The 57,671-nt window shown below is 40.4% G+C and carries 52 protein-coding genes and 1 tRNA gene (1 of these 53 running past the window's edge); 35 read left to right on the top strand and 18 right to left on the bottom strand.

Annotation, left to right across the window (positions count from 1 at the left end; genetic code table 11):
• Positions 1–241: the 3' end of an efflux RND transporter periplasmic adaptor subunit gene (locus J8L98_RS18295; protein ID WP_210997617.1), read on the top strand. Its footprint begins 848 nt before the window's first position; only the last 241 of its 1,089 coding nucleotides appear in the window; its start codon lies off the left edge, out of view; it ends in the stop codon at positions 239–241.
• On the top strand, positions 238–3,366 hold the full coding sequence (locus J8L98_RS18290; protein WP_210997616.1) for an efflux RND transporter permease subunit: 3,129 nt from the start codon (positions 238–240) through the stop codon (positions 3,364–3,366). The genes J8L98_RS18295 and J8L98_RS18290 overlap by 4 nt, the downstream gene beginning before the upstream one ends.
• 105 nt (positions 3,367–3,471) lie before the next feature.
• Here J8L98_RS18290 and J8L98_RS18285 read toward each other — a convergent pair whose 3' ends face one another.
• On the bottom strand, positions 3,472–3,630 hold the full coding sequence (locus J8L98_RS18285) for a YqaE/Pmp3 family membrane protein (RefSeq protein WP_192507372.1): 159 nt from the start codon (positions 3,628–3,630) through the stop codon (positions 3,472–3,474).
• Positions 3,631–4,032: 402 nt separating this feature from the next.
• Between J8L98_RS18285 and J8L98_RS18280 the strand changes: the two genes are divergently transcribed.
• From J8L98_RS18280 to J8L98_RS18270, 3 genes are all read left to right on the top strand, one after another.
• On the top strand, positions 4,033–4,800 hold the full coding sequence (locus J8L98_RS18280; RefSeq protein WP_210997615.1) for a type 1 glutamine amidotransferase domain-containing protein: 768 nt from the start codon (positions 4,033–4,035) through the stop codon (positions 4,798–4,800).
• A gap of 67 nt (positions 4,801–4,867) precedes the next feature.
• Positions 4,868–5,623 carry a phytanoyl-CoA dioxygenase family protein gene (locus tag J8L98_RS18275; RefSeq protein ID WP_348771915.1) on the top strand — a complete coding sequence of 252 codons (756 nt, stop codon included), beginning with the start codon at positions 4,868–4,870 and terminating at the stop codon, positions 5,621–5,623.
• A 95-nt stretch (positions 5,624–5,718) separates the two neighbouring features.
• Positions 5,719–5,877 carry a hypothetical protein gene (locus J8L98_RS18270; protein ID WP_210997613.1) on the top strand — a complete coding sequence of 53 codons (159 nt, stop codon included), beginning with the start codon at positions 5,719–5,721 and terminating at the stop codon, positions 5,875–5,877.
• 94 nt (positions 5,878–5,971) lie between these two features.
• On the opposite strand, the gene asnS is transcribed toward J8L98_RS18270, so the two are convergent.
• A complete protein-coding gene (gene asnS / locus J8L98_RS18265) occupies positions 5,972–7,369 on the bottom strand; it encodes an asparagine--tRNA ligase (RefSeq protein ID WP_192507376.1) in 1,398 nt (465 codons plus the stop codon).
• 307 nt (positions 7,370–7,676) lie between these two features.
• Between asnS and J8L98_RS18260 the strand changes: the two genes are divergently transcribed.
• Entirely contained in the window at positions 7,677–8,111 is a 435-nt protein-coding gene (locus tag J8L98_RS18260; protein ID WP_192507377.1) for an AAA family ATPase, read from the top strand.
• A gap of 167 nt (positions 8,112–8,278) precedes the next feature.
• Here the strand turns inward: J8L98_RS18260 and J8L98_RS18255 are convergent, their stop codons facing one another.
• Positions 8,279–9,136 (bottom strand): hypothetical protein, encoded by an 858-nt coding sequence (locus J8L98_RS18255; protein ID WP_210997612.1) that lies wholly within the window; start codon positions 9,134–9,136, stop codon positions 8,279–8,281.
• Positions 9,137–9,930: 794 nt separating this feature from the next.
• Here J8L98_RS18255 and J8L98_RS18250 point away from each other — a divergent pair.
• From J8L98_RS18250 to J8L98_RS18235, 4 genes are all read left to right on the top strand, one after another.
• The gene (locus J8L98_RS18250; protein WP_210997611.1) at positions 9,931–12,408 is read left to right on the top strand and encodes a M1 family metallopeptidase; all 2,478 of its coding nucleotides are present in this window, start codon (positions 9,931–9,933) and stop codon (positions 12,406–12,408) included.
• Complete coding sequence (locus tag J8L98_RS18245) at positions 12,405–12,899, top strand: DUF6702 family protein (protein WP_210997610.1); 495 nt, start codon at positions 12,405–12,407, stop codon at positions 12,897–12,899. The genes J8L98_RS18250 and J8L98_RS18245 overlap by 4 nt, the downstream gene beginning before the upstream one ends.
• Before the next feature lie 60 nt (positions 12,900–12,959).
• The gene (locus J8L98_RS18240; protein ID WP_210997609.1) at positions 12,960–13,874 is read left to right on the top strand and encodes a GTP-binding protein; all 915 of its coding nucleotides are present in this window, start codon (positions 12,960–12,962) and stop codon (positions 13,872–13,874) included.
• Between the two features lie 152 nt (positions 13,875–14,026).
• Positions 14,027–14,977, top strand: coding sequence for a nucleoside hydrolase (locus tag J8L98_RS18235; protein WP_210997608.1), 951 nt, complete (start codon positions 14,027–14,029; stop codon positions 14,975–14,977).
• Positions 14,978–15,447: 470 nt separating this feature from the next.
• Here J8L98_RS18235 and J8L98_RS18230 read toward each other — a convergent pair whose 3' ends face one another.
• The gene (locus J8L98_RS18230; protein ID WP_247682608.1) at positions 15,448–15,864 is read right to left on the bottom strand and encodes a methylated-DNA--[protein]-cysteine S-methyltransferase; all 417 of its coding nucleotides are present in this window, start codon (positions 15,862–15,864) and stop codon (positions 15,448–15,450) included.
• Between the two features lie 384 nt (positions 15,865–16,248).
• On the opposite strand from J8L98_RS18230, the gene J8L98_RS18225 reads away from it, so the two are divergent.
• On the top strand, positions 16,249–16,581 hold the full coding sequence (locus tag J8L98_RS18225) for a hypothetical protein (protein WP_210997606.1): 333 nt from the start codon (positions 16,249–16,251) through the stop codon (positions 16,579–16,581).
• On the opposite strand, the gene J8L98_RS18220 is transcribed toward J8L98_RS18225, so the two are convergent.
• The 3 genes from J8L98_RS18220 to J8L98_RS18210 form a co-directional block, all read right to left on the bottom strand.
• Positions 16,565–19,786, bottom strand: a complete 3,222-nt coding sequence (locus J8L98_RS18220) for a carboxypeptidase-like regulatory domain-containing protein (protein WP_210997605.1) — start codon at positions 19,784–19,786, stop codon at positions 16,565–16,567. The two genes, J8L98_RS18225 and J8L98_RS18220, sit on opposite strands and share 17 nt — an antisense overlap.
• A 13-nt stretch (positions 19,787–19,799) precedes the next feature.
• Positions 19,800–20,564, bottom strand: coding sequence for a hypothetical protein (locus J8L98_RS18215; protein ID WP_210997604.1), 765 nt, complete (start codon positions 20,562–20,564; stop codon positions 19,800–19,802).
• A 103-nt stretch (positions 20,565–20,667) separates the two neighbouring features.
• Positions 20,668–21,174: a hypothetical protein gene (locus J8L98_RS18210; RefSeq protein WP_210997603.1), complete on the bottom strand. Its 507-nt coding sequence runs from the start codon at positions 21,172–21,174 to the stop codon at positions 20,668–20,670.
• 561 nt (positions 21,175–21,735) lie between these two features.
• On the opposite strand from J8L98_RS18210, the gene J8L98_RS18205 reads away from it, so the two are divergent.
• Positions 21,736–22,179, top strand: coding sequence for a GNAT family N-acetyltransferase (locus J8L98_RS18205; RefSeq protein WP_210997602.1), 444 nt, complete (start codon positions 21,736–21,738; stop codon positions 22,177–22,179).
• A 92-nt stretch (positions 22,180–22,271) separates the two neighbouring features.
• Here J8L98_RS18205 and J8L98_RS18200 read toward each other — a convergent pair whose 3' ends face one another.
• Together J8L98_RS18200 and bioA are read right to left on the bottom strand one after the other, a co-directional pair.
• Positions 22,272–23,609 (bottom strand): lysine 2,3-aminomutase, encoded by a 1,338-nt coding sequence (locus tag J8L98_RS18200; protein WP_192507388.1) that lies wholly within the window; start codon positions 23,607–23,609, stop codon positions 22,272–22,274.
• Positions 23,610–23,760: 151 nt separating this feature from the next.
• Complete coding sequence (bioA, locus tag J8L98_RS18195) at positions 23,761–25,050, bottom strand: adenosylmethionine--8-amino-7-oxononanoate transaminase (RefSeq protein WP_210997601.1); 1,290 nt, start codon at positions 25,048–25,050, stop codon at positions 23,761–23,763.
• 122 nt (positions 25,051–25,172) lie between these two features.
• On the opposite strand from bioA, the gene bioB reads away from it, so the two are divergent.
• The 4 genes from bioB to bioD are packed head-to-tail and all read left to right on the top strand — an operon-like array spanning position 25,173 to position 28,805.
• Positions 25,173–26,210: a biotin synthase BioB gene (gene bioB / locus J8L98_RS18190; protein WP_210997600.1), complete on the top strand. Its 1,038-nt coding sequence runs from the start codon at positions 25,173–25,175 to the stop codon at positions 26,208–26,210.
• Complete coding sequence (locus J8L98_RS18185; RefSeq protein WP_210997599.1) at positions 26,210–27,343, top strand: 8-amino-7-oxononanoate synthase; 1,134 nt, start codon at positions 26,210–26,212, stop codon at positions 27,341–27,343. The genes bioB and J8L98_RS18185 overlap by 1 nt, the downstream gene beginning before the upstream one ends.
• A complete protein-coding gene (locus tag J8L98_RS18180; RefSeq protein WP_210997598.1) occupies positions 27,340–28,125 on the top strand; it encodes a methyltransferase domain-containing protein in 786 nt (261 codons plus the stop codon). The genes J8L98_RS18185 and J8L98_RS18180 overlap by 4 nt, the downstream gene beginning before the upstream one ends.
• Positions 28,122–28,805 carry a dethiobiotin synthase gene (gene bioD, locus J8L98_RS18175; protein ID WP_210997597.1) on the top strand — a complete coding sequence of 228 codons (684 nt, stop codon included), beginning with the start codon at positions 28,122–28,124 and terminating at the stop codon, positions 28,803–28,805. Before J8L98_RS18180 ends, bioD begins: the two co-directional genes overlap by 4 nt.
• Positions 28,806–28,875: 70 nt before the next feature.
• On the opposite strand, the gene J8L98_RS18170 is transcribed toward bioD, so the two are convergent.
• Both J8L98_RS18170 and J8L98_RS18165 read right to left on the bottom strand, forming a co-directional pair.
• Positions 28,876–30,387, bottom strand: coding sequence for a hemolysin (locus J8L98_RS18170; protein WP_210997596.1), 1,512 nt, complete (start codon positions 30,385–30,387; stop codon positions 28,876–28,878).
• 204 nt (positions 30,388–30,591) lie between these two features.
• Positions 30,592–30,792 (bottom strand): hypothetical protein, encoded by a 201-nt coding sequence (locus tag J8L98_RS18165; RefSeq protein WP_192507395.1) that lies wholly within the window; start codon positions 30,790–30,792, stop codon positions 30,592–30,594.
• A gap of 75 nt (positions 30,793–30,867) precedes the next feature.
• On the opposite strand from J8L98_RS18165, the gene J8L98_RS18160 reads away from it, so the two are divergent.
• Positions 30,868–31,419, top strand: a complete 552-nt coding sequence (locus J8L98_RS18160) for a GNAT family N-acetyltransferase (protein WP_210997595.1) — start codon at positions 30,868–30,870, stop codon at positions 31,417–31,419.
• On the opposite strand, the gene J8L98_RS18155 is transcribed toward J8L98_RS18160, so the two are convergent.
• Positions 31,399–31,923, bottom strand: a complete 525-nt coding sequence (locus tag J8L98_RS18155; RefSeq protein ID WP_192507397.1) for a TetR/AcrR family transcriptional regulator — start codon at positions 31,921–31,923, stop codon at positions 31,399–31,401. The genes J8L98_RS18160 and J8L98_RS18155 overlap by 21 nt on opposite strands.
• A 412-nt stretch (positions 31,924–32,335) precedes the next feature.
• On the opposite strand from J8L98_RS18155, the gene J8L98_RS18150 reads away from it, so the two are divergent.
• The 5 genes from J8L98_RS18150 (at position 32,336) to J8L98_RS18130 (ending at position 39,471) form a co-directional block, all read left to right on the top strand.
• The gene (locus tag J8L98_RS18150; protein WP_210997628.1) at positions 32,336–33,925 is read left to right on the top strand and encodes an ABC-F family ATPase; all 1,590 of its coding nucleotides are present in this window, start codon (positions 32,336–32,338) and stop codon (positions 33,923–33,925) included.
• A 220-nt stretch (positions 33,926–34,145) separates the two neighbouring features.
• A complete protein-coding gene (purE, locus tag J8L98_RS18145) occupies positions 34,146–34,628 on the top strand; it encodes a 5-(carboxyamino)imidazole ribonucleotide mutase (RefSeq protein WP_192507398.1) in 483 nt (160 codons plus the stop codon).
• A 1-nt stretch (position 34,629) separates the two neighbouring features.
• On the top strand, positions 34,630–35,778 hold the full coding sequence (locus J8L98_RS18140) for a 5-(carboxyamino)imidazole ribonucleotide synthase (protein ID WP_210997594.1): 1,149 nt from the start codon (positions 34,630–34,632) through the stop codon (positions 35,776–35,778).
• Between the two features lie 51 nt (positions 35,779–35,829).
• On the top strand, positions 35,830–36,756 hold the full coding sequence (locus J8L98_RS18135) for a putative sulfate exporter family transporter (RefSeq protein ID WP_210997593.1): 927 nt from the start codon (positions 35,830–35,832) through the stop codon (positions 36,754–36,756).
• A 237-nt stretch (positions 36,757–36,993) separates the two neighbouring features.
• A complete protein-coding gene (locus tag J8L98_RS18130) occupies positions 36,994–39,471 on the top strand; it encodes a prolyl oligopeptidase family serine peptidase (protein WP_210997592.1) in 2,478 nt (825 codons plus the stop codon).
• 79 nt (positions 39,472–39,550) lie between these two features.
• On the opposite strand, the gene rrtA is transcribed toward J8L98_RS18130, so the two are convergent.
• Complete coding sequence (gene rrtA, locus J8L98_RS18125; protein WP_210997591.1) at positions 39,551–40,132, bottom strand: rhombosortase; 582 nt, start codon at positions 40,130–40,132, stop codon at positions 39,551–39,553.
• A gap of 92 nt (positions 40,133–40,224) precedes the next feature.
• Between rrtA and ggt the strand changes: the two genes are divergently transcribed.
• From ggt to J8L98_RS18090, 7 genes are all read left to right on the top strand, one after another.
• Positions 40,225–41,985 (top strand): gamma-glutamyltransferase, encoded by a 1,761-nt coding sequence (gene ggt / locus J8L98_RS18120; RefSeq protein ID WP_210997590.1) that lies wholly within the window; start codon positions 40,225–40,227, stop codon positions 41,983–41,985.
• 173 nt (positions 41,986–42,158) lie between these two features.
• Positions 42,159–43,853: an NAD-dependent malic enzyme gene (locus J8L98_RS18115; protein ID WP_210997589.1), complete on the top strand. Its 1,695-nt coding sequence runs from the start codon at positions 42,159–42,161 to the stop codon at positions 43,851–43,853.
• A gap of 111 nt (positions 43,854–43,964) precedes the next feature.
• A complete protein-coding gene (locus tag J8L98_RS18110) occupies positions 43,965–44,783 on the top strand; it encodes an ABC transporter substrate-binding protein (RefSeq protein WP_210997588.1) in 819 nt (272 codons plus the stop codon).
• Between the two features lie 50 nt (positions 44,784–44,833).
• Positions 44,834–45,544, top strand: coding sequence for an SIMPL domain-containing protein (locus tag J8L98_RS18105; protein WP_210997587.1), 711 nt, complete (start codon positions 44,834–44,836; stop codon positions 45,542–45,544).
• A gap of 69 nt (positions 45,545–45,613) precedes the next feature.
• Positions 45,614–45,988, top strand: a complete 375-nt coding sequence (locus tag J8L98_RS18100; protein WP_210997586.1) for an MAPEG family protein — start codon at positions 45,614–45,616, stop codon at positions 45,986–45,988.
• A complete protein-coding gene (locus J8L98_RS18095) occupies positions 45,988–46,620 on the top strand; it encodes a sulfotransferase (RefSeq protein WP_210997585.1) in 633 nt (210 codons plus the stop codon). The genes J8L98_RS18100 and J8L98_RS18095 overlap by 1 nt, the downstream gene beginning before the upstream one ends.
• 107 nt (positions 46,621–46,727) lie before the next feature.
• Entirely contained in the window at positions 46,728–47,300 is a 573-nt protein-coding gene (locus tag J8L98_RS18090) for a tRNA-(ms[2]io[6]A)-hydroxylase (RefSeq protein WP_192507409.1), read from the top strand.
• Between the two features lie 65 nt (positions 47,301–47,365).
• Here J8L98_RS18090 and J8L98_RS18085 read toward each other — a convergent pair whose 3' ends face one another.
• The 4 genes from J8L98_RS18085 to J8L98_RS18070 all read right to left on the bottom strand — a co-directional run bounded on the left by J8L98_RS18085 (position 47,366) and on the right by J8L98_RS18070 (position 53,042).
• Positions 47,366–49,873, bottom strand: a complete 2,508-nt coding sequence (locus tag J8L98_RS18085) for a TonB-dependent receptor (RefSeq protein WP_210997584.1) — start codon at positions 49,871–49,873, stop codon at positions 47,366–47,368.
• Positions 49,874–50,340: 467 nt separating this feature from the next.
• Positions 50,341–50,739, bottom strand: coding sequence for a hypothetical protein (locus J8L98_RS18080; protein WP_210997583.1), 399 nt, complete (start codon positions 50,737–50,739; stop codon positions 50,341–50,343).
• Positions 50,740–50,886: 147 nt separating this feature from the next.
• Positions 50,887–51,720, bottom strand: a complete 834-nt coding sequence (locus tag J8L98_RS18075) for a S1-like domain-containing RNA-binding protein (protein ID WP_210997627.1) — start codon at positions 51,718–51,720, stop codon at positions 50,887–50,889.
• Positions 51,717–53,042, bottom strand: a complete 1,326-nt coding sequence (locus J8L98_RS18070; RefSeq protein WP_210997582.1) for a DEAD/DEAH box helicase — start codon at positions 53,040–53,042, stop codon at positions 51,717–51,719. The genes J8L98_RS18075 and J8L98_RS18070 overlap by 4 nt, the downstream gene beginning before the upstream one ends.
• A gap of 219 nt (positions 53,043–53,261) precedes the next feature.
• Here J8L98_RS18070 and J8L98_RS18065 point away from each other — a divergent pair, with 219 nt between their 5' ends.
• From J8L98_RS18065 to J8L98_RS18040, 6 genes are all read left to right on the top strand, one after another.
• Positions 53,262–54,248: a rhodanese-related sulfurtransferase gene (locus J8L98_RS18065; RefSeq protein ID WP_210997581.1), complete on the top strand. Its 987-nt coding sequence runs from the start codon at positions 53,262–53,264 to the stop codon at positions 54,246–54,248.
• A gap of 175 nt (positions 54,249–54,423) precedes the next feature.
• The gene (locus J8L98_RS18060) at positions 54,424–54,795 is read left to right on the top strand and encodes a hypothetical protein (protein WP_192507414.1); all 372 of its coding nucleotides are present in this window, start codon (positions 54,424–54,426) and stop codon (positions 54,793–54,795) included.
• A 66-nt stretch (positions 54,796–54,861) separates the two neighbouring features.
• A tRNA-Ser gene (locus J8L98_RS18055) sits at positions 54,862–54,952 on the top strand.
• A gap of 49 nt (positions 54,953–55,001) precedes the next feature.
• Positions 55,002–55,370: a hypothetical protein gene (locus J8L98_RS18050; RefSeq protein ID WP_210997580.1), complete on the top strand. Its 369-nt coding sequence runs from the start codon at positions 55,002–55,004 to the stop codon at positions 55,368–55,370.
• Between the two features lie 74 nt (positions 55,371–55,444).
• Positions 55,445–56,062, top strand: a complete 618-nt coding sequence (locus J8L98_RS18045) for an FKBP-type peptidyl-prolyl cis-trans isomerase (RefSeq protein ID WP_210997579.1) — start codon at positions 55,445–55,447, stop codon at positions 56,060–56,062.
• A gap of 396 nt (positions 56,063–56,458) precedes the next feature.
• On the top strand, positions 56,459–57,178 hold the full coding sequence (locus J8L98_RS18040) for a HAMP domain-containing sensor histidine kinase (RefSeq protein ID WP_210997578.1): 720 nt from the start codon (positions 56,459–56,461) through the stop codon (positions 57,176–57,178).
• Between the two features lie 92 nt (positions 57,179–57,270).
• On the opposite strand, the gene J8L98_RS18035 is transcribed toward J8L98_RS18040, so the two are convergent.
• On the bottom strand, positions 57,271–57,671 hold a 401-nt coding region (locus J8L98_RS18035; RefSeq protein WP_210997577.1), incomplete at its 5' end, for a response regulator.

Here is a 57,671-nt window from a genome sequence, read left to right as displayed (position 1 = left end):
AAAAAATACCGTGTGGTTACCTAAAAGTGCGATTAAACAGCATCCAGATGGCGGAAGTAGTATATTTGCAATTGAAAGTGGAATAGCAACGAGATATTTAGTTGATATTATCGAATCACACGCTGATAAAGTGGCTGTGACTGGATTAAATGGCACTGAACATATTGTTGTTTCAGGTGTTGAATTACTTAAGAATGGGTCATCGTTAACCATTAAATCTACAGTAGGCAGTGCGCTATGATTGAAGCTGCTGTAAAACGCGGAACGCTAGTCACGGTTGTCGTGCTGATCACGACAATATTAGGATTGATTTCTGCGCTAAATATTCCAGTACAGATGATCCCTGACTTAGAAGTACGGACGATCACGGTGCAGACAGGGTGGCCGGGTGCGACACCGCAAGATGTAGAAAAAGAAATCTTGATTGAGCAAGAACGTTATTTAAGAAGTCTGCCTAACTTAAAGCGGATGATATCGTATGCAGAAATGGGCGAGGCAACGGTAGAGTTAGAGTTTCCATTTGGTGTTGGAGTGAATGACGCGCTAATTCGTGTTAATAATGCATTAAGCCAAGTACCCGCTTATCCTGAAAACGTTGACCAACCAAGGCTGTTTTCCAGCTCATTCTCTAATAATGCTTTCATGTATTTTTTGCTTAAACCTCAACCAGGTAATCCGTTGCAACTCGACATGGATTTATTACGAGATTTTGCTGAAGATTTTATTCGCCCTCGTATGGAAAGTGTAGCGGGCGTGTCTGAGGTTCGAGTTGGAGGGGGCGCACAACGTCAGATCCAAATTAAAGTAGATGCATCACGGTTAGCGCAGCGTGGGATCAGCTTAACTGAGGTAAGAAATGCTATTAGAACACGAAATAGAGATGCTTCGGGCGGAGATATTGAAAGTGGACAGAGCCGCTACTTACTTCGTGTTGTTGGGCGTTTTGATAAGCTTAGTGAATTAGAGAACCTCATTATTAAACGAATTGGTTCAGCTAATGTGTTACTCAAAGATGTGGCCAGTGTGTCGCTTGACCACTTTGAGACGCGCGGTATGTCTTATTCAGATGGTGAACGTACGTTAAGTTTATCGGTTAGGCGAGAAAGTGGTTCCAATGTACTAGCGATAAAAGAGCAAATGTTGCCGGTTATTGCTGAGCTTAATGCGCAACTATTAACGCAGAATGGCTTAGAACTGAAGTTGCTCAGTGATGACGTAAAGTACGTGAAAAGCTCATTGCAAAACGTATGGACTAACTTGGCATTAGGCGCATTATTGGCCACGCTTGTGATGTATTTCTTTTTACGCTCAGGACGCGCGACATTAGTAGGCGTAATGGGGATACCGTTATGTACGGTTGCTGCTTTTTTTGCGTTAATGAGTTTCGGTCGTACTATTAATGTTATCTCTTTAGCTGGTGTTGCATTTGCAATCGGTATGACCGTTGATAATACCATTGTGGTACTTGAGTCTATTGTGCAAGCAAAGCGAGAAGGACTTAGTAAGCGTTTAGCAGCAGTGAAAGGTGTGACCGAAGTTTGGCCTGCGGTATTAGCCTCAACAGCCACAACTGTGTTGGTTTTTGCGCCGATACTATTTGTTGAGCAAGAAGCTGGGCAATTGTATTCTGATATTGCCATTGCTATTTCAGGGGCCATCATTGCATCGATGCTCGTTGCATTATTTGTTGTACCCGTAGCACTCGCGCATTTTGGTAAAAAGCAAGATTTAGATGAAAAACAACAGTTTGAACTTGGAACATGGTGGTTATCAATATCTAAACAGTTTATGCGTTCGCAGCAACAAGCACGTGTTATTAGCGTAGCATTCATTATTGGGATTTTAGGGTTGGCATATACTTTGATGCCTGCCGCGGAGTACTTGCCAGAAGGAGAAGAGCCGAAAGCTTTTTCAATGATGATTGCGCCGCCTAACTATAACCTATCGGAAATGGAAAAAATTGGCGCCGAGTTAAGAACTTTTTTTGATGCGCATGTTGAAGCGAATAGTGTGGCTTATGATACGGGTAAAACCACAATGCCACCACTTGAGTATTACTCGATGTCAGTGTCTGTTGGCCGCATTTGGTTTTTAAGTGCACCGGTAGATTCAAAAAATATCAATGCGATGATGTCAGCAATTACAACCAAATTTAAAAGCTATGATGGTATGCGTGCATTCTCTGCTCGTGGGTCAATTATTTCAAGTAATGATGGTGGTACGCGTGCCGTTGCTGTTGATATAGCCGGTAGCGATATCACCGAATTATATAGTGCGGCGGAAGCGGTATATGGCGAGGCTGAGCGATTATTTGATAATCCACAAATTGACTCAGACCCTGGCTCTTTGGCACTCGAACAACCTTTAATTGAAATAAAGCCGCGATGGCATAGATTGGCAGAGCTTGGGATCAGTAACGGTGATTTTGGTTATACTGTGGCAGCGATGAGTGATGGAGCATATGTTGATGAGTTCATTTTGAATGATGACAAAGTCGACATGTTCTTGTTTAGTGGTGCAGGAAACCGACAAGACTTAACTGAATTGGCTAATACACCAATTGTTACCCCTCATGGGCAGGTTTTACCGTTAAATGCACTGGCAGATTTGATGGAGAGTAAAAATAGTAACTCTGTACGCCGTGTTGATGGAAATCGCACAGTCACGGTTTACATTATTCCGCCACGAGATGTTGCGTTAGAAACTGCAGAAGAAATTGTACGCCAACAGTTACTGCCAAATTTGTGGCAGCAAGGTAAAATTGCACAAGGTATTAAGCTCAATATCAGTGGTGCAGCAGACCAACTTGAAGCAACTAAATCCGCGTTGTCAGGCAATTTTGTGATTGCATTGGTTTTAAGTTATTTGCTGCTTGTGGCTATATTTACGCATTGGCGTTATCCTCTGTTTATTTTAGCAACGGTACCGCTTGGTATGGCAGGTGGTTTGCTGGGGCTGGTTACTGTTAATGGGATTAATAGTATGCTGACAGGGCTCGGTATCGCCGCTTTTCACCAACCGTTTGATATGATCACTATGCTAGGTTTTCTCATTTTATTGGGTACGGTGGTAAACAATCCGATTCTTATTGTAGATCAAACTCGACGCTTCATTATAGATAAGGCTATGCCTGTTCGTGAAGCTGTTGAACAAGCAGTGGCTAAGCGTTTAAGACCTATCTTGATGTCAACAGCAACAACGATATTTGGGTTAGCGCCTTTGGTACTTATTCCAGGTGAAGGTACAGAACTTTATAGAGGCGTAGGGGTGATTGTGCTCAGTGGTATATTGGTTTCAACGGTATTAAGCTTGACCTTTTTACCTGCGTTACTTGTCGCGGTTATTAACCAGAGTGAACGAAAATAACGCTGCATAATCGTTTGATAGGCGTCACGGTAAGACGACCATGTAAGTATTACATGGTCGTTTGGTTATTGATGTAAATATTGAATTATCTTATGAAAGGCGTGTTTATTTTTTCGCTATCACCCAAACCGCATGAATAATGCCGGGTACATAACCAAATAGGGTGAGTAAAATATTCAACCAAAAAGCCCCTCCCAAACCGACCTGTAAAAACACCCCTAAAGGCGGCAGCAATATCGCAATTATTATTCGTAATAGATCCATAGTTCCCCCACTTACTGGTTATAGTTAACCTCAGCTCTGGACAAGCGAATTTGCCCAATAAAGCTATTTGTCTCACTCTCGGGGCGTTGCTTTCATTTGTAATAGCCCGCTATTACTGCATAAAAGCGCCTTGATATTGAACAAAATATCACCATTGGATTGTACGTAAGTTTGTTTTCAAAATATTTCCTATTCCAAAACCCTTATCCAAACCCGAGGTTAGTTAGTTTTCTTAACTAGGTATAGCAGAGATTGTTACATACGCGACTAAGTCGTCTTATTAATTAAACGCGTAGCCTAGTTTTAGATACCAAGACTTTGTTAATCTCCTGTAGTGGGTTTAAACCTTTCTTTAAATCACAGCGTCTAAGAGGAGGTATTTAACAATTAGGTAGGGAAATTATGAAAACGATAAGTGGGCTCTTAATTGCGTGGATATTGGCGTGTTATGTGGGAGAGGTGGTTGCAGTAGAGCAAAAGAAAGTGCTGATCATGGTATCGAATACTTTAGATATGGGGGATCCAGAAAAACATGATGCACGGAATAATTTATGGGAGGTCGCGCCTCCACACCATGTTTTCATGAGCCATGGGTATTCTGTTGACTTTGTTTCACCCAATGGCGGAAAGGCTGAATTTATGATGAACCCCGTTGGGATCAGCAGCTATACAATTAAATATGAAGGGTTTGCTGATAAAACACAGCGAACTTTAAAACCTAAACAGCTAGACTTAAGTCAATATTGGGGCGTATTTATTGGAGGAGGTTATGGTCCCTTATTTGATATTGCTAACAATAAAAATATGCAAACCATCATTGCTGCTGTGTATCAAGCTGGAGGAATTATTGGATCAAGTGGCCATGGCGCTGGAGCATTTGCCAATGTGATTTTACCGAGTGGCGCATACTTAGTGCAAGGAAAGAAAGTAGCCGGTTTTCCTGACTCAACAGAAAAATCAAAATCATGGGCGAAGCAGGGCACTTTGTTACCATTTTTGGTAGAAAGCCAGTTAAACAAAAATGGCGCAAAAGCACAAAATAAAGAACTATTGGTTGATAAGCAAGAGGTTATTGTTGACCAAAGAATTGTCAGTACTATGTTCTTACCGTCAGCGGCACTTGTGGCAAAAGAGATGATTACGCTACGAGAATCGGGTAGTAGGCATTGAATATTTATTCGAAAGGGGCTGTATTTAGCGAAAATTTGGTACAGCATATTATTTGAGAGGTATGGATGTGACGTTAGAGTTTGAAAAAAGTGGTTATGCTGTGATTAGAAATGCGCTGACTGCCAAGGAGTTAGCGCCAATTAAGGAAGCTACGCAGTACTACCATAAATTATGGAAGAAAAAAAACGACGAAGCATATAAAAATGGAGCGATAAATTCCGCTTATTTAACTCATCAAGCGCATTTACCTGAGGGCAAGCGTGCAATACTTTTTAATGTGATTGGGTCTCATAAATTGCGTCATATCATTGATGATACACTTGGACCTGATGCGGCATTTATGAATACTCAGCTATTTTTCGATCCTTTGAATCCCAACCAAGCAAATTATTGGCATAGAGACTCACAATATCATCTAACAATTGAAGAGCAAAAATTGGCGCTAACAGGCCCTAATGTTGTGCATTATAGAGTGGCTTTGACAGATGACCCCGGCGTAGAGCTAGTACCGAAAACACATAAACGATGGGACCGTAATGACGAGCTAGATATCAGGTTGCAAAAAAATGGTCATACAAACGATGAAGAAATAGAAGGTGCAGTTAAAATTTCTTTAAAGGCCGGAGATATACTGGTTTTTTCCGCTAACATGATCCATCGGGGTCTTTATGGCAAAAATCGGTTTGCCTTAGATATACTGTTATGTGATCCAGACCCCATGTTCGAGAAATATATAAGCCGAGATATTTTGCCTAGTGAACTAACGTTAAAAGAACTCGAAAATCCATTACTTTTTGTAAATACGAATGTGTTTATTTCATAACACACTCGAGTCCACCTAATAGGAACTGTCTAGGTTGTTATTTAACCTAGGACACTATAGGATGGTATTGCAATAATAAATAAAAGGATATTGTTATGAAATTAAAATTAAAAAAATCTAAACTAAAATTGCTTGATAAGAAGTTAGACTTAGCATCAGAGAATACGCCACAAGTTGCGGGTGGCCGTCTTTATCCCAATACATTTGGACCACTGAGTGAGTGTCGATGCCCAACAGGCTGGCTTTGTCCATAGTGGTTGGTTGAGATACTAAAAGATAGCTAAAATAAAAAACCCTGCCGAGCAGGGTTTTTTATTTTGTACGTATCACTGGCTATTGAGCAGGACTTTAGTACGTTGCGCTGCCTTTGGTACGTGGGAAAGCGATAACATCACGGACATTACCCATACCAGTAACATATGCAACTAAACGCTCAAAGCCAAGTCCAAAACCTGAATGTGGCACTGAGCCATACTTACGAAGATCACGATACCAGCTGTAATCTTCTTTATTCAGACCCATTTCTTCTAAACGTGCATCAAGAACATCTAACCGTTCTTCACGTTGAGAACCACCAATAATTTCACCAATGCCTGGGGCGACTACGTCCATAGCTGCGACTGTTTTACCATCTTCGTTTTGACGCATGTAGAATGCTTTAATGTCACGTGGGTAGTTTTTAATGACAACTGGCGACTTAAAGTGTTCCTCAGCCAAATAACGCTCATGCTCAGATTGTAAATCAACGCCCCATTTAACTGGGAATTCAAACTTTTTACCACATTGCTCTAAAATGGTAATTGCGTCGGTATAATCAACTTGTGCAAAGTCTTTTTCTACAAACTCTTCAAGGCGCGAGATTGCGGTTTTTTCGATACGTTGAGCGAAAAACTCCATATCATCACGGCGTTCTGTTAATACAGCATTGAATACATATTTCAGCATGCTTTCAGCAAGGTTTGCTACATCATCTAAGTCAGCAAATGCTACTTCTGGTTCAACCATCCAAAATTCAGCTAGGTGACGAGATGTATTTGAATTCTCAGCTCTAAAAGTTGGACCAAAGGTGTAAATTTTCGACATTGCACTGGCGTATGTTTCGCCATTTAGCTGACCAGAAACCGTTAAGAATGCTTCTTTACCGAAGAAATCTTCACTGTAATCCACATCGCCCTTATCAGTACGAGGCAAGTTATTCATATCCAGTGTTGAAACACGGAACATCTCACCCGCACCTTCACAGTCACTGGCAGTGATGATTGGTGTACTGATCCACATGTAACCTTGTTCGTGAAAGAAGCGGTGTAATGCTTGAGACAAACAGTTACGAACACGTGTAACCGCGCCTATTACGTTAGTACGAGGTCGTAAGTGAGCATGTTCGCGCAAGTATTCAATACTGTGACGCTTTGCAGACATTGGGTATGTATCTGGGTTTTCTACCCAACCAAGTACTTCAACTGAGTTCGCTTGAATTTCGTAAGATTGACCAGTACCTTCAGATTGTACAAGCACACCCGTTACTTTCACAGAGCAACCCGCGGTTAAACTCGTAACTTCGTCATAATTATTGAGCGAATTAGGTACGACAGCTTGAATAGGGTCAAAACAAGAACCGTCATGAACGGCTAAGAAAGAAATACCTGCTTTTGAATCGCGGCGTGTACGGATCCAACCTTTAATTGTTACTTGGCTGTCTACCGCAACGGTGCCTTTTAGTAGCTCCGTTATCGCTATGTGGCTCATCTTCACTCCAATGATATAAGTTACCTAAATTAATCGAGTGTACCTACGGTCATTCGTAGGCACAAGAACCGTATCTTACCTTTGATACGGCAATAAAAAAACCGCCTGAGGCAACTCTTTTACATCTAGTCTCAAATTTATTGAAATTAACGACAGTTTTACATTTTTTTCGAGTGTAATTTGTTCGCTTTAGGATAATTGCTTTATGAGTCAGCTATAGTTCATGATTCTTCTAAAGATTTATGGCATTATAACTGTAGTAAGACTCACTTTATTTGCTTAAGAGCATAGGTAATAACAATTGTCGATGAAACAAGTTTTTATCCTGAGAGGGTTGCCGGGAAGCGGTAAAAGTCACTACGCTGAGTCTCTATCTGATGAGATGGTTGGGGGTGACGAGAGCCAGTTTTTTATCTGTTCAACCGATGACTACTTTTATAATGAAGAAGGTGAATACCACTTTCAAAAGTTCAAATTGCCCCAGTTTCATAATTTAAACTTGGCGCGCTTTATTAATGCGTTGGCAGAAGGGATCCCACTGATTATTCTCGATAACACCAACATTCGTAAATGGGAGTTCGTGGCTTATAGCACTGCAGCGACGGCAATGGGCTACCAAGTAAAAGAGGTCATTGTTGGAGAAGTGAAAGATAAATCACTGCAACACCTGTATGCAAAGCGAAATACCCATGGCGTGGCGTTAAAAACCATTAGTAAAATGGCATATATGTTTGAGTGGTAGTGTTGTGATTTAATACAGTGTGTTAATTAAGCCGACTTTGAAAGTCGGCTTTGTTTTAGGTGCTTTGTTTTAGGTGCTTTTTTTTAGGTGTTTTGCACATGAGTGAGCGCGCAGGCCAAGTATTAGTATTTTCAATCTAGCAGCTTAATACCACAGAAAAAAATAGCTTATTTAGACGCTTTACACCCTTTAGGCGGTTCATCACTGCATATGATGTCATTAATTATCACGGTACCACCATTATAAATACGCCCTTCAATATAGACTTTCACCCCTGATTGAACCATATGATTGATTATACGTTGCAACGCTTCTGAGGATCCCCGTGCTTGGTACCCAGAATAATTCCCTTCAGATAACATAATTCCCTTATCTCGACCAGAAAAAGCAACGGGTTCGAACGCGATTGAGACTTTACCATTGAGGTTTTTGATCACCCCTTTGAATTTAAAGGTATAAGTTGTGCCATCACTCGGAAAAGCCACATCAACGGCCATTTGTACCGCCAATACTTGATTTATGATTGAATTACCCAAGGTGACTGTCGTAGAGGTAAGCGCCCCAGCGACATTACCCGTAAAGTAGTCGCTCAACGCTTGCTGAATTGCTTGCTTTTCATACACTGACTTGGCAGCTGTGTGCGCGCTAGCTATATTTGTATACGACCCTAAAAATGGACGAAGGTGATCAATGGTTACTTGGCCATTGGCTAAATCTTTGATTGTATTAGACACTTGTTTAGCTTGATTAACCGATGTTTTAATTGCTTGCTTCACTGGAATTGGCCAATACATCAATAGGCCTTCTTCACGCTCTGTCTGGAATGCCTTAATTCTATTACCCGTGTAATCAATGACATGCACTTTCCCACCATTGGGGGCATACTGAATGGCTTTGCTTTGCATTTGTTGATCAGAGCAGGTGTTGCAGAGCGCGATACTTTCACTTGTAAAACCAAATGAGCTAAAGACCAAGCTGATTGCTGAAAGTATTTTTGTACCGTGAAGGTACTTAATTGTTTTCATATTTATATCCTTATGTGTATGCATATTTATATCCTTATGCTGCATGCGTAAGTTAATTGTTAATTTATTGTTTTTTTGTGGCTTGTCAATTATTAGCAAAAAGAAATATATTCTCGAATAATTTTTGGAAGGATTTTTTATACCACTAATCGTAAATTTACGCAGTTCATCGCGTTACTTTAGGTTGTGCTATATTATAACATTACAATGGCGTGGTGGTAATTAGTGTAACGAGGCATTGAAGTGTCCTGCCAATTTAACCACGTTCAATCACAGGTATTCAGTATTGAATATTCATTTGAGCAGGGAAGAGGCGATGGCACTATTTATCGCATCGTCGTAGCGTGGTGATTTTTCGTATCGATAATGTTCGCATTTTCACGCTTTGAAATATCAATTACCACGTTATTTTTGTTACCAGTACTTGCACTTAAAACTACTAGATTTAGGTTTTGATGTGCGTTCGGGTTCGAAATAACGATATCTGATGAAAACTTTAGGTAAATAACTAGGGGCTGTTGAACTTTGCTGTTCTATTTTTGTTCTCTTTGAGCGTGCTTTTATCGCGGCGCTTAATGTGTGGCTTAGTAATCTAAGCGAATATTAAGCAACAAAGAGAAAAGGGCGCTCAAAAGAACCGGTAGGCAGCGCTTGATTGGCTTTTCTACTATGTTATCGGCTGACTCACATGGAATAACCATGCTACGCAGCCTCTGTCTTGTATAAAAGCCAATAAAACGGCTGCAAAAATGAACCTGAAAGATCAACAGCCCCTAATAATAAGAAGTTGAAATATGAAGAACATAACATCGTCAATACTCACAATGCTTCTGCCTTTTGTTATATTCGGTAATGCATATGCTTCCGCAATAAAACAAACTAAAGGCGATTTTGAAGACAAATTTCGTCAGCTTGAAGAGGTGCTCCCTACACCCAATGTTTATCGTAATGCAGCAGGTGAGCCGGGAGAACGCTATTGGCAGCAGAAAGTAGACTACAAGATCAAAGTATCTCTTGATGAAGTGAAGCGACGCTTAACAGGTAACGAAAAAATTACCTATCACAACAATTCACCTTATCAGCTTAAATATTTATGGGTCCAACTGGATCAAAATATATTTAAAGATGATTCTATCGCTAACCAAGCTAATAACTTTGGTGGTATTGGCAGGCGAGGGCCATTAACGAAAGCCGGAGATAAAGATAAACGTGCTAAATTAAGCTTGGAAGAATTACGTCGTCAACAATTCATGTCAGACAACGGGTTAGGTTATGAAATAAGCGCAGTAAATGATAAGCGCGGTAACAGTCTGAATCACACTGTGGTAGGTACACAAATGCGCATAGATTTACCTAAGCCACTACCGTCGGGTGAGAAGGTGGAGTTTTCTATTGCGTTTGCATTTAATATTGTTGAAGAAGATGCGCTTTCGGCACGTTCTGGCTATGAACATTTTCCAGATGACGCACGCGAAGGTGGCAACGATATATTTTTGCTCGCTCAGTGGTTTCCTCGCTTACATGCCTATACAGATTATGAAGCATGGACAAACAAAGAGTTTTTAGGTCGTGGAGAATTTACTTTAGAATTTGGCGATTATGAGGTTGAAATTGATGTACCAGCCGATCATATTGTTAGTGCAACTGGGGTGTTGATCAATGCTAAAAAGGTGTTGACAAGAACCCAAAGAAATCGTTTAAAAGCTGCAAAAACAGCTAAACATCCCGTGTTCATTGTCACTGAAGAAGAAGCCTTAGAGAATGAAAAAGCGGCTACCAATAAGCGAAAAACATGGAAGTTTAAAGCTGAAAATGTACGAGACTTTGCATGGGCATCGTCTCGTAAATTTATGTGGGACGCTAAAGGGTATGAGCAAAAAGGCGAAACCATGCCACACGTTATGGCAATGTCGTTTTATCCTAAAGAAGGTGGCGAACTTTGGAAAAAGTATTCAACTGAGTCCGTCATTCACACTATGGACGTTTACTCTCGCTTTTCTTTTGATTACCCGTATCCAACTGCACAGTCAGTAAATGGTCCTGTCGGGGGTATGGAATATCCAATGATCACGTTTAATGGTCCTCGCACCGAATTGCAAAAAGATGGTACTCGAACTTATTCACAGGCAGAAAAGCGCTTTTTAATTGGCGTAGTCATCCATGAAATTGGTCATATTTACTTTCCAATGGTGGTTAATTCAGATGAACGTCAATGGACTTGGATGGATGAAGGACTTAATAGCTTTTTAGACGGTGTCGCGGGACGAGAGTGGGACCCAACCATCCCTTGGGGTGTTGAGCCTCGAGATATTGTCGGTTATATGAAATCAGAACACCAAGTGCCAATTATGACGCAATCAGACAGTGTATTAAGGCTAGGGCCGAATGCGTATACCAAACCGGCAGCTGCGCTGAACATATTGCGTGAAGTTATTTTAGGAAGAGAATTATTCGATTTTGCCTTTAAAGAATACTCACAGCGATGGAAGTTTAAGCGCCCAACCCCATCTGACTTTTTCAGAACGATGGAAGAAGCATCCGGTGTTGATTTAGATTGGTTTTGGCGCGGTTGGTTTTATTCAACCGATCATGTGGATATATCGATAGATAGAATCTACAAAATGCGCCTTGATACTCATAATCCTGATATTGATTATAAGCGGTTACGAGAATCCGAGCAGAATAAACCATCGTCACTGTTTGTTGAGCGAAATAAAGCGCAAGGGAAAACACTGTGGTTGGATAGAAACCCCAGCATTCGAGATTTTTACGATGAGCATGATCGTTTTACAGTCACAAACGAAGAACGTAATAAATACCATGAGTTTTTAAGTGAACTAAAGCCTTGGGAGCGTCAAACACTTGATCGTGCTGTTGCGGAAGATAAAAACTACTATGTTTTGGAGTTTTCAAATATTGGTGGGTTGGTGATGCCGATATTGCTTGAGCTAAATTACACGGATGGGAGCAGCGAGAATCATTATATTCCTGCTGAAATTTGGCGTAGGACTCCTGCCAATGTTCGCAAATTGATTGTAACTGATAAAGATAAAGAGTTACTTAATGTCGCGGTCGACCCTGGTTGGGAAACTGCTGATGTAGATGTAGAGAACAACTATTACCCGCGTCGTATTATCCCATCTCGTGTTGAGGCATATAAAGCGAAAAAGAGTAAACAGAAAGTACGCAGAGACATTATGCAGGATATTAAAACCCCATTGAAGAGTATTGATGAATTCAAACAGGAAAATAGCAAGGTTGATAAAAAATGAAAACGCTAAACCTGTTATTTGTGTTGTTGGCCATGGTTGTTTTTGACACTGCATTCAGCCATCAAAAAAAATCAGCTGAAACGACCGTTTTATTTAATAAACAGTCTAATAAGCTGGAAATCATGCATCGGTTTTATTTGCATGACACCGAGCATGCCGTGCAGAAATTATTTAACAAAAAAGCAGATATTTTGGATTCTAAACAGACTCAACAACTGTTTGCAAAGTATGTTTCACAGCAGTTTTTTGCGCGAGATTTATCTGAGCAAGCACTGATATTAAACAACGTAGGGTATGAAGTCGACGGTCAGTTTTTTTGGGTATATCAAGAAGCTAATTTACCCGAAAATATACAAGGGATTAAGTTATTTAACGGTACGCTGAGAAATTTATGGCCAACCCAAGTGAATATGGTCAATATTGAAGGCAAAGGAAAGGTGCGTACCTTATATTTTTCAATGCATAAAAATTGGTTAATCGCCAAGTTTTAATTTACCCGCAGTGCCGAGGTCACTTTTGGCTGAGGCACGCTTTTATTTTGGAGGTTCGCTGTGGAAGCAATCGTTGTCATCGTCGGTTTCTTAGGTGCAGGGAAAACGACCCTTTTAAAAAACCTCATTAAGAGTGCGTTAGTGCAAAACTGGCAGCCATTTGTCATATTAAACGACTACGAAAACGCTAACTTAGATATTGATCAACTCAGTGATGATATTGACCCTAAGTCGTTAAAGTCATTGAGTGGAAGCTGTATTTGTTGCAGTGGTATATCTCAGTTACGAGATACGGTTAATCGGATCCCTAGTCGGCCAAAAGGTATTACGTTAATAGAAGCAAATGGCACCACCGATGCCTGTTCATTAATGGGGTTTTTAGGTGTGGGGATAGACGCAAGATTTTTACCGCCTATTCAATTGTCTGTTATTGATGTAAAAAACTGGCAGACACGAGGCGAACATAATGAGCTGGAAGCGAACCAAATTCAAGTATCTTCAATAATCGCTTTGGCGCATTTAGAGCAATTACCCTTAAGTAGAGTTGCTCAGGTGACTGCTGAAATTAAAGCCATTAACCCAAGTGCCACGATTTTACCCATCGACACACTGGATCTGTCACAATTACCTGAAGTTACGCCTATTGATAACGATATTAAAAAGCTCGCACATCACAAAGCGCATTGGGCTTCTTGCTCAACTGATTTACCTAATTTGCCTGTATATAGCTGCATTAAGGAAATATGTACGCTGTTGCCCAGTACTATTTTACGTGTGAAAGGGTGCACTCAAATAGCAAATGAAACACATTTTACATACTTTGAGCGCTGTCCTGATGGAGAAGTTTACGTAAGGCCATATAAAGGGTCACCCACGACTGGTGCAAAACTACTCACAATTGGGCCAGGGAGTGAAAAAAACGTATTAGAGGATGCGATTAAGCAAAGTTTACATTTGGTATCAGTAGAAGGGTAGTTCTGCGCTTTTAGTTAGAATAAACATTATTAAAATACTATTTGGAACGTTTTAATTGTGGGTGCAATTCGTTTAATTCTTGAGTATTATAAAGAGTGTAATAATCAACTTTATTGCCAAAATTAACAAGCATTAATAGTTAAGGGGATGTTATGAAAAAAATAATAATAGATACGGATCCGGGCATCGATGATGCTATGGCCATTTTTCTTGCTGACGCAAGTGATGCAGTTGATTTAATTGGAATAACAACAACGTTTGGTAATGCATCGATTGAAAATAGCACACGTAACGCACTTTATTTAAAGGATAAGTTCAGTTTAAAAGCAATCGTAGCACAAGGTGCTAATACTCCATTGGTACTGCCAGCCAGCCCTCCAGCGACGGTTGTGCATGGAGATAATGGGTTGGGTAATATTGTTATTCCGACTGAACAACAAAGCCAAGCGGTAAGTCAAACGGCCCATGACTATATTATAAATAGTGTTAAAGCGCATCCTCACGACATTACACTTGTTGCGATAGGTCGTTTAACTAATTTAGCACTAGCATTAAACAAGTCACCGGAAATTGCTTCGTTGGTCAAAGAAGTGATTATCATGGGGGGCGCTTTTGGCTTCAATGGACATTCAGGTAATTTGACACCGTTTGCCGAAGCAAATGTTTATGGCGACCCGCATGCGGCAGATATTGTTGTATCTGCTGATTGGCCTGTGACCATGGTCGGTTTAGATGTCACTCAGCAATCAATTATGACTAACGCATATATAAATAAACTTAAGTGTGAATCATCAAGGTATGGCGCATTCATTTCTGAAATATCAGCGTTTTACGCGCATTTTTATCATGCGGACTTAGGGTTGGATGGATTTTATGTACATGACTCATCGGCAATCGTGTATGCGATTGCACCTGAAATATTTACAACTGAACGAGGCAACATAAGAGTCGTTACTGAGGGGGTGGCAACAGGGCATACTTTATTTAAACAAAGCGATAGGCTATTTCCAATTGACGAGTGGAGCAATTATCCAAAGCAAACAATTTGTACTAATGTAGACAGCGAAGCATTATTAAATTTGTACATGAACAGTTTAACATAGTGCGCAAACAGGTTGATTTCGGGCGCGCGCAGGCTCTGTATTTTCCCACTCTGTTTAAATCCTATAAAAATAAGTAAGACGAAGGGATTCGCTTTACGTATAACAAATACTTGCCATGTACGTATATGTTACTAAAGCTAAGCTTAATCACCCATGAGGATCCGTTTTTAAGCGAGCGACAAAACTCGCGACGACTTTTAAAACACAGCTAATTGATAACCCAAATTATAAGAATGAATCTGCTTGGTATGATGCCGGAATATTGCTACTTATAGGCAACAAAGTATGTGTATTAATAGCAGATCATGCCGGTTTTTTTGCGCGCCAACAGAGCAAGATGCATTACTTGTTTTACAATTGTCACACTCAGATTATCGAATTGAGAATGGACTTGCTGAGTTTAAATAGGTAGAAATCGAACCTAGCAAAAACTGCGCACAACTGTAACGGGTGGATTGATATTCTTTAGGCTACAGTGGGTTGAAGAGATTATGCTCCAAATCAAGCAAACGTTTTTTTAATGATAAGCCTCCACCGTAGCCTACGAGGGACCCTGAAATGTCTAGAATCCGATGACAAGGTACGATGATAGCCAATGCATTTGCCCCGTTAGCATGGTGTATATTTTGGGTGGTGTACTTTGCTGGTAAGTGCTTAGCCAAATCGTCATATGTTGCAGTGCCGCCATAAGGAATACTGGTAAGTGTTTGCCACACAGACTGCTGAAAATCATTACCAACCATGCGTAAAGGAATATCAAAATGGCGGCGTTCGGCCATAAAATACTGCGTAAGTTGCTGCTCAGCTGCGGTTGTAATATCGTCACTTTTTTCTATGAAATCCGCATTGAGGGTATGCTTGATCCGCGTATCGATCGTGCGCCTCATCGCTCTATACCTGAAGTCACACAAACATAAGGTGTTGTCAAAGGAACCAAGAATAAACTCTGCGTAAGGGTGTTTAAAATATTGGATATTTATATTCTTCATTGACGTGATAAACCAAGCTGAGATCAGAGGTGGAACATATTATCTGCGATAATATCAATTAAATCAGATAGTAGGAAGTTCCTTTTGCCGTTCGGAAACGGTCTCACGATGCAGAAAAGTGTTAGTAATGCTAGTAATGCGTTTGTGTCTTTAGGTTTTACGTGTTTAGTGAGGTAGCTGCGGTACGTGTTGCGTTTAGTGCTGTAAATAGACGCGCTACACATTCGTTGAATGGTTGATGCTGCACTACACTTATAAGCATATAAACCCTGAGTTTTAACGATGCAACATAAATTATTGACCGCACTACTCATAAGCTTGCTTTTCACCTCATTAAATTTGCAAAAACGGGTTCATGCTACCAATCAAGGTTTTAAAGCGGGTGTCATTGCACAAACGTCATATTTTGATGCTCAGATAACTGTATTAGGCAGCTTTAGTATGTGTCGGGTGATTTCAGCGAAAAAACAAGATGAAATTAGATCTGCGTGTTATATAAAGGTAATAGAAAGCAATTGGGTTTTAGAGTCATTTGGGGCGCAGTGTGAAGTACATTGTTCTCAATTAGATAGCTTCAATAAAACACATAACGTGGTGTTTAATCCTCTGCAGTAACCTTTTCACGAGCATCTCGTAAACCTGAAATAACACCATGCCAACTGAGCTTTTCAACCTTTATTGGTGATTTGATTAATTGACTTGTATGTGGATCACATTGTTTACCCTTATTGCTATCATGTGGACCAGAAAGCACTTGAAAATTGGCTTTAGCGTTGCGATTTAATTTAAGAATAAAGAGGGGATCTATTGAGTTTATTAAAGCACGATTGAGTTGTTTTGCTGACCGGTAGCGTGCATATTCACAGAAAAAATAGCGGTGGTTGCTATCTTGATTAATTGTACCAAGGTTATGCCAGGTTTTAGCGTCATAGCGCCTTGCATCAACCATGAAACTGCCGAATAAGGATGGCACTGCGTATACTGAATTGATAGCCTGTTGCGCAAGCGCTTTAGAGGCGTATGATCCTGATACTAAATAGTAATTCATATTTAACTGATTATGATAAATGTGTAACGCATTGAGGGTATTTGGTGTGTTTTTTGCAACAATTAGCGCAGAAGAGAACTTTTTGAAAACACCGAGCTGTACAAAGTAGCTATTCTCAGAAATATCTTGTTTTGTCAGTATATGAGAGTGCTCTAGCGGCTCATGCTGTTCCAATAAAATGATATCTTTTAGGATCAGTGTGTCACCAGTTTTTGGTGTTATTATTTCATTAGGTAGGTTTTTAACTATTAAATTAGCAATGTTAAGCTGGTTAGACTCTATTTTAACCGTGTACTTACCGGCAGAAACATTGGAGAAAAAGTAGTATCCGTCATATTCTGAGATTGTCTCATATTGAATATCACCATTTACATCTAATAGCATAACAGACACCCCAGAAGCTGGCTTACTTGCATTTGAATTTGCAAAATAGAGTGTGCCTTCAACCTCATTGAAAACAGAGATGGGTACATTCACTCGACTAATGCCGCCACGGTGCGAGAGGGTTTTTATTTTACCATATGATGACTGATAGTATGGGTTGGAGAGTGAACGAACGTCGACTTCCAAAATTTGTCCTCCACTGCTGCTGGGTAACAGTATTCGACCATTATCATTGGTTTTTAGGTCTTTCCAGCGATAATTACCCGTTAAAATAGCATCAGAAACAGGTTGATCGTCGCTATCAAAGACTTGGTTATTATTCCAATCAACGAATGACAATACTTCAAGTTGCCCACTACTAAGTGCCCTAGGAGAGTCAAACTCAAATGTGTTTTCAACATGGTCAAAACTGAATGTACCGCTTAAACCAACCGATATTTGCCAATCATCTTCACTGTCGTATTGACCTGAAAAGTTAACATTAAAATCATGATGTCGATAAGTGTATTGATGCCCTAGCAATAATTTAGCATTGGCATTTGGGTTGAATGAGATTTGAGTTTGGTTGAAGCTATCTTGGGTTTGTGGCCACCGTAAATTGCTTCTGAAACTCTTCAATTTACGGTCATTTACTGGCAGCCAATCAACTGAATTTGTCCATCGCCAGCCTTTGAGATCAAGAGACCAATAAGCACGGTTTGTCAGCATATCTTGAGAGTCATCATACTGAAATTGACTCGACCAGGTGCCACCGAGGTAATTCTTATTGACGCCAAAAGAGGTAATATTACGTTCGGACTTGTTATTTCGATGTTCATTGAGCCAACGAAAGTCCCAATTAAGGTCACTTATCCATGATGACTTTCCATTAAGAGACACAGACATGCGCCTTTTAAGTAAGTGTTTTTGTTTTGAGAAAATAGCGCTGGTAAAGTTGTCGATTACACTCGCCTGTGCATTGATGTTAATGTCATGGTCCGTTAGACCAGTTATGATACCTCGATAACCGGTAAATAATGCGTGCCCAGCTGAGAGTTGTTTGGCAGCAATGACTTTGTAGCTGCCACTATCAGAAATTCCATTAATGCCCGCACTTATATAGCGATTAGGATGTTCGGCATTTAAGGCACTTATACTTGAGTCGAACGTGAGTTTGTCAGTTAAACCATATGAAAGGTTAGCATTTAAAGCGTGTTCAAAAGGCGTTGTACTAGACTGTTTATTACCGAATAAACTTTTTTGGGCATCTATCGCTTCAAGTTTATAGCTGAATTTACCTGGAGCAAGTGCATTTTCGCCCACGGTTACTTTTTGTTTCTTAGTGAGTTGTTCGCCTTGTGGGCCGAATAGTCTGATCTCAAATACGTTGTTACCATAGAAGGTTTCAATGTCTTCGAAGCGGACTACATTCTCATTCTGGGAAACTGATGACGCAATGTATTGCCCATTGCGGTAGAGTTCGGCTATCCAACCTGGGAGGGTGGGTTCCTCGATGGTTATGGTCGAGAAACTTTGCGATGTATTTGGATTTGTATTTGAGAAGGTAACGCCACGACCTTGAGTCGCAGACATGACCAGTGGATCTCTGCTAGATTGAATATCACCCACTTGATAATGGGTATTGATAAGTCGCTCATCACTATTAAATAAATCAATGTGTTTTTTAACTTTGAAAAAAGTACTGGTTTGATTCTTATTTTGGTTAAAGCGCAACTCGGCTTGATGTTCAAGTAAGTCAAAGTAACTGTTAAGTCTCACTAACCCTTTTGAGCGTTTTGTACGCGAGCTATAACCGGTATTTAATGCGTATTCAGTAATAGGGTAGGAAATTGTTTGGTATAAATCAGGCATACTGTGGTCAAATTGGATGGCCTTATTACGATAACTAACAGGTGTAGTTGTCGCGTTATTATTTTTAGCTTTTAAAAGCGAACTTGTAAAAGAAAGCTGCATGAGTGAGTAGTTAAATTTAGATTGAGTTTTTAATACGCTATTTAATATCTCGAGGTCAATATAATGATCAAAGTCGTCTTTTGCCCAAAGCCATGCGTTTTGAGCGCCCCCATTGTTGTGTAATACCGCTGAAAAGGGGTTGTCACTATGTTCTAGTTGGCCTATGAGCATGTTGTTTTTTATGGTTAATGTAATACCTAATGTTGTGCTCACCGAGTGTATTGGCATTAACAGTCGATTATCTTTTGTGTAGTACGCCTCCATATCGGATATGACCGAGCTGCCATTCAATTTAACATTGACGATGACAAAAGCGTCATCGTCAACAGTCCACTGATACAAAGGCTGTAACGGTTGTGCGTGTAATGGCAAACTAAAGAGAATACAGCCCACAATCACGATAAGCTGTAGTCTATATAATAATGTGTTGATCAAGTTGAAGTAGCGCCTAAAGTTGCATCGGTACTTCTAACTCAATAGAACCGCCATACTTATTATTCTCAATATATTGAATCGTGACCGGCCCTTGAACTGGCGTTTGTAGTGGGATGAACACTTTCCGTCTATTCAGTGGCGTATATACACCCACGTTTCTGATTTCACCTACAATTTGTTTGTCACTATCCAGTATTTTGAAATCACCGTATAAAGAGCGATTGCCTTGAAGAGTTTGCCATACCAACACATTCGAGCGGCCATTTTGTGTAACAAGTTGTGGATTGATAAGTTGAGAACTAACCTCTAGTTGACCATGCCTTACTATGACGGGGACACTATAGGCAACTTTGGGCTTGATACTGATCCCTGAGGCATTCGGGTCTTGAGATTCCGAGGCGATGATCCTTAAAACTGCTCTGTATTCACCATGCGCTAAGTCGGCTTTTTTACGAACCGTCATTCGAATAGCTTGTACTTCTTTAGCTGCAATTTGGCCTCTTCTTGGAGAAAATCTGAGCATGCCTTTGGCGGAGCGTCCTGTAACTTCAGACAGTGGTACATCAATGAGTGCGCCGTCTTCCGTCATATCTTTATGCGTAAGTACTAATCTAAAATCTAACGTTTTACCAGATGTATTCCTGATCATAAGAGAATTATTTTTTGTACGATTATCAAAATATAAACGGTATTCCGATAGTGCTAAATTGGCGAATACCTTACTGGAGAATACTAATGATAAAACGAGCACAAGAGCGATGTGTTTTTTGCAGGTCATAATACAGCTTACAGACTAAAAAAAAGAAATGAACTTGCGGAGTGATATTCCACAAGTTCGAATGAGGAAAAATTATTTAACCCATTGAATAAAGGTCATAAATTTATTGAAATGACACATCTACAGTATAGTCTACGTCATAGTCACCACCAGCCGTTAGTGCTGTATCAACCGTCATTTGACCGTATACATTGATAGTAATATCAGACGCAGAACCATCAGTTGTGAATGCACTTGCAACGCCATCCGCAGTGGTTTCCGTTGATGTACCGTCAGTTGCGGTCGTTGCTGGTGCAAAAGTTAAATTGGCGCTTGAACTACCTGAAACGGTAATATTCATTGCCGAGTTTGGTGCTAAACCCGACACTGTAATACCACCAAGTTGAATATTTGCATCAGATGCATCACAGTCGCCGGTTACCGCCCCTGCGTTATCCATGGTACAGGCAGACCCTGCAGCAAGACGAATCTTACCGAAATGTAGCGCATTTGTTTCTGCAAATGTGGGTTCACTCCAACCATTGATGCTGGCTTGAAATGTTTGGTTAGACGCAAGTAAAGATGTTGATGATAGTGCGAGTACTGCAGATAAAAGTAGTTTGTTATTCATATTGATTACCACAATGATTGTTGTTCTTAAAATACACCTCCATGTAGCAAACTTATTGTTATTAAAAGAATAAGTTTTTGAGTCCTTGAAAAGCAATTTAAACATAGTTTGATTCAGATCAAAAATACTTTATTTTCACATGTTGACATTTCCTGCAATAAAAATGTAACAAACCAAGTTACATAAACCCATGCCATTTACCTAACTAATTGTTTGTAGGTAAATAAATACATTCACAGTATGCAAAAATTTAATGTTGTTTTTATTACAATAAAGTTTATTTGTTTTTAATATTTATTGAGAAAGGTTAAATAATTAGCAGTTAAATAGGTACTCTGAGCCAAATTTAGTCTTGGCTTAATTCATTTGGGTGGATTTTCTTTCCTTTATATAAACAACGTTTAATGAAGCAAATCATGCGGCCAAAAATAAGTAACGGGGGAGTAGATGGTTGACGCACTAGTAAATTTTATTTATGGTCAAAATTTAGGGACAAATGTACTGTGAGGTGGTGTCTAATAAGCCGTTTCATAGTGATAGAACGATAAATCAGTGGCGGTTATGATCAGATTAGCAAATATAAATGATTTAATTGGTGTATTGGGGTTGTATGAGGAGCTTAGGCCACATGATCCAGTACTTAAACCGGAAGTTATGAAAAAGAAATGGGCGGAATTAATAGATGATGAGCATTCCCATATAATTGTTGCAGAAGCAGGGAGGAAGATAGCCGCAACGTGTGCGTTAGGTTTAAATAGAAGCATTGCAAATGGTGGAAAACCATTTGCAATCATAGAACATGTAATCACAGGAAGTGAGTTTCGTAGACAAGGGTTAAGTCGTCAGGTATTAGAATATGCTGTTGCGTTGGCATGGCAGCTAGGTTGTTGTAAAGTGATGCTATTATCGGGTGAAAAATTAACTGCGGCGCACCGTGTTTATGAGTCTGTAGGGTTCAAAAGTGGTATTGAGAAAGGGTTTGTCATTAAGCCTGATGGCACGTGAGCAAAAATGTATGTTGATTTACAAAGCCGATAAAATTGAAACTGCTATTTAATCGGCTTTGTAATGCATCTGTTTAATGTATATATAAATATTTACATTGCGTCGTATTCATCTTGCCAGAAGAATTTTTCTTCTCCAAACGCGGGGACTAAGCCATCAAGCCAAGTGGCTTTCTCGTCGTATTTTGCAAAGAAAGGCCGCTGTACCCAATCAGGGTTTCTGGCTTGAATAAAGCGTAAAACAAATACTTTCTCACCGTTTATTTCACTGACACCTGATACCTCTACTTTACCGGGCCCAGCGCTCATTGATGGGCCTCTCACAGTTCTACTTACGCCAGATACTTCTTTATATGCCTCACGGAATATTTCCCAGTTTTTATAAAGAGGCAACTCAAAGTAACGCTTGGCACCGGTATCACGCTCAATGAACATATAATAAGGGATCATGCCCATTTGAGTTTGTTCTTTCCACATTTCAGACCACATTTTAGGGTCTGTATTGATGTTGTTCAGAAGAGGGGCTTGGGTTCTTATTTGGGCACCAGTTTGACGGATCAAACGGATGGCTTCTTTAGTTACTTCGGTACGCAACTCTTGCTTATGGTTGATATGCGCCATGATCGATACATGTTTGCCTGCATCAACCAGCTCCTTAAGAAGCGCGAGTAACTCTTGTGCATCTGGATCAGTAACGTAACGGAATGGCCAGAACGTTAAAGATTTAGTACCAATACGAATAGTGCGAATATGATCAAAGCGGGGTTCTTTTAATGCTTCTAAATATTTACGCAATTTAACGGTACGCATTACCATCGGATCACCACCGGTCATAAGTAAATCAGTGACTTCGGTGTGTTCTGCAAGATAATTATGTAACAGTTCTTCATCATTATTGTTGAATCGAGTTGCTTTGCCTACAAATTGGGCCCAGCGGAAACAAAAAGTACAATAAGAATGACAATATTGACCTTGAGAAGGGAAAAATAAGACGGTTTCTTTGTATTTATGCTGAATACCGTCAACCCGTTCGCCTTCGTATTCAGGTACGTTTTTTTCCATTTGCCCCGCAGGGTGTGCGTTGAACTTTTGGCGAAGTTCTGTGGCAAGATTAAACACATCTTCAGGAGTATGATCGCCTTGCAACAAAGCAGCCATTTCATCATAAGATTCATCATCAAGCATACCACGTTGAGGGAAGGTAAGCTGAAATACTGGATCGTTGGGCACCTTGTCCCAATCTATTAATTCCTCGATAACAAAATTGTTTACCCGAAATGGGAAGACGTTAGCCACAACTTTCATTTCAAAACGAAGGTGCTCTGGTAGTTTGTCTAGCTGTTCAATCTTGTCGATTTGACGATGTTGATAAACGGTAAATCGAGGCGCTTTATACGCTTCGACTGGCTGCAATTTGACGGTTTGATGCATATTTGCCCTTTTAAGCTTGCTAGATTCAAAAAGGGCGTAGTCTATCATCTTTAGGAACAAATTTCAGTGTAAATACTAGAATTTGCAATAATTTGATAAACTGGGTTAAGTCAATAAAACCGTTAGCCCTATTCCCTTAGAGCATAGTCTTTTAATACTGTTGTTGCTCTAAAGCAGTATAAATACCATTACATAGGGCGTGAATTTGTTGGTTTGACGTAATGTAAGGAGGCATAATATAAATTAACTTGCCAAAAGGTCTGATCCATAGTCCTTGGTCTATAAAGTATCGCTGAATTTTGGCAACATTGACGGTGTGCTTTACTTCCACCACACCTATAGCTCCGAGTATTCTCACATTTTCTACTGCGTCGAGTTCTTCACACAAACGAAGATGTTGCATTGCACCAAATAACCTCGTTACTTGCGCTTCCCAGTTATTTTCAAATAATAAATCAATGCTTGCTGACGCCACAGCACAGGCTAATGGGTTGCCCATAAATGTGGGTCCATGCATAAGTACACCGGCATTGCCTTTACTTATTTCGGTGGCGACATGGTTTGTGGTAAGTGTTGCAGATAGTGTCATGGTTCCACCGGTTAAGGCTTTGCCTATGCACAGTATGTCTGGACTTATGTTCGCATGTTCACAAGCAAACAATTTCCCTGTACGGCCAAAACCTGTTGCTATTTCATCGAGGATCAATAACACATTATATTTATCACAGAGTATGCGTAGCTCTTTTAAATAAGCAGGGTGGTAGAAATTCATGCCGCCTGCATTTTGAACTATAGGCTCGATAATGAACGCCGCGACTTCATGATGATGTAACTTAAAGCTATTTTCTAATTCTACTAATTCATCATGATTAATATTACCGCCAAATGATGATGCTGGTGCCGGCACAAAAACATGTTCTGGTAAAAAACCTTGGTACATACTGTGCATTGAATTAACGGGATCACATACGCTCATTGCCGCAAAGGTATCTCCATGGTAACCCTTTCTTGCCGTCATTAGTTTCGTTTTATGTTGCGTCCCTTGACTCATCCAAAATTGTAGCGCCATTTTAATAGCCACTTCAACACTGACCGAGCCACTATCAGCCAAAAATACTTTTTGTAATGGCTCTGGCGTTATGTGGATTAACTTTTTGCATAAATTGATCGCTGGCGCATGCGTAATACTACCGAACATGACATGGCTCATAGACTGCGCTTGTTCAGTGATGGCTTGCACAAGTTTTGGGTGATTATAGCCGTGAATCGCACTCCACCAAGATGCCATGCCATCGATGAGTTGTTCTCCAGTTTCTAAATATATATGTGCGGCATCCGTATGACTCACCGGGTAAACGGGGAGTGGGTCAATCATGGATGTATAAGGATGCCAAATATGCTCTTTGTCAAAATCTAAATCAACTGCGTTATTTTCACTCACTTGTAAACCCTGCTGCTTGCTTTGTCGTTGACAATACTACGTCACTCAGTAGACTAAGCCAATCACCGTCAAGTTAAGTGCACATAATTTAGACACTTGCTACAAGAATAAAGAGAAACAATATGATCACAGTTCGCCACGATTGGACTCATAAAGAAGTAAAAGCACTATTTGAAATGCCATTTAATGATTTACTATTTAGGGCTGCAAGTATTCATCGCGAAAATTTTAATCCCAATGAAGTGCAAATCTCAACCTTGCTATCAATAAAAACAGGGGCGTGCCCTGAAGATTGTAAATACTGCCCTCAGTCAGGTCATTATAAAACAGACCTTGAACGTGAACGTTTGATGGAAGTTGAGAAAGTGGTGGAGCAAGCGCGTTTAGCTAAGAATAAAGGTGCAACGCGTTTTTGTATGGGTGCTGCATGGTCAGATCCTAAAGACCGTGATATGCCATATATAGAGAAAATGGTTAAAGAAGTTAAAGAGTTGGGTTTAGAAACCTGCATGACATTAGGCATGCTAGACAATGATAAGGCTCACTCGCTTAAAAACGCTGGGCTAGATTACTACAACCACAATTTAGATACTTCACCAGAATATTACCAGCAAATAATAACAACCCGCACTTATCAAGACAGACTTGATACCATTGACCATGTACGCGATGCAGGCATGAAAGTATGCTCTGGTGGTATCGTTGGTATGGGTGAGCAAGCGTCTGACCGTTTCGGCTTACTAATTCAATTAGCGAATTTAGACCAACAACCAGAAAGTGTACCAATTAACATGCTGGTTAAAGTTAAAGGGACGCCACTGGAAGATGTGGATGATTTAGATCATTTCGAATTTATTCGCACAATTGCAGTAGCGCGCATTATGATGCCATTTAGTTACGTACGACTCTCTGCAGGTCGCACGGCAATGAATGAGCAAATGCAGTCAATGTGTTTCTTCGCTGGTGCCAATTCAATATTTTATGGTGACAAACTGCTGACTACTGAAAATCCTGAAGCGGATGCAGATATGAACTTACTGAAAAAATTAGGAATGAAGCCTGAAGAACGTCATGATTATTCTGATGAAGCTTATGAGGCATCTCTATCTTCAGCCATCGCTGATAAAGCAACCTCAGAGCTATTTTACGAAGCAAATTAATGGCGTTTGATTTTATTCAGCACAGTATCGAGCAACGACGTACTAAGTCGTTGCTACGCCGTCGTATATGTATACAAAGCAGTGATGCAAGGTATATTAACGTTGACTCAAAACGTTACTTGAACTTTGCCAGCAATGATTATTTAGGCTTAGGTGGCCCGGTTTTGGCTAACGACGTATTATCGGGGAGCCGAAGTTCTTCATTAGTAACGGGATATTTAGATGTTCATAAAAAGCTAGAGCATGCTTTATGTCAATTGCTGGGTTACGATGATGCAATGTTATTTAGCAGTGGGTTTAGCGCGAATAGCAGTGTATTAAAAGCGCTTTTTAATGAACAATCAGTTGCAAAAGACAGTGCTATTTTTCAAGACAAGCTCAATCATGCCAGTTTAATTGATGGCGCATCGCACAGTGATGCAAGGCACATTCGATTTAATCACAATGATATGAATCACTTGCGAGCACGGTTAGAAAAAAGTAACGCATTAAATAAGTTAATCGTGAGTGAAGGGGTGTTTTCAATGGATGGTGATAGCGCGCCATTAGCGCAGTTACATGCATTAAAGCAGCAGCACAATGCTTGGTTAATGATTGATGATGCGCACGCTTTTGGTATTACCGGGAAGCAGGGACTAGGTAGTGCACAAACACAGAATAAACCGGACATATTAGTGATCACATTTGGTAAAGCAATGGCTTGCCAAGGCGCTGCAGTATTGGCTAGCCATGATGTTATTGACTATCTAGTACAGGTAAATAGGGATTACATATACTCTACCGCAATGTCGCCAGTCATGGCACATAGTGCGTTACAACAGTTAGATAAAGTGATTAATGCAGATGACGCGCGGACTCAGCTACAACAAAATATTGCGCTATTTCAACAGTTATGTGCAAACGTAAATATCCCTTTGTTGACATCGAACACACCAATACAACCTATTGTGTTAGGATCCGCTGAGAATGCTTTAAACGCTCAGAGAAAGCTTAAACAACATAATATTTGGCTTACGGCCATTAGGCCACCGACGGTACCTCACAATACGGCACGGCTTAGAGTTACCTTAACAGCAGCCCACAAAAGTGATGATATACACTATTTAGTACAAGTTTTGGGGGAGGTATTATGAACCGCCACTCACCAAAAAGCAGTGTAATGTCAGATGCTATTAAACAACACACGGCAGAATGCTTCTCTAAAGCGGCTGATAATTATGGTAAATATGCAAAAGTACAAACAAAAGCAGCGGCATTATTATTCACTAAGTTGCGTTTAAGTAATCGGTATATACTAGACTTGGGGGCGGGGCCACTATTACACCATGATATATTAGCAGCCCGGGCCGCCGATGTAGTACATATGGATTTGAGTCATGCCATGTTAATGCAGGGGCCAAATATGACAGGACGTGTGTGCGCTGATATGGATGCTTTGCCATTTCAATCTGAAACTTTTGACGCGGTGTTTTCAAATTTTGCAATTCAATGGAGTCAGTCCCCAGCTCAGTTGTTTACAGAATTGGCGAGAGTGTGTAAGTCAGGAGGGCAAGTTGTCCTATCATCTGTATTAACTGGTTCGCTAAATGAGATAGCGGTAGCATGGCAGGCAAATGATTGTGAAACACATGTTAATCACTTTTTGACTTTATCGGCACTGATTGGGTATGCAGCAGAGGCTGGCTTCGACATTGGCAGTGCTAAGCAAATTGCGTTGGTAGACGAGTATCCTGATGCGAAAGCAGCAATACAATCAATCAAACATATTGGGGCAAATAAGTTACAAGGTAGCCGAGAAAAGAAAGGCTTGATGGGGCGAAAAGCGTACAGAAAAGTACTTGATGGGTATCCAATTACAGATAGCTGTGCGCCTGTGACCTACCAAGTCGCACTATTGGAGTTATTCAAACGATGAGCGCATTTTTTATTACAGGTACAGATACTGAGGTTGGAAAAACCTACGTAACCTCTTTGTTACTGAAGTTTTTAGCCAAGCACAAGCGGAAAGCTTTGGGCTTTAAACCCATAGCAGCAGGGGCTGAGGAAGCTTTTGGCCAATTAGTCAACGAAGATGCACTCAGCCTAATGGAATGTGCGTCGGTACACGGTAAATATGAGCAAATAAATCCTATTTGTTTTGCCCCTCCAATTGCACCACATATTGCTGCAAAACGGGCTGGTGTTGAAGTTTCTGTTCAAGTCTTGCGCAAGCATTATCTCGCATTAGATGACCTGGGTGCTGAATTTAGACTCGTGGAAGGTGCTGGCGGTTGGGCGTTACCAATCAATGATACACAATACCTTTACGACTGGGTAATTGCTGAGCAATTACCTGTCATACTGGTCGTAGGTATGAAACTTGGCTGCCTTAACCATACACTTTTGACGATGCAAGTATTGCAATCTCAAGGCGTAAAGTGTGTGGGTTGGATTGCCAATCAGATTGATAGAGATATGGCTGAGTTTGACGAAAATTTAGCGTCTCTTCGACAGCGAATAAGCGCTCCCTTACTAGCTGTTGCGCCTTACACAGAAGAAACCCCTACCTTGCAGATCCATGCTGCATTGACCAACTTATTTGGTATTGATCTTTAAATACATAAAAAGCCAAAGTGAAAGGTTCACTTTGGCTTTGCGTGCTACAGGTTGGAGATAGTACTGAAGCTTAATTACACCCTTTTTGTACAGTTTGAGTTGACACTCTAACTACAAAGTCATTGTAATCACTATCGTTTTGATCTTCCCAATACTGGATGTTACCACTTTGCCTCATATTAGTCGTTAATTGGCCACTGTTACCATTGATGGCCATAACGTATGAGATTGAGCTCGATTGCAATACATCATAGCTGCCATTTGCACCATACTCATCAAGCAGTTTGACATAACTGCCATTCACTTTTATACCCCAATCATTGTTGAATAAGGAGCTCTCGGAAACGAATTGATAATTAATACGTGTGTAATTTACAGGCGTGCATGGAGCGTCATCATTAACAATCGTGCCACCGGCACTGCTTTGGCCAGAAATGCCTGATTGTGCAACAGCATTAACGGTTAGCGTTTTATCAGCGCTATGTACAGTGTTATCAATTGTTTGAATAGAGACGGTGGCATTTGTTTGACCAGACGGAATTGTCACGGATGCCGTTGATAATGTGTAATCACTTGGTGATGTTGTCCCATCAGTTACCGACAATGCAACCGTAATATCTTCAGTAAATGTTGTACTTATTGTTGCATTGTATGTCAGTGTTCCACCTTCGACAACCGAGTCTGTGACGGGTTGAAGTGAAAAAGTGGGTTTAGGAGCCGTGCCGCATTGCACGTTGGTGTAGCATGCAACAGGTTGATTAGTATTTGTTGCTAGATCATTTAATCTAACGGGCACAGTGGCAAGCAAGCAAGTTGACCCTGTATTAGGCTCCAACATATATATTTGCGACTTATTAGCGTGCCCATGATCGTTAATGAGTGTCCGACTGATCACCACATCGCCTGCTTGATTAAGGGTTGCGCCTGTAACTGAAGTTAAGCCGTGATTAGAAAGCAAAGTGAGTGCATAGGTACTGCGGTTGATTTCGTAGGTTGAGCTTGACGTAACGAGCAGCAGTTGACTGCCTTTAATTACTAAGTCACCACGATACTTACCTGATAGGTTACCTAAACTCGCAAGTTCGGTTGCCTCACCAGTTTGCTTGTCTATTTGATACAGCTTACTGTAGCTGCTGGCGAGTAAAGTATCATTCTGATTATCATAAACCATGCCTATGACTGATTTTGTTGTACCAACAATAGTATGGCTTTGGCTTGTAAAGTCATAATAAGCTAACTTTGTTGATTTGTACCTTTTTCCTTTAATTGGTAGGTGTGCAAGTTCATCGGCGCTAATCGACAGGGCACTCACGTCAACCTCATACTCTGTTGGGCGCGGAGAGGCGACATAATACATTCGGTTATTGCTGTTATCATAGGCGAGTGCACTAGAGCTGAACTTAGCTATTGATTTAGCTTGTGCTGATTGGACTTCCTCATTGAGGCTGAAGAGTAGACCTAAATCTCCGCGCCCGGCATTGATCCCATAGAGTTCCCCTAGGCATTCGTTTGCATAGCTCGGAGCGCAAATACCAATAGCTATGAGTGATAGTGCAGGCATGGTTAATGAAGTTTTTGTCATGGTGTAGTATCCAAGGTAGTTCATCCTGAACAACTAATACAACACAAAGTAATGTCACACCCGGTCCATATCGCAGGTGTGATTTCTTAATCCTTTGAGGCGAGTGCTTCCGTTATTGACTTTGCAATCTGAGGTTATTATCTACACTTAAAAACATTTTATCAACATTTATTTGGTACTAAAGGGTTGGTTTTTTTGTGGGGTTTACGCTTTGTTGTTCATTTTTATATAGTTAGGTAATAGCTCTTCGACAATTTTTTTTGCACTAATGGTATAGCGGACTCCATTAAACATAACGGAAGTTTGTTCATCAATACCTGTTATTCCGGTTAGTGTCCAACCTTCTCCGCGTTCAGGGCAGTAGACTTTCGTTGTGGGTTGAATCACTTTAAACTCTTCAGACATTATATTTCCTAGATGGACTGATTTTGCGCAGATAGTTTATACTAATTATAGAATTTTCCAATCTATGTAGCTCCGATGGTATTACAAACCACCCGTTTATTTTTAAGGCCTATCTCGCATCGAGATACAGATGCCCTGTTGCGGTTACTTAATGAGCCATTGATCGCTCAGTATAATGATTATGGGCAAACAGTGAGCCGTGATGAAGCAAAATCATTGATCCAATGGGATCTTGAGCAAGCTTATCAGGGAACAGGTACGCGCTTTGTTATTATTAATAAAATATCAAATGAATTTATAGGCACATTAGGCGTTTATGACCATGATATTATTAAAAAGCATTGCTTTTTAGGTTTCGAGCTTGCGCCATCTGAATGGGGAAAAGGTATTATGCGTGAAGCACTCGAGTGCCTATTTAACTATTTAGTTGAAAACATCGCACAGAATGCGCTTCCTTTGCTGGTAAGAGCAAAAGTTGAGAGTTTAAATAAGAACTGCATAAAACTATTAACACGCTTGATGTTTACGCAATCGAACGTAAATGAATATATCATGCTCTTAGAAGCTGCAGATCCGAATGCTATGTACGAGCAGGTAGCAGATACATTACTTTTGGATCAAATGTAATTTATTGCTGAGAGTACGGACCATCTCCTGTGCAGTGGTATTGTCGTCACATAACCCTTGTAATAAAGTCATGAAATAGCAATCCATCATGACGTTTGCCTGTGTCGCATCGTATTGCTGTTCGGAATATAGCATTAATTTAAATGCGTTCAATTGATCTAGAAAATACGCTTGTTGCCATAAAATGCAAACCACTAGCTCTTTACTAAACTCTTTATTTTCTAAATAAAAGGCATACAAATATTTGGCATAATGGCGAAGCTTTAATCTGGGTGTATGGTGCGTATCTGTTTCTGCCGCCTCCTGTATTACCGAGTCTATTTTGCGATACATTGCGACTTTCAGTATGTCGGCTTTTGACGGGAAATGGCTAAACACCGTGCCAGTTGCTACACCAGCATATTGTGAAATTTGCCGAGTTGTGGTGTCGTGGTACCCATACTCGTTAAATAGGTCCCAGCTTGCGTTTAAAATTGCAGAGTATGTTTTTTCTCTTTTATTCATAATAGTCCCTATCCGAAGAAGCAAATATCTTAGCACTATTTTTATACAAACACATAAAATGCTTATTTTATGAGCGCACTCAACTATGTTTATGAGTGCGCTCAATTTAAAGTAACGTGCTGTGTCTCAGATATTTGGACATGGACTATTTTCAGTTATTTACTTTCATCCATTGCGATTACGCTCGCTATTAGAAGGAGGTGCTATGCCCAGCAGGTATGTTGCTACTCTTTTTTAATATCGGTATTTAATTGCTGTGGAACGCTGGAGAATGGTTGAACCCCAATAAAAAATACATTTAGAAAGCATAAAGCAAGTACTTCACTATGAACTTTCGTGGTTTTACGCGCGCGTTTAGTTTAAAATCAAGCACTGATAAAATGTAAATTCAGATAATCCTGAGGAGCCTGTTATTTTAAGCGCAGCTAACGTCACCATGCAGTTTGGTGCAAAACCATTATTCGAAAATATCTCTGTAAAATTTGGAGATGGCAATCGCTATGGCCTTATCGGTGCAAACGGTTGTGGTAAATCTACATTAATGAAGATCCTTGGTGGCGAACTTGAAGCCAGCGCTGGTAACGTAAGTGTGTCACCTAACACCCGTCTAGCTAAATTAAATCAGGACCAATTTGCTTACGAAGAGTACTCCGTTGTTGACACGGTTATTATGGGTCACAAAGAACTCTGGAGCATAAAAGCAGAACGAGATCGTATTTACTCATTACCAGAGATGAGTGAAGAAGACGGGATGAAGGTCGCAGATCTTGAAACGGAATTTGCAGAAATGGATGGTTACTCCGCCGAAGCTAAAGCAGGTGAATTGCTGTTAGGTGTGGGGATTCCAACTGAGCAACACTATGGTTTAATGTCTGAAGTTGCGCCTGGTTTTAAACTGCGAGTGCTGTTAGCGCAGGTGTTGTTTGCTGATCCAGATATCATGCTGCTAGACGAACCAACCAACAACTTAGATATCTATACTATCAAGTGGTTGGAAGACGTTTTAAATCAACGTGATTGCACTATGCTTATTATTTCCCACGATCGGCATTTCTTAAATTCAGTGTGTACACATATGGCTGACATAGATTATGGTGAGTTACGTGTTTATCCGGGCAATTATGACGAATATATGTTCGCGGCAACACAAGCACGTGAAAAACTACTCAGTGAAAATGCCAAGAAAAAGGCGCAAATTGCGGAGCTACAACAGTTTGTATCACGCTTTTCTGCCAATGCATCGAAAGCTAAACAGGCGACTTCTCGAGCTAAACAAATAGATAAAATTCAGCTAGATGATGTTAAAGCATCATCTCGTCAGTCACCGTTCATCCGTTTTGAACAGTCAAAACAACTTTTCAGAAACGCACTTGAACTTAATAACGTTGGCCAAGGCTATGATGAATTATTATTTTCAGGGCTTGAAGGGTTAGTTGAAGTAGGTGAACGCATCGCGATCATTGGTGAGAATGGGGTTGGTAAATCAACACTATTGCATTCTTTTGCTGGTAGACTTGGCCTAAAAGAAGGTGACTTTAAATGGTCTGAAAATGCCAATATTGGTTATTATGCGCAAGATCATGCTGATGAATTTGACAAAGATATGACCGTCTTTGAGTGGATGGAGCAATGGCAGCAAGAAGGGGACGACGAGCAAGTTATTCGCAGTTATTTAGGTCGCATGCTGTTCTCTCAAAATGACATTAAGAAGTCGGTGAAAGTGCTTTCAGGTGGTGAACAAGGTCGTATGCTTTTTGGTAAGTTAATGATGTTCAAACACAACATGTTATTGATGGATGAACCAACAAACCACATGGACATGGAGTCAATTGAAGCATTAAACTTAGCGTTAGAGCAGTACGAAGGCACGTTATTTTTTGTATCTCACGATCGACAGTTCGTATCATCACTTGCGACCCGAATTTGGGAGATAAAAGACGGGAAAGTAATTGACTTTAGAGGTAGTTACGAAGAGTACCTTGCATCACAAGAACTGGCATAACTTAATCAACCGCGCTGTAGAGTGCGGTTTTTTATTACGCGCTTTATTGTCGTTTTTAATATCAAAGGCTGTATATCACAAAGCGGTAATAAAAATGGTATTAGCATCGCACTTAGGTATAATACCGCGCAAAAATTAACATAGTTTTGATTACCCCAACATACATTCAAAACTGTGATTTATATTGTATCGTTTAACTTACTATTACCGAGGATTTACTATGACGGTTGGCATTATTATGGGTTCAAAATCAGATTGGCCTACCATGCAGCATACAGCAGATATGTTAGACAAATTTGGCATTGCGTATGAAACGAAAGTTGTTTCAGCGCACCGGACTCCTCAATTATTGGCTGACTATGCATCCACTGCTGCTGAGCGTGGTATTAAAGTCATTATCGCAGGCGCAGGTGGTGCTGCACACCTTCCGGGTATGGCTGCTGCTTTTACGAGTTTACCCGTATTAGGCGTTCCCGTTAAATCTAAAACATTAAACGGAGTTGACTCATTACTTTCTATTTGTCAAATGCCAAAAGGTGTTGCTGTTGGTACCCTTGCCATAGGTGATGCAGGTGCTGCTAATGCTGGATTGCTTGCTGCGCAAATTTTGGGTTGTCAGCAACCGGAGATTTTCGAAAAAGTTGAAGCGTTCCGCAAAGCGCAAACGGAAACAATTCTAGCTAACCCGAATCCAGCTGAATAATATGAATATATTAGTTTTAGGGTCAGGGCAGTTAGCGCGGATGATGAGTTTATCTGCGACGCATTTAGATTTACATGTGTTAGCGTATGACGTTAGCACTAAAAAGGTCGTTAATCCGGTTACCGGTCAGCTTAGTGAGCAATCGTTATCACAGGCGATTGCATCAAGTTGCGCAATCACGGCTGAGTTTGAGCATATCCCTCATGATGTTCTTGAACAATGTTCACTCAGCGGGAAGTTTTATCCAGGTGCGCAAGCCATAGCGACTGGCGGTGATCGAGCCAAAGAGAAAGCGTTACTTGATAAAGCAGCAGTGAAATGTGCGCCTTATAAATTGATCACCGAAAAACAGCACTTTTTAGATGCCGTAGAACAATTGGCTTTGCCTATGGTTGTCAAAACGTGTCAAGCCGGTTATGACGGTAAAGGGCAGTGGCGTGTTAAATCAGTCGAGGATATTGAGTCAATCTGGCTAGAAATGGCTGAGTTTTTATCGACAGGTACAACACTGAATCCACATTCTATTATTGCTGAGAAAATGATCCCATTTGATCGTGAAGTATCGATTATTGGTGTTCGTGATCGTAACGGACAGTGTAAAATCTATCCATTGACTGAAAATCAACATACGGATGGTGTGTTGACCTTGTCGATTGCAGGTAAAGAGAAAAATGATATTCAGCAACAAGCTGAAGATGCTTTTAATGCATTGGCCAATTCGCTTAATTATGTGGGTGTTTTAGCCATCGAGTTTTTTGATGTACAAGGGGAACTGCTGGTTAACGAAATTGCGCCACGTGTTCATAATTCAGGGCATTGGACACAACAGGGCTGTCATACAAGTCAATTTGAGAACCATATGCGTGCAATTTCTGGATTGCCGTTGGGTTCGACTTCCTTGATTAGGCCGACAGCGATGATTAATGTGTTGGGTCAGCAAAGCATTCCGGGTACGGTATTAACCGTCGATGGCGTGACGAGTCATTGGTACGGTAAAACTGCGAAGCCTGGTCGAAAAATGGGGCACATTAATGTGTCAGCTAACTCGCTGCATGAGTTGGGAGAAAAGCTAGGTGAACTTGCAGAATTTCTGCCAGAGGAGTACTACCCTGGTGTACTCGCGACTGGGCACCAACTTATACTAAATTAACCAATAGCCGGATTTAATATCCGGCTTTTTTTGGATTTAAAAACGTGGCATATGATGACTTTTAGTCAATGTAGTTTCTTGTTGTTATTTATTGCGAGTTTTACATCCTTAGTTGGACCCGCATTGGCCCTTGCCATGGGGATGCTGTTTACGTGGTGCTGGGGAAACCCCATGGAGGCTTGGAGTAGCAAAGTCAGTAAATGGATGCTGAAAGTCGCAGTGATTGGACTCGGTTTTAATGTCAATATATATGATGTACTAGAAGTCGGTCGCAGTTCAATCGTGTTAACCATTGTTAGCATTACCGCAATAATTGGTTTAGGAGAAATACTGACTCAACTATTTAGGCTAAATAAAAACACCGGTATTTTAATCTCTTTTGGTACCGCAATATGTGGCGGAAGTGCCATTGCAGCTATGGCGCCAGTTATTAAAGCCAAGGAACATGAAATTGCTGTTGCGCTTGCAGTGGTGTTTTTGTTAAATGCGGTAGGCCTTATAATATTCCCCCTTATTGGCCATTACTTCGTACTCTCAGATCAGCAATTTGCTGTTTGGGCTGCACTGGCTATTCATGACACCAGTAGTGTGGTTGCAGCGGCGGCAACATTTAGCCCATTGGCGGTGGGTATTGCAACAACGATAAAGTTAACGCGGGCGATGTGGATAATTCCCTATACAGCATTGGCTGGCGTATTTTGGAAAAGTGATGAAAAGGCCAGCATTCCACTATTTATATTTGGGTTTCTAATTGCGGCATTATGCAATACGTGGTTTGAGCAGTTCGAAGTTGTTTGGCAGAGTGTCTACTCGGGGGCAAAACACATCTTGGTTGCGACTTTATTCTTGATTGGTGCTGGCGTTTCGAGAAAAGTACTCATAGAAACTGGCTGGCGGCCATTCGCTATGGCTATGATTTTATGGATCATAGTAAGCAGTGTGCTTTTATTACTAATAAAAGATGGTTACATTTCGTAAAAAGTTTTATTTAATTTGGAACTCTTTTGTGGTTTCGGCGGTCTTATTTTATGAGGCGTGGATAGGCCTCACTTCATACTCGTTGTCCATCAACGATTATGTGAGCGCAGAGAGTATTTGGCCAGTAACCTTTACTGGCCTTTTTTTATCTTGAAACTTGGTTGTTAGTCTTAAATAAGTCGAAATATGAAGACATATTTGCTTAAATGAGACAATTTTCATAACAACAGAAGCGCAATGATTAAACAATCTATTATCTCAGCCGCTATAGCATCAAGTTTATTTTTAACTGGTTGCCAAACAACAAGTCACTCCTCTAACAAGGTTCAGCCACAAATAACACCTGCTGCCGTTGTCACCACCCCCGTCGACTTTGGTGGTGAAAAAATAACATTAGAACAAGCGATGGCTCACCCAGATTGGCTAGGGAGAAGTCCACAAAGTGCATTTTGGGCAGCTGATAGTAACACTGTTGTGTTTAAACAAAAGCAAGAAGGAACTGATTTAAAAGATACGTTTATCGTAGCTAACAATAGCGCGCCGGTTCCTGTAACTTTGGCAGAGTTGCACTCTATTGGTGCGGATAACGCAATATATTCTGATAATGCAAAACATCAGGCATATACTTTTAAGGGTAATATATTTGTAAAAGTCATTAGCTCTGGTGAAATAAAACAGCTTACCTTCTCATCGGAAAGTGCTTCTCAGCTGAAGTTTTTACTAACGGGTGATATTGCATATCGAGTTGGAAATACTTTTTATACCGTTAATATCAATACCGGCCAATCAAAAGAGCTAGTAAAGTTGCACTTAGATGATGCGCCTAAAGGTACGTTGGAGCCTACAGGCTATATAGCACAAGAGCAGCATAATCTGATTCAGTATGTTGCTTTAAAGCATAAAAATAGCAAAGACAAAGAACAGCGCCTAGAGCAACTTAAACAACAGAATACGACGATCGCGAATAGTCATTTTTACTTGGGGAAAGACAAGTATCTAGTATCAGCGAGTTTATCACCAGCAGGTGATAAATTGATTGTAGTTACAGCAAATAACGCAGATTGGCGAGCGGCTACTGACATTATGCCTAACTATGTCAGCCAAAATGGAGATATCGACCCTGTTAAAGCGCGTCGCCGTGTAGCGCAAGCACAAGCAACAAGTTCCGACGTGCTACTACTTGACTTGGCCCGAAATAATCAAGTTACCCTGAGCTATAATTCGTTACCTGGTTTTGATGAGGACGTATTGGCCGCTGTCAAAGCTGAGAATGCGAAAGCGTTAGGAGAGACATACAAAGCAGTTAAAGCACCTCGTGCTATTAACTTGATAAGCGATTGGGGCTGGGATCAAAGTGCCATTCAATGGAATCAATCTGGAACTGAGGTCGCTGTTATGCTTGAAGCATGGGATAACAAAGACCGCTGGATTGCAACTGTAGATTTTGATGCAGATGAGTTTGTGCCACAGCATCGTTTGCATGATGGCGCATGGGTAAACTATACATACAATGATTTTGGCTGGTTGAATAATTCAGACACACTTTATTATTTATCTGAAGAGTCAGGCTATAGCCACATATACATAAAGCCATTATCGGGGGAGCCTAAACAGGTAACGTCAGGTAATTATGTCGTTTCGCATTTAACATTGAGTAAAGACGATAGCGCAATTTACTTTAAAGCGAATATTGAGCACCCTGGTTTATATGAAATTTATCGAGTAGATCCAAATACAGGCGTGAAAGAAACGCTCACAGACTTGAATGGTATGACCGATTATAGTTTGAGTCCGGATGAATCAAAGCTACTTCTAAATCATTCAAAAATAATGATGCCGAATGAGCTATATGTGGCCGATGCTAAAACGAACGCGCAGGTAACGCGTTTGACGAATACTGTATCAGATGCATTTTTGAATAAGAAATTGATTGCGCCAAAAATAGTGGCAGTGCCTTCAAGTCACACCGAACAGCCAGTGTATGCCAAAGTGTACTATCCGGCTGATTATGTTGAAGGTGAAGTCGGTAAAAAACGTAAAGCCGTTATCTTTAATCATGGAGCGGGTTATTTACAAAACTCTCACATGGGATGGTCTGGGTACTTTCGTGAATTCATGTTCCACTCACTGTTAGCAAGTGAAGGCTACGTAGTTATGGATATGGATTATCGCGCATCAAAAGGGTATGGTCGAGATTGGCGCACCGCTATTTACCGTCAAATGGGTAAACCAGAAATTGAAGATTTAGCTGATGGCGTTAAATGGATGGCTGAACATGCGAATGTTGATACCAATGCAGTCGGCACGTATGGCGGTTCATATGGCGGGTTTATGACATTTATGGCTTTGTTTACGCAACCAGATTTATTCCAGGCGGGTGCAGCACTGCGTCCTGTAACTGATTGGGCATACTACAATACACCCTATACCTCGAATATTTTGAATCACCCTGATGTTGATCCAATTGCATATCGCAGAAGTTCACCGATTTATCATGCCGAAGGCTTGAAGAATGACTTGTTGATCAATGCACCAATGATTGATGACAATGTATTCTTTCAGGATGTAGTAAGACTCGTACAGCGATTAATTGAACTTGAAAAGCAAGACTTTGAAACGGCTATTTACCCCGTAGAGCCCCATGGTTTTGTACAACCTTCTAGTTGGTTAGATGAATATCGCCGTATATACAAGCTATTTAAAGAAAATTTATGATTTTATAAGGTACGCTGCATGTATAAAACGCCAACATTTTGAGTTGGCGTTTTTTATTTTATCCTAGAAAGTTTCTAGTCTAGTTGTCTTTTTTTGGGGAGTAGAGTAACGTCGCACTTAACAACAAACCACCGAGAGCACCAATTAAATGTGCTTCAATCGCAACACGTGATTCGATTAACGCGCCAACATCAGCGCTAGGACCTTGCCATTGCTCCCAACCTAGTTTTATCCAAATGCCAATGAACAGTAAAGCGCCCGAGCGCATTCCCACGCTGATATCTTTGATAGCCCCCCAAACTATTACGCCATGAAGCAAGCCACTTAATCCGGTGTAAATATTGATATCAGGACAAAAAAGCCATATGCCTGTACCGGTCCAAATTGCTAAAAATAGCGTATGTAACGCGAAACAAACCGGGCTACGGTGCTCTGCATGAAGGATCCATATAAATACAATACCTAGTACATTTAACCCTAAGTGAGTCCAATTGGCATGAACAAACTGACTACTGAATAGCCGCCACCACTGATGTTGTTCGATGAGGCTGCGGTTAAACTCTAATAATGCATTGTTATTGAACAGCATTAACAGTGTACTTAGCAATATTAGGCAAAGAGGTGGTAAAATATATTTTTTATCAAAAGGTAAGTCGAGCATAATAATTTGGTTATAAGCATCTTTATTTTTTGCATATTGTGCCTATTTACTTTTATGATGCCAATGCTTAGAACAATACAAAAGTGAATAAAATGATTAAGTCTGTGCCATTACTCGTCGCCATCACCTCTACTTTGTTGGTTTCTTCGTGTATTTCGGGAGGAAAACAGCAAAGAGAAACCCGAGAGCCAGAAGGGGCGACGGGGCTACAAAACAAACAACAAGTTACCGCAAATAGATTTATGGTTGCAGCGGCAAACCCTTACGCCACTAAAGCAGGTCAAAAAATGCTAGCCCTAGGTGGTAATGCAGTTGATGCTGCTATTGCCACTCAGCTGGTCTTGACGTTAGTTGAGCCACAGTCATCGGGTATTGGCGGTGGGACATTCTTAATGTATTTTGATAACAAAACCAAGAAACTAATCACGTATGATGGTAGGGAAACAGCCCCGTCAGGCGCTGACCATACACTGTTTTTAGATAAAACAGGAAAGCCTGTCCGTTGGATTGATGCCGTTGTCGGCGGACGCTCAGTGGGTGTACCTGGTTTACTTCATGCCTTCCAAAGTGCGCATAACGACCATGGTAAACTTGACTGGTCAGTGCTATTTGAGCCTGCAATTGAGCTTGCTTTATCAGGGTTTGTTGTTTCCCCTAGGCTTAATATGTTGCTCGAAAAGAACTTTAACCCTGGCTTGTCAAAACTCTCGCCGGCCAAGGAATACTTTTATCCAAACGGTCAAGCATTAGCCACTGGCACACTAAAAAATAATCCAGAGCTAGCACAATTGTACCAACAAGTGGCTAACAACGGCATTGATGCATTTTATAGTGGACCGTATGCCAAACAGATGGTCGATGCTGTGCAAACTTCGGCAATTGCGCCGGGGACATTGCAGCTCAGTGATTTGGCTAAGTATACGAGTAAAACACGAGATGCGATTTGCATTCCTTACCATCAATACAAAGTATGCTCTATGGCGCCACCCAGTAGCGGAGGGATCGCTGTGCTGCAAATACTGAAGTTGTTAGAAGCGAAGAAGCTGAGTCAATATAAAGCGAATGATGCGTACGCATTGCATCTATTTACTCAAGCATCTCGGTTAGCTTTTGCGGACCGAAATCACTATGTTGCCGATCCTGATTTTATTGATGTACCCACCAAAGCATTACTCGATTCTCGCTATTTAAAGAAGCGGTCTCAACTCATTACTGATAAAGATGATCATCATGTACCTGTCGGTCTTCCTAAAAATGACGTGTTAGTGTACGCAAAAGATGATGGTTATGAGTTGCCGTCAACAACCCACGTTTCTATCGTAGATGAGGAAGGCAATGCAGTATCTATGACCAGCTCGATTGAAATGGGATTTGGATCTACGGTCATGGTTAATGGTTATTTGTTGAACAACCAGCTAACCGATTTTTCACTCAGCCCTAAGAAAGGGGGCAAGTGGATGGCAAATAGGGTTGAAGCGAATAAACGACCAAGAAGTTCGATGTCGCCGGTTATGGTGTTTAACATGGATGGGAGTTTGAAATTGGTCGTTGGATCCCCTGGTGGCAGCCGTATTATTAATTATGTGGCTCAAACCATTATTGGAATACTCGACTGGGGTTTAAGCCCACAACAAGCCATCAATTTGCCAAAAATCACGAATCGAAATCGTTATACAACGCTTGAGAAGGGGACAAATCTTGTTGAGCAAAAAGAAACATTTGAACACCGAGGGCATAAAGTACAAATACGAGACTTAAATTCTGGGCTGCATGTGATCCAAATCCAAGATGGTGTGCTTTTAGGCGGCGCTGATCCGCGTCGAGAAGGTATTGTTCTTGGTGAAAGTAATTAATAGTCATAGGTTTGCAAAAAGAATTACGCTATAATAGTTGGCTCTGTACTACGCTTAACAATGTGTTTACAGAGTCGATTGTATTGGTCTGATGTGAACGAATTTCATTGATATTTGGTCACTTTCAGCAATAATAAATTCTTAGCCTTTTAAAATGTGTCAAGCCTGCAAATATGACTAAAAAAACAGATCCAAATTATCTATATATTCCTTTCTCTGGCCCTAATCTTCTTGAAACGCCGCTACTTAATAAGGGCAGTGCATTTAGCCAAAGTGAGCGAGAGAATTTTAATTTAACGGGATTGGTCCCACCGCGCTTTGAAACAATCGAAGAACAGGTTGAACGTTGTTATCAACAATATTCTAGCTTCAATGATAATTTAAATAAGCATATATACTTGCGTGCTATTCAAGACAACAATGAAACACTTTATTATCGGTTGGTGCGTGACCATTTAGAAGAAATGATGCCGATCATCTATACACCAACGGTGGGTGACGCGTGTGAAAAGTTTTCTGATATCTATCGCAGCTCTCGTGGTCTGTTCATTTCTTATGAAGATCGTTATCAAATAGACGATATTTTAAGAAATGCGACTAAAGGCAAAGTCAAGGTCATCGTTGTGACGGATGGAGAGCGCATTCTTGGTTTAGGAGATCAAGGTATTGGTGGTATGGGGATCCCAATTGGTAAATTGTCATTATATACCGCATGTGGAGGCATAAGCCCAGCGTACACCTTACCTGTTATGTTAGATGTTGGTACTAATAACGAGAAGTTACTAAATGACCCTATGTACATGGGAGCACGTCATAAGCGTATTGGGCAAGACGAGTATGATGAGTTTTTAGGTTTGTTCATTGATGCTGTAAAGCGTCGTTGGCCTAGTGTGTTACTCCAGTTTGAAGACTTTGCGCAGCCTAATGCAATGCCGCTACTTAAACGTTACCGAAATGAAATATGCAGCTTTAACGATGATATTCAAGGCACTGCGTCAGTTACTGTTGGTTCATTGTTAGCGGCCTGCCGTGTTAAAGGTGCAAAGCTCTCAGAACAAAAGGTGGTGTTTGTAGGTGCTGGCTCTGCAGGTTGCGGTATTGCCGAACAAATTATTAGCCAAATGGTAGCCGAAGGCGCTTCAAGCGAGCAAGCGCGCAGCCAAATCTATATGGTAGATCGTTTTGGATTACTGTCTGAAGGTATGAGTGACTTACGTGATTTCCAAGCTGCATTAATGCAATCAAAAGACGCACTTGCAGATTGGAGTTACAGTGGTGATTTTGCTTCATTACTTGATGTTATGCACTGTGCAAAACCTGATATTTTAATTGGTGTATCTGGTCAGCCTGGATTATTTACTGAGCAAGTGATCCGTGCAATGCACAGTGGCTGTGAACGGCCAATCATTTTCCCTCTAAGCAATCCATCTCGTCAAGTAGAAGCACACCCTAAAGATGTTATTGAGTGGACTAAAGGACAAGCGATTGTTGCCACAGGGAGTCCGTTTGATCCTGTTGAATTTGAGGGTAATACATTCCCAATTCCACAATGTAATAATAGTTATATTTTTCCAGGTATTGGGCTGGGTGTTATTGCCGCTAAAGCGACACGCATTACAGACGCAATGTTAATGGTTTCAAGTAAAACATTGGCTGAGTCGTCACCGCTTGCCAATACTGGTAAAGGCAGTTTACTTCCTGCATTAGTTGAGATTGAAGCGCTGAGCAAACGCATTGCGTTCGCAGTTGCTAAAGCCGCAATGGAAGAAGGTGTTGCGCTTGAAATGGATGATGATGCGATTTGGGCTGCTATTAACCGAAATTACTGGTTACCTAAATATAGAAATTACAAACGTTGTAGTATCTAATTCACTTTATTTAAGCCAGCACATGCTGGCTTTTTTGTATCAAAAATACTCTATACTTATAATTCAAGTGCTAAGGAGATACGCATTTTATTCACCTAACTGGAGGCATAAATGCTCAAAATCTGTTTTCTAGCGTTGGTTTTATTTACATCAATGGCGGATACTCGGCCGTTGAAAATTCAAATTGCATCAGATTACAATCCAAGCTTAGGTGAAGAACCAACAGACTTAGCTACGATGCTATTGTTGAACGTGCAACGCGAACTTCAGGGTAGAGTGTCATTAGAGTTTATTCCAGCAAGCCGCCTTAGAGAGTGGCGTGAGCTTGAGACCTATCCGAATATTTGCTTATATAACAAAGTAAAAACAGCTGAGCGTGAAGCAATCGCTTTGTTTGTTGAATATCCGTTGATGGCATTTCCAGCCAACAGGTTGATCCTTCGTGGTCATCCTAATTTACCAAAAAAGCTTTCTTTGAAAGATATTGTCGTTTCTAAAGGGTTACGTGTGGGTGTGACTAAAGGGCGTTCTTATGGAAAGGAAGTAGACGATTTCATAGCAACCTACCGTAATAATTTGATTGTAGGAGAGGGGGCTAATAGTGCTTATCGGCTGCGTGAAATGCTCATTCAAGGAAAGCTGGATGGTATTATTGAATATACGTCAGTTTTCATAGAGCATCATAAACAACAAGCACAACGTGATGGCGTGACTTATCATCAAATAGAGAGTGCGGACCTCACAATATTTGGTTATATTGCTTGTGCTAACTCAGAACAAGGCAGAAAGGCAGTTAGTTTGTTCGAGCTAGCACTTGAAAATAGCGCTTTGCAGCAAATGATTATTGACGCACATAAAGGTCTGTTTTTTAAACAGGAGATGGTGTTTATAGAGCAAGGGTTAAGAGATGCCTATAATATTCAGCCATGATTAAGGCCATTATGTTTCAATGTTTAGCAGTAATATATAAGGATACAAATATGAAACTAATTTCGACCATTGTTGCAGCACTGCTTTGTGCACACAGTTATGCAGGCTCTTTGCCACTAACGCCTCATCTTTATGTCCAAGGCAATGCGCACATGCAGGTGCAACCTGATCAGGCGGTTATTCGAGTTGCAATTACGCAAAAGAGTAAAGCGCTTCCAGAGGCAAAAGCAACCGTGGATGATATAATGGCCAATGCAATTGCTATCGCCAAGTCTCACCATATTCGAGTGGACGATATTCATGCTGAACAGCTTAATGTTTATAGGCAAACTCGTTATAATCGCACAACTAATCAAGAAGAGTTCGAGGGTTTTCGAGTCAGCCGTGCACTCACATTGACGTTGAAAAAGCTTGAGGACTATCCTGTATTACTAAAAAAATTGGTTGATGCTGGCATTAATGAGTTTAATAACACCCAGTTTGAAGTCAGTAATAGAAGTACGTTAATGAAAGACTTAAACAAGGCGGCAATTAAGGATGCTAAATTGGCAGCAAAAGAGCTTGCGAGTGATTTTGAAGTTAAGTTAGATGGCCTGTATTCTGTATCATTCTCGCCCATGGAAACACCTCGTACGCCATACGCACGCGCTGAGTCAATGAAGCTGATGGATGCATCATCAGGAAATGTTGAACAAGCTTACAACACTGGGGCATTAACCCTAAACGCCAAAGTCTATGCGGTATACACAATTGATAACTAAAAAAAGCGGTGCTCTACGTTTATTTTCGCTATATTGGTCACTTTACATTAATTCATGGCAAGGTGACCAATGACTATCAGCCTGTATGCGGCTTTGCTTACATTATTTTATATTAAATTAAGCTTTGAAATTATAGCGATTCGCAAAAAACAAAAAGTAGGGCTTGGGGATGGTGGAAATCGGTCTTTAACGAATGCCATTAGGGCTCACGCAAATTTTAGTGAGTATACTCCGCTTACCCTTATATTATTATTTATATTAGAGTTTCAAGGTATTAGCTCTTGGGTAGTGCATACTGCTGGCGTTGGGTTTCTTGCAGCTAGGGTTATTCATTGGCAAGCGATTAAGCGAGAGAATTTAAAACTTCGAGTCGTGGGCATGGCGTTAACGTTTTTGGTATTATCAGGGCTCAGTGCAACGAGTTTAATAGTGTATATCGTTTAATGAAAAAAGTGTTTATAGTGGGCCTGCCTAGAACGGGTACAACTAGCGTATGTGTAGCATGTTTAGAGCTGGGGTTTAAGACGGCACATACCGCTTATACGAGACAAACGTTTCAAAATGCTGAAGTCTTAGCAGACACCCCAATCTTTAATGATTATCGAATGTTAGCTAATCGCTATTCAGATGCCAAATACATATACTTGGATAGAGCCCTTGATCAGTGGCTTCCTTCTATATCGCAGTTATTAACACGGATGTCGAACAATTTATTTAGTGAGCAAGGTGGATTTAATGACACCATTAAACGGTGCTATTTAACGACGTTTAATGGCCTCACGCCTAATAATACAAGCGATAATCAATTTCTAACACAGTGTTACAATGAGCATAAAGCAGTAGCGATTAATTTTTTCAATGAACACTACCTCGATTATGTTGAATTAAATTTAGCGACGGATGATGCAATGAGTCAGCTTGCTGATTTTTTACAGGTAGAAACGCAAGCGACAATGCCGTTTTTGAATAAAAAGGGCAAAGTGACGGCTTGGAATATGATAAAACACCCACTCAAAGTGCCTTCTACGCGAGAAGGCAAAGTCGATAAAGATACGGTGTTATTATCGCCAATTTAGCCTTTGTCATCGCTGGTATGTGCGATAGAATGCACGCAATTTTTAGTTAGTGCTTTTTACTAGATATTTATGAATGAGTAGAAAGGTAGGATAAAAGAGAAGTAAGTATGTTTGAATTAAAATATCACACACCATTTGAATGGACACACAAAGTACTTGAAGACTTTGGCACCTTTTTACAAGATCACGCCGCAGCAGAAAAGAAAGCATCAGGTATGGCCATGTCTATGTTGAGCCATTATCCAGACAGAATAAAATTAGTGAAGGCGATGGCTGATCTCGCAATTGAAGAAATGATCCATTTTAAACAAGTGTTAAAGTTGCTGAATGAACGAGAAATAATTTTAGGTAATGATCAAAAAGACCCTTATATAAAAAAAATTAGAGCCATTTTTAGAAACGGTAAAGACGAATTTTTAATTGACCGCCTATTGGTTGCTGCTGTTATAGAAGCGAGAGGACACGAACGGTTCTCTTTGGTCGCAGAAGCTTTGCCTGAAGGCAAAGAAAAAGAGTTTTATGTGGCCATTGCTAAATCAGAAGAAAAGCATAAAAATCTATTTGTTGAATTGGCGTATGAATACTTCGACAAAGCGCTCATTGATACACGCTTAGAAGAGGTGTTAATTGCCGAAGCTGAGATCTGTAAGAGTATTCCATTTACAGCTGCACTGCACTAGAGTCTTTCTTAAACTGAAAGAAATATAAAGCCAAACTATTGTTTGGCTTTTTTAATGACGGCTTATTAAAAGGTGACAGATGCTTTCGCGTAAACAAAACGCCCATCGGTGTTGTAAGCAGAAAAGCCAGAGTAGGGGAATATTTGATTAAAGTTACTAAATCCAATATTACTAACGGTATCCTGAGGATATTGGTCAAATAGGTTGTTTGCCCCCATGGCAATGCGCCATTGCTCGTTAATGCGGTAAGCGACATCTAAGTCTGCGATCCATTTTGCTGCAAGCACCTCGTCGTTATCAATGTTGCTCGATGAATCAACCACTTCTCCATAACGTGTTGCTTTTAGCGTTGTCGTAAATTGCTGATAGTGCCACTTTGCAACAAGGTTCCATTTGTCTTTAGGTGTACCTTCTTCAAAACGGGCAATTTCGCGACGCGCAAAGTATTGATAACTTTCACCTAATGCTGAAAGTTCTGCAGGGTTTGCTTTGACATTAGTAACGTCTGTATCATTAAAGTTTATCGCGGCACTGAGCCTTAATTGGCCTAGGTTTTTAACATCAAAATTGTAAGTCGCTACTATATCGACCCCCTTAGTACGAGAATCAATGGCATTGGTGAAGTAGCGTACCCGCTGAACATTATTCTCACCTGCCTCTGTTAATATTTGCTCTACCGCGGATCCACTTAAGTTTTCAGATAGTACAATTCGGTCGTTGATATCTATTTGGTAAGCATCGAGCGTAAAGCTAAATTGGTCGCGTTCATAAATAAACCCACCGGTCATATTGGTGGACTTTTCAGCTTCTAGCGGCTTAGCGCCAAGCGCTTGGGCGGCAGCTGTATTAACGGGGAATAAGCCAACTTCATTGGGCACGCCATTTTCAAAAACAGTGGCTACAGATTTATAGGACGTTTGTGCCAATGAAGGCGCTCTGAATCCAGAACTAATGGCACCACGCAACGATAGTTGTTCGTTTACGACATAACGCGATGCTAGTTTTCCCGTTAATGTTGAACCGAAATCGCTATAATTTTCAAAACGGGTTGCGAATATGACGTTTACGCTTTCATTGATATATGTATCAAATTCGGCAAACAATGCAATGTTATCTCTTGATTCGTTTACCGCGCTGGCCGGTGAGAAACCAGCAAGTACTTGTGCGCCTCCTGCGGCAACAGGTAGGCCTTGTGAATCAAGCACGGTAAGGTATGACGCAAGTTCGCCAGCGTTGATCTTGTAGTTTTCATCTCGATACTCACCACCGACGGTAAAAAATACACTGTCGTAAAAGCCTAAATCAAAATCTGTTTTTGCTTGAGCATTAACTAGCCATTGTCCATAAATAAGCGCGCCATTATCGAATTCTGTTGGGCTCGCAAGGCCCATAGAAGTATTAATACTATTGACCACCGCGAATGAAAACTCATTCCGACCGTAATTTGTACTTAAATCATAATCCCAGTTCTCATGAGTTCCAGAAATACCAATAGCAAAAGAAAGGTCTTTTACATCTGACTCTATTTGAGGTAAAAATCCATCAGGGTATACTTCAGAAACATTTCTACTGTCTTTTGCACGTCTAAAGAATCCCCCTGAGTTTCCTTCGCGGGCTGAGTAACTGCCAAAAGAATATAGCTGAGCATCATCATCAAGCGTTAAACCTGCATTGTAAAATAGTGCGAGGTCTTGGGTTTCTGGCTTACCAAAGCGGTGATTATAACGCTGTGCTGAGAACTCTCTTGTGTCAAGATTATCGTTTCCGTCACGCGAATATTGTTCACGTTGGTCAATACCAGAGCGGTTAGTGGCATTTTTGTCCCTTAGTTCAGCTGCGAGATTAATAAATCCATGTTCGAACGGTCTAAAGCCAATATTGGCACTGAAAGTGGTTGTCTCACCATCAACTCGTTTTCTATCGCTGCCTTTTCTGAAGGCCAGATCTCCTGCTTCGTTAGCATAGATTTGTGTTAGCTGCGCTGAGCCTGCCATTTGAGTATCATGCTGCCCATAGGTTAACGACACGCTGCCACCATGGTTAGCATCTTTTAGTATGATGTTGATAACACCAGCAATTGCATCTGAACCATATTGAGCGGCGGCGCCATCTCGTAACACTTCAATGCGTTTAATGGCAGCTGTTGGTATTGTATTTAAATCTACAGCGGATGATCCACGCCCTACGGTGCCATTTAAGTTAAGTAGCGCTCCGGCATGGCGACGTTTACCATTAATAAGTACCAGAGTATGGTCTGGTGCTAACCCTCGTAATACAGCCGGTCTGGCATGATCAGTGCCATCGGCCAATTGTGAATTCGGAAAATTAAAACTTGGGATCAAAGTAGTTAATACTTGACTCAACTCAAGTTGACCTGAACTTTCCATGTCATCAATACCTATAATATCAACAGGTACAGTGCTTTCTGAAATGCTTCGTAAGCTTCTACGTGTGCCTGTAACTTCTATTACTTCTGTGGTTAATTTTATTTGTTGCTCAGTTGACTCAGCACTCGTGCTCAAAACAGCAAGGGTAACAGCAATGGATGAGGCCAAAAAGGTAAGCTTGGGCATGGTCTTTCCTTGAATTAGTAAATGGGAGGAACTATTCATAGATTTATGAATAGTGGTAATAATTTAAAAGGGGCTGGATGGTAATCTTATCGCATAAGTAAGCAAAATTACATTTTATTATAAGATATAACTGTAATTATTAATTCATGAATGGCTTACAAATAAGGTACCTAAAGCATACAAGTTGTTTATGATACTTTGCCCACTTTATTGTTTAAAGTATGTACTTTGTGGCAAAAATGCGTTACAAATTTCGACTTTTCACTATTGTACATACCATCGACATTAGGGAATGTCGTTCAGGGGTTTATGATGGGGGAATTATTCGGATGTATTAGCCACAGTCATTAAGTGAACACAGCTTAGTTGCATTTTCATTGTACGGTTTTTGATAGTTAGGCGGTTTGCATAAGCTCTGAATATATAGTGTTCTTTACCATTGGAATAACATGAATAGTTCAAGCTTTTTAGGTGCGCCCACTTGTGACTATTTCTTCCTTAACAGAAATGTCATGTAACGTATCAGTTGGTTTTGGTACGAGCTGCTGTTTAGGGTGTACTTTCTTTTGCGTGTCAGTGATACAGCCTTTTTCTTTTTCAATCCAGTAAACCGTGTTGGCAATCACAGAAATGGATCCTGATACCACCAAACTAGCTGCACTGACTAACCCTGCGCTCGCAAGTGCTGCGCCACACGTTACTTCATTTCCACATGCACTTAGCGTGATCATTTTGTTTGACGATTCAAGCGTACTCTTCTTCGCATAAACTTGGCATTTTTCATCATAATAGGTGACATCCTTAGGCACAAAAATACACCCAGTTTGCGTGATACAGATAATGATACATCCAATCGTACTTTTCATACATATCCTTTTTATTCAGGGTGTTAGTATAGCTATAAATACGTAGTATATTTGTAAAAAAGTGTCATAATTTAGAGGGAAGAGCAAATGCACTCAAATGCCTTTACTAGGCCCGCCGAATAGTGGGCCTTTAGATATAATTGCAAATTATTTTCGTAGGGTAATTGATTTAGCTTCGATATCAATTTTACCTTGCTTAAACAATCCACCAATTGCTTTTTTAAAGTTTGCCTTACTGGTCGAGAAAGTTTTTCTTATGAGTTCTGGATCTGACTTATCACCAAGGGGTATAAAGCCACCTTTGGCAGTGAGTTCTGCTAAAATCTGCTCACTTAAACCGGTCACCTTTGCCATACCTGGCTTTTCAAGTACGACATCAATTTTACCATCTTCGCGTACTGTTTTGACAAAGCCTTTAAGCTTTTGGCCGATAAACATACGCTTGAATATAGTATTGAAAAATATAACACCTAAATGCTGCTCATTAATAATCACCTTATAACCAATATCAGTTTTTGAGGCGACAATTAAATTGACTTCTTCTAGTGGTGTATATTCGGGCTCTATTTTATTAACAAATTTATTGATGTTACTTGAAGCACATAATCGTTGACTCGCATTATCAAGATATAACTTAACTAAGTAACTATGACCATCGCGCATTTTTGGTTTTTGTTCATTGAAAGGCGCGAGGATATCTTTGCTGATACCCAAATCAAGAAATGCCCCAAAGCTGTTAATCTCTTTTACGCGCAACAGTGCAAATTCACCCACTTGTGCAATGGGTGTCTGCGTGGTTCCGGTCATATGGCCTTGAGAATCTTGGAAGATAAAGACTTGTATGCTATCACCTAGCTCTAGATGAGACTCAACTTCAGCTTTAGGTAAAAAAACCTCGCCTAACTCGCGACCGTCTAGGTATGCGCCTTCGGCACATAATTCATTGATCATTAAATTTTGAATGCTACCCAGCATGGTTATTCCTCTGTTGGCTTTGGTTTACGACGTAATGGAGCATGCCCGTCAATATCAAATGGGGCAGGGATGGCCTTTTTAGGCTTTGTTGGCTTTCTTCTCAGCGGTTTTTTGGCCGCCTTAGGTTGGGCGGGTTTTACTTTTTCTGATTTTGTAGTTTTAGGTTTTGGTGGTCTAAAGCCTTTAAATTTAGCTTCTAGCCCATCAACACTTTCAAATGATAATGTATCATTGAGGTAATTTTTGATGGCAACAAAGCTGTTCCAATCTTTTGGGCCAACTAATGAGATAGCGGTGCCTTTGAAACCAGCGCGGCCAGTACGGCCAATACGATGGACATATTCTTCGGCTTGTTTGGGTAAATCAAAGTTAATTACATGAGTGACACTTAACAAATCAAGACCTCGAGATGCCACATCGGTCGTTACTAAGACTTTAAATAAACCTCGACTAAATGTATCCATAATATCGAGACGTTTATTTTGCGGTAAGTCACCAGCAAGGGCAACCGCTTTAATCTTCAGTGTATTCAGCAGTTCACTTATACGCACGGTGTCATTTCGCGTTGCGGTAAAAATGATACATTGCCCTACGTTATCTTGGGTCACGAAGTGTTTTAATAATGCATCTTTATGATCAAGGTGATCAGCAAAGAATAATGTTTGTTTGATATCACCATGCTGTTGATGCGCATCACTTAAAATGATCTTTTTAGGTGCACGTAAAAGATTGCGAGACGTAACTTCTACCTGTGCATGATCGAGTGTCGCGCTGAATAATAATGTCTGGCGCAGTCGGTGGTTAGCTTGTTCATTAATGAGATTTAATTGTGGAGCAAATCCTAAATCAAGCATGCGATCGGCTTCATCAAATATAAGAAGCTCTAGCCCAGACAATTGTAATGAACGCTGCTCTAAATGGTCGGCAATCCGGCCCGGAGAACCAATGACAATTTGGGGATCTTTACGCAATGCTTTAACTTGGTCATTAAAGTTTTCACCACCGAGTACTTTTACAACCGATATACTGGTTCCTGCAATTAACAATCGGCATTGCGAAAATACTTGGGTTGCAAGCTCCCGAGTTGGGGCAATAATGAGCACTCGAGGGTCTCGTTTACTGAGGGCTCGTTGTTTCATAACGCGGTGAATTGCAGGTAGCAAGAACGCGAGCGTTTTCCCCGATCCGGTCTTAGACTGAGCAAACACATCATGGCCAGCAATCGCGGTTGGTACTGCCTGACTTTGGATCTCAGTTGGTGAAGTGATCCCTTGGTGTGCAAGTTGTGTTTCTAATCGGGTGTCTATGCCCAGTTCGGTAAAGTGCAAAGCGTTTTTCTCCAAAACAATTTTTTTTATGACAGGCCATTATAGCAAAGCTAAGCCGTTCACTAATAGTAAAAAGCGTTTTGTTAGCAAGGTTTTTGCAATTAAAACAAAAATCCGTACAATACGCGCTCTAGCGCCGGATTTACGTTCCGGTTAAATGATCTATGGGGTCAAAAAAAACCCAAGAATAGACAAAAAAAGCTGATTATAGGAATATCAATGTCTAAACCGTTTGTAGTATGTGCACTTTATAAATTTGTATCGTTACCTAATTTTGAACAAATACGTCAACCATTACATGATGTCATGGAGCAACACGATGTGCGTGGCACATTGTTATTAGCACTTGAAGGAATAAATGGTACCGTGGCTGGAAAGCGCGAAGGAATTGATGCGTTACTAGCATGGTTAGAATCACAACCTAGTTTAGATAATATTGTTTCTAAAGAGTCTTTTGATGAAACTTGCCCTTTTTATCGCACCAAAGTAAAACTTAAGAAAGAAATCGTTACTATGGGTGTTGAGGGGATTGATCCATTAGAAGTCGTTGGTAGTTATGTTAAACCACAAGACTGGAATGCGCTTATTTCAGATCCTGAGGTCGTAGTGGTTGATACTCGTAATGATTATGAAATTGAAATTGGGACCTTTAAACACGCTATCGACCCAAAAACGAAAACTTTCCGAGAATTTCCAGAGTGGGCGGAAAATAACCTCAACCCTGAAAAACATAAAAAAGTGGCTATGTTTTGTACTGGCGGGATCCGGTGCGAAAAATCAACGGCTTATATGAAGGAGCAGGGCTTTGATGAAGTCTATCATTTGGAAGGCGGCATACTGAAGTATTTAGAAGAAGTCCCTAAAGAAGAAACATTATGGGAAGGCGAATGTTTTGTATTTGATAACCGGGTTGCAGTGGACCATGATTTACAAAAAGGCTCATATGAGCAATGTCATGCATGTCGTATGCCTATTACTGAAGAAGAAATGAAGCAAGAGCACTACATGGAAGGCGTGTCTTGTCATCATTGTCATGATAGCTTAACCGACGAGCAACGCGCACGATTTGCTGAGCGTCAAAAGCAAATTCAATTAGCACAGGAGCGCGGAGAAGGGCATATCGGCCACGAAGCACAAGAAGTACTTCGTCAGAGAAAAGAACAAAAACAGGCTCAAAAAGCTTCTCAACGTAAAAAATCTGCATAATTTATTATTGCATTATTTAAAAAAGCCTTAGTGTAAACTAAGGCTTTTTTGTTTTAAATGCGCCTATATCCGTCAAGGCTTAGCGCTAATTATGAATATTATATCAATGGTTGTTTTATGCCCGATTTATTTGGTAATCTATAGCTGTCTGAAAAACAATAATAGAAGTCAGATCATGGGTAATTTATTTTTAAAAGAACGAGAAAGCTGGTGGGTATGGCTTAGTTGGGGCTTAATAGGTTCATTAATAAGTACGTATATCTTTTCTAATACGTCTGAAGTCAAACTTGCACTTATTGCATCCGGAGTTATTGTTAGCGCTTTGTCTGGATGGATGAATTATAGCCGTCGATTCGAATTTTATCGCGCGTTAAAAGTACTGCTATTTGTTGGTAGCCTTTCTTTATTGCCATTAGCACTTAATGTAGCGTTACCCGTTAAAGAGTTTTCTGTAGTTGCAATCAATTTTACATTGGTGAGTTTAGGCTTATTTTGTTTGTGTATGTGTGGGGCGTGGTTTGCTCGCAGACCGAAACAGTATTATTAATAATTCAAAAAAATTATGTTTTTCTTTACACTGCCATAAAAAACCACTAGTATTCGCGCCAACAACGGAGAGATGGCTGAGTGGTCGAAAGCACCGGTCTTGAAAACCGGCAAGGGTTTGTAGCCCTTCTAGGGTTCAAATCCCTATCTCTCCGCCACCTCATTCTAAAAACCGCCTAACGGCGGTTTTTTTCGTTTGGAGCTTGTATGTCTATTGATTTAGTTAAACATTGTGCGTTGTGGATAGTATTTAGTTTCTTTTATTTAAGTGGCTTGGAAATGGCTTTGGTATTATCAATTGATGGCCAGCAAGACCCTAATTTAGTAACTACCCTCGTCTATACATTTCTATTTAATTTACTTGTCGGTCACTTGATCAGTAAATATGAGAAACTATCACCATTATTAAGCGCGATAATTATCAGTCTCTGTGGTGTGTTTGGGTTTGGTTATTACTTTTCTGAAACACTATCAGGGTACAGTGCTGAATTAATCGCCGGGTTACTCGTTAGCTTGCCTTTTGCCACTTATACTGTGTTGCAAATCAAGCAATGGCAAGCTGAGAAGCTCGATTAATCGCATTTAAACTCGATAATGGCTATGTTACACTGCGCGGGTCTTTTAATAGAAACAAAAAAGTGAAATTAAGAATGTCAGATTTATTTAATACAGATGCTGAAAAAGCAAGCTACGGTATTGGTTTACAAATGGGTGAGCAACTTAAAGCAAACCCTTTTGAAGGTTTAAACTTGCACTCAGTATTTGAAGGTATGAAAGACGCTTATGCTGGTGAAGCAATGCGTGTTGAGATCCCTGAGATCCAAGCTGCATTTGAAAAAATCAATACTGAAATTCAAACTCGTCGTGAAGAAGAATCTAAAGTACTTGCAGCTGAAGGTATTTCATTCCTTGAAGAAAATGCAAAGCGCACTGAAATTACTGTAACTGAATCAGGTCTTCAGTATGAAGTTGTTACAACTGGCGAAGGTGAAAAGCCGGTAGCTGATTCTAAAGTACGTGTTCATTATCACGGTACATTAATCAATGGTACAGTATTTGATAGCTCATATGATCGTGGTGAGCCTGCTGAATTCCCAGTAAACGGCGTTATCGCTGGCTGGACTGAAGCACTACAACTTATGCCTGCTGGTTCAAAGTGGCGTTTATACATTCCACATGAGCTTGCTTACGGTGAGCGTGGCGCAGGTGCATCAATCGCACCTTTCTCAACACTTGTATTTGATGTTGAGTTACTAGAAATTCTATAATTGACGAAATAAAGTTAATTTTTGTAAATACCCAGCTAGGCTGGGTATTTTTTTGCCCAAATATTGTTCTTAGGCTTTGCCAATATAGTGCCTATTATATTGGTAGGTGAATTCCAGCATAACCAACCTTAGGGAGACGATGCATCATAATACTTGAAAGTGTGCGCCATTAATTACCTGGTGTTAGTATGGTTATTGCCACTGATGTCTAGCGGTATGGTGTAACAGACTTATAAATCATTGCTTCAGGGGGAAGTGTGAGCTGGCTTGTATATGTTTTACTTGTGTTACTACAATATAATAAGCATGTAATACATATTTCTCGGTTTTCGACTATGTATTTAAGTAGGCATAAACTAAAGAAGGACAACTGCTATCAAAAATAATTTGAAAGTCATGAGCGACAAAAGCCTCGAAACAGAAAATAAGCGCTTGCAGTCGGAGCTTGAGTTGGCCAAAAAGGAACTAGCTGATTTTATTTATCTGGCTTCTCATGAATTGAGAAGCCCAGTCAATGCCATCGCGAATTTAACTACCTGGGTATTAGAAGATATCGGTTTGAATATCGATGAAGAAAGTCAAACTAACCTAATGCTTATTAATAGTCGAGCTGAACGGCTGCAACAAATGATAACGGACTTACTGATGTACTCTCGTGTAGGTAAACACAGTGAAGCGTATTCAGATTTTGATTTCAATGAAGCGGTTGTGTATTGTGTTGAGCAATTTGATGCGCATCGTTTTAAATTTGATATTGATTCTGGACGGGTAACATTACCACGCACTTTATTTAATCAAGTTATCAATATTCTTATTTCGAATGCAGTTAAACACCATCCAAATAAGTGCGGATGCATTAAAGTGCATTATGAAAAGCAAGCCAATATGTATCGTATCTTTATTGAAGATGATGGCTGTGGGATCCCTATTAAAAACCAAGATATTATATTTGAGCAATTTCAAACGCTAAGAGCTAGAGATGAAGTTGAAGGCAGTGGCATGGGCTTGGCTATTGGGAAGAAAATATTAGAGCATCAAGGGGGCAAAATTACAGTAGAGTCTGATGGTAAGGCTGGTGCTACATTTATTTGTCATTGGCCAAGTAATGGGTGCTAGTTTAATCGTAATACAAACAAAGGCTTGCTCCAATCTGACCTTTTTCTACATGACATTGTCAGATTGGAGGTAAACCACAAAAGACGCATCGTTCAATTAAGTTGAGCCAGAATCGCTTTATACTTTTCTAACGTGAAGGTTGCTTTAGAGATGTAGCCTTTTACAAATTCAAATGACTCGGCTCTTTCAATATCTTGTTGCATATCTGAGGAGGTAAACATCGCAAAAAAGCATGTTTGATAGATCGTTTTATTTTTCCTTAATTTTGAAAACTCCTCCAAAAATTCAAACCCTCCCATAATTGGCATGTTGATATCTAAAAATACAATTAATGGTGGAAAGGAGTCTGGGAATGCTTTAATGCCACGCTCATGCTCGGCCAAAAACAACAAAGCTTCTTGACCATTAGATGCTTCAAATATTTGGCCCGTCTTATCTGATTTTTTCAACACACGTTTTAGAATATACCTATCAGTAGACTCATCATCAATAA

The sequence above is a fragment of the Pseudoalteromonas sp. MMG013 genome (assembly GCF_018100885.1).
Classification (GTDB): domain Bacteria; phylum Pseudomonadota; class Gammaproteobacteria; order Enterobacterales; family Alteromonadaceae; genus Pseudoalteromonas; species Pseudoalteromonas aurantia.
The sequence above is the reverse complement of the archived record's forward strand: the minus strand, read 5'-3'. Positions and strand labels throughout refer to the sequence as shown.

Bases quoted from the DNA above. Each gene is read 5' to 3' on its own strand.
- J8L98_RS18290 (WP_210997616.1), top strand. From the start codon at position 238: ATGATTGAAGCTGCTGTAAAACGCGGAACGCTAGTCACGGTTGTCGTG.
- J8L98_RS18285 (WP_192507372.1), bottom strand. From the start codon at position 3,630: ATGGATCTATTACGAATAATAATTGCGATATTGCTGCCGCCTTTAGGG.
- J8L98_RS18280 (WP_210997615.1), top strand. From the start codon at position 4,033: ATGAAAACGATAAGTGGGCTCTTAATTGCGTGGATATTGGCGTGTTAT.
- J8L98_RS18270 (WP_210997613.1), top strand. From the start codon at position 5,719: ATGAAATTAAAATTAAAAAAATCTAAACTAAAATTGCTTGATAAGAAG.
- asnS (WP_192507376.1), bottom strand. From the start codon at position 7,369: ATGAGCCACATAGCGATAACGGAGCTACTAAAAGGCACCGTTGCGGTA.
- J8L98_RS18260 (WP_192507377.1), top strand. From the start codon at position 7,677: ATGAAACAAGTTTTTATCCTGAGAGGGTTGCCGGGAAGCGGTAAAAGT.
- J8L98_RS18255 (WP_210997612.1), bottom strand. From the start codon at position 9,136: ATGAAAACAATTAAGTACCTTCACGGTACAAAAATACTTTCAGCAATC.
- J8L98_RS18250 (WP_210997611.1), top strand. From the start codon at position 9,931: ATGAAGAACATAACATCGTCAATACTCACAATGCTTCTGCCTTTTGTT.
- J8L98_RS18245 (WP_210997610.1), top strand. From the start codon at position 12,405: ATGAAAACGCTAAACCTGTTATTTGTGTTGTTGGCCATGGTTGTTTTT.
- J8L98_RS18235 (WP_210997608.1), top strand. From the start codon at position 14,027: ATGAAAAAAATAATAATAGATACGGATCCGGGCATCGATGATGCTATG.
- J8L98_RS18230 (WP_247682608.1), bottom strand. From the start codon at position 15,864: ATGAGGCGCACGATCGATACGCGGATCAAGCATACCCTCAATGCGGAT.
- J8L98_RS18225 (WP_210997606.1), top strand. From the start codon at position 16,249: ATGCAACATAAATTATTGACCGCACTACTCATAAGCTTGCTTTTCACC.
- J8L98_RS18215 (WP_210997604.1), bottom strand. From the start codon at position 20,564: ATGACCTGCAAAAAACACATCGCTCTTGTGCTCGTTTTATCATTAGTA.
- J8L98_RS18210 (WP_210997603.1), bottom strand. From the start codon at position 21,174: ATGAATAACAAACTACTTTTATCTGCAGTACTCGCACTATCATCAACA.
- J8L98_RS18205 (WP_210997602.1), top strand. From the start codon at position 21,736: ATGATCAGATTAGCAAATATAAATGATTTAATTGGTGTATTGGGGTTG.
- J8L98_RS18200 (WP_192507388.1), bottom strand. From the start codon at position 23,609: ATGCATCAAACCGTCAAATTGCAGCCAGTCGAAGCGTATAAAGCGCCT.
- bioB (WP_210997600.1), top strand. From the start codon at position 25,173: ATGATCACAGTTCGCCACGATTGGACTCATAAAGAAGTAAAAGCACTA.
- J8L98_RS18185 (WP_210997599.1), top strand. From the start codon at position 26,210: ATGGCGTTTGATTTTATTCAGCACAGTATCGAGCAACGACGTACTAAG.
- J8L98_RS18180 (WP_210997598.1), top strand. From the start codon at position 27,340: ATGAACCGCCACTCACCAAAAAGCAGTGTAATGTCAGATGCTATTAAA.
- bioD (WP_210997597.1), top strand. From the start codon at position 28,122: ATGAGCGCATTTTTTATTACAGGTACAGATACTGAGGTTGGAAAAACC.
- J8L98_RS18170 (WP_210997596.1), bottom strand. From the start codon at position 30,387: ATGACAAAAACTTCATTAACCATGCCTGCACTATCACTCATAGCTATT.
- J8L98_RS18165 (WP_192507395.1), bottom strand. From the start codon at position 30,792: ATGTCTGAAGAGTTTAAAGTGATTCAACCCACAACGAAAGTCTACTGC.
- J8L98_RS18160 (WP_210997595.1), top strand. From the start codon at position 30,868: ATGGTATTACAAACCACCCGTTTATTTTTAAGGCCTATCTCGCATCGA.
- J8L98_RS18155 (WP_192507397.1), bottom strand. From the start codon at position 31,923: ATGAATAAAAGAGAAAAAACATACTCTGCAATTTTAAACGCAAGCTGG.
- purE (WP_192507398.1), top strand. From the start codon at position 34,146: ATGACGGTTGGCATTATTATGGGTTCAAAATCAGATTGGCCTACCATG.
- J8L98_RS18140 (WP_210997594.1), top strand. From the start codon at position 34,630: ATGAATATATTAGTTTTAGGGTCAGGGCAGTTAGCGCGGATGATGAGT.
- J8L98_RS18135 (WP_210997593.1), top strand. From the start codon at position 35,830: ATGATGACTTTTAGTCAATGTAGTTTCTTGTTGTTATTTATTGCGAGT.
- J8L98_RS18130 (WP_210997592.1), top strand. From the start codon at position 36,994: ATGATTAAACAATCTATTATCTCAGCCGCTATAGCATCAAGTTTATTT.
- rrtA (WP_210997591.1), bottom strand. From the start codon at position 40,132: ATGCTCGACTTACCTTTTGATAAAAAATATATTTTACCACCTCTTTGC.
- ggt (WP_210997590.1), top strand. From the start codon at position 40,225: ATGATTAAGTCTGTGCCATTACTCGTCGCCATCACCTCTACTTTGTTG.
- J8L98_RS18115 (WP_210997589.1), top strand. From the start codon at position 42,159: ATGACTAAAAAAACAGATCCAAATTATCTATATATTCCTTTCTCTGGC.
- J8L98_RS18110 (WP_210997588.1), top strand. From the start codon at position 43,965: ATGCTCAAAATCTGTTTTCTAGCGTTGGTTTTATTTACATCAATGGCG.
- J8L98_RS18105 (WP_210997587.1), top strand. From the start codon at position 44,834: ATGAAACTAATTTCGACCATTGTTGCAGCACTGCTTTGTGCACACAGT.
- J8L98_RS18100 (WP_210997586.1), top strand. From the start codon at position 45,614: ATGACTATCAGCCTGTATGCGGCTTTGCTTACATTATTTTATATTAAA.
- J8L98_RS18095 (WP_210997585.1), top strand. From the start codon at position 45,988: ATGAAAAAAGTGTTTATAGTGGGCCTGCCTAGAACGGGTACAACTAGC.
- J8L98_RS18090 (WP_192507409.1), top strand. From the start codon at position 46,728: ATGTTTGAATTAAAATATCACACACCATTTGAATGGACACACAAAGTA.
- J8L98_RS18085 (WP_210997584.1), bottom strand. From the start codon at position 49,873: ATGCCCAAGCTTACCTTTTTGGCCTCATCCATTGCTGTTACCCTTGCT.
- J8L98_RS18080 (WP_210997583.1), bottom strand. From the start codon at position 50,739: ATGAAAAGTACGATTGGATGTATCATTATCTGTATCACGCAAACTGGG.
- J8L98_RS18065 (WP_210997581.1), top strand. From the start codon at position 53,262: ATGTCTAAACCGTTTGTAGTATGTGCACTTTATAAATTTGTATCGTTA.
- J8L98_RS18060 (WP_192507414.1), top strand. From the start codon at position 54,424: ATGGGTAATTTATTTTTAAAAGAACGAGAAAGCTGGTGGGTATGGCTT.
- J8L98_RS18050 (WP_210997580.1), top strand. From the start codon at position 55,002: ATGTCTATTGATTTAGTTAAACATTGTGCGTTGTGGATAGTATTTAGT.
- J8L98_RS18045 (WP_210997579.1), top strand. From the start codon at position 55,445: ATGTCAGATTTATTTAATACAGATGCTGAAAAAGCAAGCTACGGTATT.
- J8L98_RS18040 (WP_210997578.1), top strand. From the start codon at position 56,459: ATGAGCGACAAAAGCCTCGAAACAGAAAATAAGCGCTTGCAGTCGGAG.